The sequence below is a fragment of the Halorhodospira abdelmalekii genome, from assembly GCF_016583625.1.
GTDB lineage: Bacteria > Pseudomonadota > Gammaproteobacteria > Nitrococcales > Halorhodospiraceae > Halorhodospira > Halorhodospira abdelmalekii.
Map to the genome: position 1 here is coordinate 1 of NZ_NRRN01000013.1, position 57,671 is coordinate 57,671.

Genomic DNA, 57,671 nt, shown 5'->3' on the forward strand with positions numbered 1-57,671 from the left:
ACCCCTCCGGGCACGGCGCGGGCGGCGATCCATTCGCCGGCGGTTGGCGCGATTCCAACCCGCTAATCGTAAGCAGCACTGTTCGGCTTACGTCCGTAGGAATGGTTTTCTATGGTTTTAGGAACGGCTGCCAATATGGACAGGGATTCCTATTCAGTTCGCCGCTGCCGGCCGAGGAATTAGACTACTGTCTGCGCACAAGTCAGGTCTAGCTTGGTCTAGTTCTAATCGGTACGCAACCACGATACGCCTAGATGCGTCAGCAGCGCCGTGACTACGGCCCAGATCATCAAGCTAGAGACCATCCAGAGTGCGGCTCGTTGCTGCTCTGAGCCCAGGGCCAGGCTCATGACCGCAGCCAAGTGAATCCCCGTCACGAGCGGTGCTGTCATAGCCAGACCGGGCAGACCGTAGCGCTCCCAGATCCGCATCGCGTGCGCCCCCCATTTCCGCTGAATGGGTCCGTAGCGCCGCTCCCAAGTGCGGAAAAGCGCAATGATCAGAAAGATCGGCAGAGCATTCCCGATCAATGCAGTGAGCGTAACCAGGGGCAGTGAGAGCCCCATGGCCGCGCCTGCGGGGATGACGATCAACAGCTCAATCCACGGTGTAGCGGCGAGTACGAAGATAAGCAAGTACTGGAGAAGCAGGTCCATGCAGAAGCCTCGTTCGGGCTACTTCTCGCTCGCCGGCCGGGCGGTCAGGGTCGCGGCTCTACCCGTGAGGATGAGTCGGCCGTCATCATCACCTATGTCGAAGGCGGTGACCGCGGTTAGGGCGTCGAGGAAGCTGCGCTCCAGCGCCATGAGCGGTTCCGGGCATGCCATCCGGGTGGTAGCGATCGCCCCGAAGGTTAGATTCTCGCCGGTCAGATGGAACTCGCCGTGGTAGCGGTTGCAGGGTACGGCACCGGCGATTTGGCCCTCTTCGCCGTCAAACTGCAGGGTGACCCGTGCGTGATCGGCCAGCGACTCTTCGGCGATCCGCTCCATCACCCACTCCTGGCCGGTGAGCAGTTCCAGCGGTTCGCCACCGCAGCCGTGCAGACCCTCTTGCCAGTCGCCATTCTGACCGGTCTGGCCGTTTTGGCTAAGTTGTTGGCTATGTTGTTGGTCATAGACGTGGAGGGTGACCGTATAGGGGTGCGGCATGCCGCTCATGCTATCGCGGCAGAGCTGCGCCTGGGCGGTCACCACGATGCGTTCTTCGCCATCGGCAGCTTGCCACTGGTGCACGGTCTCCACGAGCGCTCCCGTAAGGTCTGCCTGGGCGGCGCGCTCTGTTTCGATCTGCGGAATTTGTCGCGTGACCGGCTCCAGTGGAAGCACCCGCCGCGCAGTGCCGTAGTCGGTCAGCCAGACGACATGCCCCGACTGGATCTCCACATGCCAGCTCGGCTCTTGGCCGTAGGCGCGAAAGGGCAGTGCGGGGGAGGGGGCCGGTGAGCGACTCGCCGGAGCGGCCGTCTTATCGTCGGTATCGTCACCACTCCCTGCATTGGCCCCATCGGTTACATTGGCCTCAATGGCCTCGCCCCAGCCGCCGCCGAGCGCTTTGAAGAGAGTGGCGATAGCAGTTAAGCGATCCCGCACGGCGGCGACCTCGTTGAGCTGCGCCTCGAGCAGTGACCGCTCCGCATCGAGCAGCTGCAACCGCCCGATCAAGCCCTCGTCGTAGCGGATCTGCGCGATCTCCTGGGTCTCTTCCACCGCCTCGATCAACTCGCGCAGGGCGTCGATGCGCGCCGTACTGCTCTCATAGAGCACCATGGCATCGCGGATCTCGCGAAACGCTGCGGTGATGGTCGCCGTGTAGCGGGTCTCGGCCTGATCGCGCAGCGCCTCGGCGGTCTCAATACGGGCGCGACTGCGACCGAAGTCGAACAGCGGACCGCCGACTGAGGCACCGATCGTTCGCGTTTCGGACGCACCGGTGAACAGGTCGTCGATGTTCGGGGCGACGGTGCCGATCACGGCGCTGAGGCTAACGCGTGGCAGCCGGTTCGCCTCGGCCACGCCAATCTCAGCGGTGGCCGCGATCAGTCCTGCTTCGGCAGCACGGATGTCGGGGCGCCGGCGCACGATCTCGGCGGGGGCATCGGCCGGTGCTCCCGTCGGCACTCTTAAGTCGCGGAGCGAGTGATCGCCGAAGTCGAACTCGGCAAGAAAGGCGCCCGGTTCAGCGCCAATGAGCATAGCCAGCGCACTCTCCAGGGTCAGCACCTGCTCGCGCAGCGGCGGGATCTGTGCTCGGGCCGAGGCCAACTCGGAGCGGGCCTGGCGCAAAGCCAGCACGTCGGCCTCGCCCTCTTGGTAGCGAATCGCCTCCAGCTTCAGGGTGCGTTCACGCAGGGCAACACGCTCCTCGGCGATGACGAGCTGCTCCTCGGCCGCCCGCAGGCTGACGTAGGTCGTCACAACGTCGGCGGCGATATTCAGGCGCACGGCATCGCGACTGAAGGCCGATTGTTCCAGCATCGCCTCGGCCGCCTCACGCTGGCGCGCCAGCCGCCCCCAAAGGTCGACCTCGTAGCCGAGAATGCCGGAGAGCGAGAAGAGATTCCCGGTACCGGCCGCCTCGGGCAGCGGGCTGATCGTCTCGGGGCGACGCTCGCGTGCCGCCTCGGCCTGGGCGTTGAGCGTCGGCCGACGCTCGGCCTCAGCGAAGCCGAGGCGGGCGTGCGCCTCGCGAACCCGCTGGGCCTGGAGGCGGATATCGAGGTTCTCATCGAGGGCACGCGCCACCAGCTCATCGAGCAGTGGGTCGTCGAAGTGCGCCCACCAGCTGCGCCACACCTCGCCCTCGCGACCGGTGAACAGGTCGTGCTCCGGCCACTCCTGCGGCAGCTCGGTGACCGGCTGCTCATAGTCGGGGCCGAGTGCACAGCCGGCGCTCAGGAGGGCGGCAGCGGCCAAACCCAGCAGCTTATGCGGCCCCCAACGAAGCACATCTCGGCCGATGGTATGGTGCCTATCACGCTGCGTGGTAGTGGTATGGGAGGGGCGTGCACCGTGACGCCCAGCGTGCCGCTCCCCATTACACCGCACCCTGCAACAGGCCCGCAGCAGTGACTGAAGCAGTGCGTTTGATAGCTCCCTCGACATCAGCTTAGACATGAACTCAGACAGCGACTTAGATGGGGTCATGGGACTGCTCCTCTTCCCGGCGCTGGTTGTCGTGCCGCTCACTGCGTCGCTCACGGCGCCAGGTCGCTAGATCCTCCAGTAGCTTGTAGAACAGCGGGACAAAGAGCAGTGCCAGCGTGCTCGCCGCCACCATGCCACCGACAACCACGGTGCCGATGGCATGGCGGCTCACAGCGCCGGCCCCGGTAGCAAAGACCAGCGGCAGTGAGCCGATGATGAAGGTCATCGCCGTCATCATGATGGCCCGAAAGCGTTGCTGTGCCGCCGCCATTGCCGCCTGTGTCGACGACATCCCGGTACGGCGGTTCTGCGCGGCGAACTCGACGATGAGGATGGCGTTCTTCGCCGCCAGCCCGATCAGCACCAGCAGCCCGATCTGGAAGTAGATGTCGTTCGGGAAGCCGCGCAGCACCGAGGCCAAGGCCCCACCCAAGACCGCAAAGGGCACCGCGGTCACCACCGCCAGCGGCAGTGTTACGCGCTCATACTGCGCAACGAGGATCAGCACCACCATGATCAGCCCGAGGGCGAAGGCCAGCGCCCCGGTCGCCTCCGCAGCCTCAAGCTGATACGCCTCGCCGACCCAGCCTAAGGTGCCGTCATCACCGCCGAAGTGCTCACGCTCCAACGCCCGCAGCGCGTTCAGCGCATCACCCGTGGTGTAGCCGGGGGCGGGGTCGGCCATGATCTTGGTGGCGGTGAAGAGGTTAAAGCGATCGATCAGATCGGTCCCCTGCTGGCGCTCAATCGTCAGCAGGTTGCTGACCGGCAGCATTTCACCTTCATGATTGCGGACAAAGACGCGGTTGAGATCCTCCGGCTGGCTGCGGTAGTCGGCCTCGGCCTGCATATTGACCTGCCAGTTGCGCCCCAGGTAGGTGAAGTCGTTGACGTAGAGCGTCCCGAAGGTGCTCTGTAAGACGGTAAAGACCTCGTTGATCGGCACTCCGGCCGCCTTCGCCTTCTCGCGATCGATGGTCACCTCGTAGCGGGGCCGCTGGGCGTCGAATAGAACGTTGACGTTGGCCAGTTCAGGCTGTTCGTTGGCGAGCGCGGCAAAGCGCTGCGCGATGCGCTGGATCTCCTGCGGGGAGCGGTTTCCGGGCAGTTGCAGGTAGCCTTCGACCCCGCCGGTCAACGACAGCCCCATGATCGGCGGCGGGATAAAGGCGATGACGTTGCCCTCGGGCAGCTGCATCCCGACGCCCATGACGCGTTGAGCGATCGCCGCTGCTTGCTGCTCAGGCCGCCTGCGCTCGCTCCAGTCGGTCAGGTTGATGAAGAAGACCCCGGCGTTTGGCCGCAGCGATTGCGAGAGGATATCGAAGCCGCTGACACCAGCGACGTTGGCCACCTCGTCCATCGCCAGCAGGTGCCCGGCAAGCTCGCTGCTGAAGGCCTCGGTGCGGGCCAACGACGAGGCCGCCGGCAGCATCGGTGCGGCGAGCACCACGCCTTGATCCTCCTGCGGCACCAGGCCATCGGCCATGCGCGTGAGCAGCACGCCGGCCAGCGCAATAACGGCGAGAAAGAGCACCACGCCGGTGACGGTATGGCGCAGCAGGAAGCCGACCATCGAGACAAAGGCTCGCGTCACGGCCTCGAAGCCGCGATTGAACCAGCGCAGTGGCGCCCACGGCCGCCGCGGCGGCTTATCGAGCAGCAGGGCACAGAGCGCCGGGGTCAGGGTGAGTGCCACCACCGCGGAGACGACGATCGAGACGGCGATGGTGACGGCAAACTGCTGATAGAGCTCACCGCTGAGCCCACCGAGGAAGGCGACCGGGGCAAAGACGGCGACCAAGACCAGGGTCGAGGCGACCACCGCGCCGGAGACCTGCCCCATCGTCTCGACCGCCGCCGCGTAGGCCGATAGCCCCCGCTCCTTGATTAGCCGCTCGACGTTCTCCATAACGATGATGGCGTTATCGACCACCACGCCGATCGCCAAGATCAGCCCGAAGAGGGTCAGCAGGTTGATCGAGAAGCCAAACGCCTGCATACCGGCGAAGGTGCCAATCAGCGAGACGGGCACCGCGGTTAGCGGAATCAGTGCGCTGCGCAGTCGCTGCAGAAAGAGAAAGGTGACGGCGGCGACTAGGATGAGCGCGATCACCAGGGTGATGATGACCTCGCGGATCGAGGCCTCGATAAAGTCGGTCGTATCGTAGGGCAGGGCGTAGCTGAGCCCCTCCGGAAACTCCTCGGCCAACCCGGCCATGGTTTGTCGGACCCGCTCGGCGGTCTCGACGGCGTTGGCCCCCGGTTGCAGGTAGATCCCAACCGGCGACATCGGGCGGCCATCGAAGGTCGCCGAGAAGTCGTAGCTCTGCGCGCCGAGTTCAACACGTGCGACATCGCGCAGGCGCAGGGTGCGTCCATCCCCATCGCTGCGCAAGATCACCTGCTCGAACTCTTCGGGGCTGGAAAGACGCCCCGGGGCGCTGACGTTGAAGGTAAAGGCCTGCCCGGCAGGGGCCGGCTCACCGCCGATGCGCCCGGCAACGAACTGGGCGTTTTGCTCCCGCAGCGCCGCGGCGACATCGTTCGGGGTCAGTCGATAGGTCGCAAGCCGCTCCGGATGCAGCCAGATCCGCATCGAGTAGTCTTCGGCGCCGAAGAGCGAGGCCTCGCCGACGCCGGGAATCCGCTCCAGTTCATCGATGACGTTCAGCAGCGCGTAGTTGCTCATCTGCAACGAGCTCATGCTGCCATCGGGGGAGTAGAGGGCGAGTACCTGCAAGATGTTGGTCGAACGCGCCTCGACCTGAACACCGCGCTGCTGCACCTCCTGCGGCAGGCGGGGGAGGGCGCGCTGAACACGGTTATTGACGTTGATCTCGGCCCGATCGACGTCGGTCCCCATGGCGAAGGTGACCACGATCGAGACCATCCCGGCGTCGTTGCTGCGCGACTCGAGATAGATCATGTCATCGACGCCGTTGATCTCCTGCTCCAGCGGGGCGGCGACTGTATCGGCAAGGGCCTCGGCGCTGGCCCCCGGGTAGAAGGCGTTGACAACGATCTCCGGCGGGGTCACCTCCGGATACTGCTCCACCGGCAGGGTCGATAGGGCCGCCCCACCAAAGATCAAGATGACGAGCGAGATGACGGCGGAGAAGAGCGGCCGGTCGATGAAGAAGCGGAACATCAGCGCGCCTCCTCATGATGAGCGTTCTCACTGTTGTTGCCGTTCGCGCCACCCGCCGCATCACTCGCTTGAGTCGGGGCAACGGGACGACCGTCGAAGAGCCCGGCGTGGCCGCTGACAACAACCAGATCGCCGGCCTCAAGCCCGGAGCGGATCACCCGACCCTCCCGCGTGACGGGCCCGAGTTCCACCGGTCGGGCGCGTGCTGCCTCTGACTCGACGACGAAGAGCTGCGGCCCCTCAGGGCCCTCACCGACGATGCGCTCAGGAACCAGAAAGACCTCGTCTAAGGTATCGAGGACCACGTCCAGGCGGACGAACTGCCCTGGGATGATGGCGCCGTCGGGATTGGGAAAGATCGCCCGGGCGGAGACCGATCCGGTGCCGTGATCGATGGTGCTGGCGGTGAAGTCGATCTCACCGGGGTGCTCGTACTCGCTGCCGTCGGGCAGGCGCAGGGTGGCTGTGCGCCGAAAGGCAGCATCATCGCCCTCGGAGGCAGCGCGCGCGCGCCGTGCCGTGCGCTGGATGGCGGCATCGTCCTCCGGCAGGGCAAAGCGAACGTGCACCGGATCGTGCTGTACGATGCGCGTCAGCAGCGTACCGAGATCGACAAGACTGCCCTCGGGATACGCCTCCATGCTGGTTACACCGTCGACCGGGGCCTTGACGACGGTGTAGTCGAGTTGCAGGCGGGCTTGCGTGACTTGGGCCTGCGCTGCAGTCACCGCGGCACCGGCAAGGGCGTGCGCGGATTCGGCACTATCGCGCTCACGCTCGCTGACTGCATCGCGCTCGTAGAGGCGCGCAATGCGTCGCCACTCGCGCTCGGCCTTCTCCAGTTCGGCCCGCGCCAACTGCCGCTGCGCCAGCGCCTCTTCGAGGCGGGCCTCGAAGGGGGCTCGATCGATACGAAAGAGTGCATCACCGGCTTGCACCGGCTCGCCCTCGCGGTAGAGGCGCTCTTCCAAAATGCCGTTGATGCGGGCGCGCACCTCGACCTCCCGGGCACCGTGGACGCGGCCGGCATAGTCCCGCTGCAGCGGCACCGTACGCGGCTCGACGCGCTCTACGGCCACCTGGGCGGGTGGACGCTGCGCCCCCCCGTCCTCTCTCTCCTCGCTGCCGCAACCGGTCAACAGCAAGAGGCTTACGGTCAGGAGCCAAGCGCCCGGGGCGTAGCGCGGGATCTGTGGAATGCGGAACGCGGCCATGTCTGGCATCTCCGGTTGGGGTTCGAGTCGAGATTGGATCGAGACTCTGTGGTCGTTTGGGTGGCCGTTCAGGTGGTGGTTCGGGTCGTGGCGCCATTGGGCACTCACCGGCGGTCTCGGTGCGGCTCACTGCGCTCCCTGCTCCGGGCATCGGGCCTTAGGATGCCGTGCAGGATCACCTCAAGGGTGGCCTCGGCGCGCTCAACCAGCGCGCCGTCGTCGCCGGCTAGGCGGTGCTTAAAGGCGGCACCGAAGAGGGTGTTGCCGATGATGTCGGCGACGTCATCGAAGGAGAGCGCCCTTGCATCGCCGCGAGCGATTAAGGCGTCGTGGAGTGGTCGCCACTTCGCTCGCTCGCGCGCACTGTGAGCGAAGTAGATCGGTGGGGCCTGGGTGCGAAATTCGGCGCGTTCCTGGATGAAGAGCTCCACGACACCGGGGTAAGCATCAAAGAATTCGAGGTAGGCGTAGACCGCCGCTTTGAGCTTATCGAGTGGATCGCTGGTTGCCTCGACGCGCGCATCGATCGACTCGCTGAGCCGTTCGACGGCCCGCTGCACGGTGGCGAGGAAGAGTTCCTCTTTGCTGGAGAAGTGGCGGTAGATCGTGCCCTTGCCGACCCCGATCCGATCGGCGATCGCCTGAACGTCGGTGCTGGCGTAGCCGTGTTCGGCAAAGTACGGGCCGGCAGCGCGCAGGATCTGCTCTTTGCGCTCATCGGGCGGCAGGCGTGTGCGCTTCTTAGCGTGCGCTTGATCGCACTCACTCATGGGCAGGTCTGCTCTTTGCTGGGTTTCGGACGGACAAGTCCGTCCATTAGCGTTAGCGACCGATTTTGCCGCAGTGCGCTCGCGGAGTCAACGGCCTTTGTCTCGCCGCGGCAGCCCCCGCAAAGCGCGCAGCGGCTCAGTGGGGCCGGCATTCTTTGAGAGCGTTGGTTCCTGGGAGCGCCGGCGTCCTCGTCGGCATTAAATCGGCACAATTATTGCTTATAGCGATGACGAGACACTTCACGACTGAATCGAACCATCGCAAGGAGATCGCCGTATGCCAAAGATTACCTTTCGCCACGCCGAGTCTGGTGACACCACCGTGGATGCCGTCGCCGGTAGCCACCTGGAGCCGGTCCTGAAACTGGCGCAGCGCCATAACATCCCGATCGCGTTCGATTGCCAGGACGGTCAGTGCGGGAGCTGTCTGGTCTACGTCCACTATGGGCAGAGCAAAGGGAAGATGGCAGGTCCTTTGACCGATCGCGAGGAGCGGGTTTTGCTTGAGCTCGGCAAGATCACCCAAGCCGATATTGAGCGCATGCGCACCGATGACTTTCCAACCAATTGGCGCTTGATGTGCCAGATGGTGGTCCGCGAGGAGGACTTAGTCGTCGAGTACGGCGTTGCGTAAGAGGGCGTAGCCGCGGGCCAGTCCCGCGGCGCCCGTCAGTGCGAAACACCGAGTGAACCACAAGCAAAACGCGTGAGCACGTCGACAACCCGACGGTTTTCTAGCGGTTTTGACGGTTTGCGGCAATGGCTTGTAACAAAGGTGACAGTCGCGCAACAAAGTGGACAGCGCCTCGTGCTCCGCATGAGGCCTCTGAATAGATTGGCGAACAGATTCGCGACCAGCGGTTGCGGCGTGAAGGCGCGCAGCCACGTGGCGGGTGTTCTCGTGGTACGCTAAGCGCACAACGAGGAGCGCTCGCTAATGCGGTTGCTTGACCGTTTCGTTATTCATCTGCTCGCCTATTGGCAGCATCCCCGTGGCCGCCGGTACTGGGTGGCTGTTGGTCTGGTGGCGGTGCTGGTCTTTGCTAGTGCGCTCTTCGTCTACGCCACCGGGGGCATAAAGTACGTCTTCGCTCACTCGATGTACCTACCGATCCTGCTCGCCGGGGCCGTCTTCGGCTGGCTTGGCGGAGTCGTGGCGGGAATCGCCGGTGGTTTAGCACTCGGCCCGTGGATGCCGATCGATACCACTACGGGCGAGATGCAGGAGCCGCTTAACTGGATCTTTCGGGTAGGGCTCTTTGTCTTGGTGGGGCTGATTGTCGGGTTGTTGGTGGATGCGGTCGTTAAATTGCTCGGCCAAGATCCGGTCAGTGGTGCCCCCAGTCAGCTGCCGCTGCGCAACGATATACGCGAGCGCATCGACTCCCACGCCTCGGGTAAAGGCACGGACTTTTCTCTTATTTTGGTGGTCTTTGACAATCACTCCAGCCTGGTTAGCACCTTTGGCCCTGAGGTCGGCCTGCAGCTTGTGCGTGGTTTGGTCGAACGCCTGCAGAAAGCCGCCAACGGCCTCTCTAAGGTCTACCACATACACGGCGAGCACTTTGCACTGCTTTGTCGCAGTGATGCCGCTGGGCCGCTCCTGCGGCGCATCCATGAGAGTAGCCGCGAGCCGCTCAACGCCTCCGAAATCCCGCTCTATGTCAACTTGACCATCGGCCGAGCCGATTACCCGAGTCACGGCTGCGATCCCGATCAACTCATTCAGCGTGCCACAATCGCTGCCGACACCGCTAAGCGTCGCGGTGAGAGCGAGGTGGCTTACGATATTCGCTACGACTACACGAATCAGCAGAATCTGATCCTACTGAGCAGCTTCCGCAGTGCCTTGGCCTCCGAACAGGTCCGCCTTTACTATCAGCCGCAAATCGATCTGCGCAACGGACACGCCGTTATTGCAGTCGAGGCGCTGGTGCGGTGGCTCCATCCGGTCAGCGGGCTGTTGGCTCCAGGGGCCTTCGTGCCTCAAGTTGAGAAGACACATCTAATTCACGACCTAACCCGTTGGGTTATCGAGGCCGCGCTGCGTGATTTGCAGCGGTTTGAGGCGTACGGCTTGGGACTGAGAGTGGCGGTTAACGTCTCGACGCGTAACCTTCACGATCCGATGCTGCTGACGACGATCGACCACTGCCTGAAGGCGAGCGGTGTTGCCCCCGATCGGTTTGAACTCGAGGTGACCGAGTCGGCGGTACTGGCCGATCCCGATAAGGCGCAGCGCGTGCTGAACCAGGTCAGAGAGTGGGGCGTCGGTGTGGCCATTGACGATTTTGGCGCCGGCCAGACGAGTCTCGGCTATCTGAAGCGGCTGCCGGCCTCCTGTCTGAAGATCGATCGCTCCTTTATCGGCCAAATCGCCGACAATACGGCCGATCAGCGGATCGTTGAGAGTGTCGTCACATTGGCGCATCGACTCGACATGAAGGTTGTTGCCGAAGGCATTGAAGATGAAAGAACTCTGCTGCTGGTCGATGCATTGGGCTGTGACATCGCGCAAGGCTTTTTCATCGGCCGGCCGGGGCCGATTGAGCAGATCTTAGCTACGCTGGAGGGGGCCTGCGAAGAGCGGAGACGTGCTGCAGGGGCAGCAGATCTATGGTATACCGACGGGCGACCTGCTGCTGGTACGGAGTAATACGGCAGATGGGGCGTCGAAAGGAACTTCCGGAGAACCCGATAGGGCTGGCCCCGACGCCTGATCTTTCAACGAGCCGCCTCGTTCGAGGCGCACAAGTTTACGGAGGCAGACCGATGGCACAACAAGAGAAAGAAGAGAAGACACGGATGGCCGACGAGCGTATCGCACTGATCGTAGCTGGCTTTGCTGCGCTACTGACGGCCCTTGGGGCGACGGTGTTGAACTCCCTGCCGGTCGTCGCCGTCTTCGGCGGGCTGACTGTCTTGTCGCTCTTTTTCTTTATCGTAGCCTACTCAGTCCGCTAGGCAGGATGAGGCGTCCGTCGTGCTGTTGTTCTGGTGTCGCGTGAGGTGTGCCACCCCCGCTGCACCACCGAAATAGGGGCTGCGGCGGCGTCTAGGGCGATGACCTGGGACGATGACTGGGGCATTTGAGTCACAATGGATCTGCCCGAGCTGAGAATCCGGCTGCCGCAGTGGCTTCTCGATCAGCTCGGTGGCGCGTGGGAGCCACTGCCGAGCGCAGAGGCGCAGATGCGGTTTGTCATCGCCTTGGCCAGGGAGAATATTAGACAGGGCAGTGGGGGGCCCTTTGCGGCTGCGGTCTTCGACCCGCAGGGCAACCTGGTCGCCCCCGGCCTCAACATCGTCACCAGCAGCCGCTGCTCGATCATGCACGCCGAGATGTTGGCTCTGGCTTTAGCACAGCAGCGGCTTGGTAGCCACGACCTAAGCGATGGCGGGCGTCGGCACCTCACATTGGTGGCCTCGGCCGAACCCTGCGCGATGTGCTTGGGTGCTATCCCTTGGTCCGGCGTCGCTCGCCTTGTCGTCGGCGCCCGCGACGAGGATGTGCGTGCTATCGGCTTTGATGAGGGCGCAAAACCGGAGCACTGGAGTGCTGCGCTCGCAAGCCGGGGGATCGAAGTCGAACGGGATCTGTTGCGCGCCGAAGCCATCGCAGTGCTCCGCGCCTACTCGGAGGCGGGGGGAGCGATCTATTAAGCGATACAAAGCGACTTCGCCGCCGAGTTCCTGGTGAGCATAAGGGAGCCTCGACGGAGGTAAGAGCACGCGCACCCACTCTTGCCTCGCACCTCCGGGGGTGCGCAAGGATTGACATAGGGTCATCACCTAATCAGCTTCACTGCTGCCCCCGCCCCCGAATAGCTGTTCAACCGGGAAGCCCAGGATCAGATTCCCCCAGTGGTTGCCGGCGACAAAGACCGGAAGGGCGAGGTCACCTAAGACCTCTCCAGTGTCGCGCAGATTGATTTGGATCAAAAATGGCTGCCGATTGCGTGCACGATTGATCTCGACTCCGAGGGCATTAAAGAGGCGCATATGACGGCTTCGCGCGATGTCAGTATCGCGGTTGTGGCTCGGTTCGTGCGAGAGCCAGCGGTGGTGAACCGGTAGATAACCGTTTGCATCCACCAGGGTGCTGTAGCTCGCTCCATCGAAGTCTTTAATCGTCTCGTCAATGGCATCCTGCATAGCTTGGCGCATCGCATCAAGGTAGCTGACCCGATACTTGGGCGGGTCGGTATCGGGTACCTTCTGGTAGTTGCGGTCGAAAATATCGGCACCCTGCGCATAGAGGCTCTCTAGCATCTCCTGCAGCCGATCACGGCTCCTTTCGCGGCGCTCTAATAATGCCTCCAGCGGTCCGTGCCCCGTGCGGACTCGACACAACTGGGCAAGATTACTCTCAAGAGTCTCTTGCAGGCGCCTTGATGAGTCGTCCGAAGAGGCCGCCTCAGCCTGCAAGGAATCACCCAGCTCCTTGATGTGATTGGCGTTGTCGTGGATTGAGCGGTTCGTGTAGGTGAGCTCCTCCATGGCCGTGCCGATCTGCTCGATTTCGGCATAGTTGTGTTCCGAATCGTGCAAGAGGTGACGGAACGTCTCGGTTGCCTGACTGAGCACCTCTTGCGCATCGCTGGTATGCTGCGCAATATCGGCCGCACCGGCCGAGGCACTCTCAACCAGCGCATTCATTTGATCGAGCGTCTTGCGGATCTCATTATTCGATTCAGAGACCTTGTTGGCGAGCGAACGAACCTCTTCGGCGACCACCGTAAAGCTCGCCCCCGACTCCCCGGCGCGCGCCGCCTCAATAGCCGCATTGAGCGCGAGCAGGTTAGTCTTTTTCGAGAAGTCGTGGACCATTTCGGAGATTCGCGCAATGTTTTGGGACGACTCCGATAACTGCCCAACATGCTCACGAAAGCTAGCGACCCGCTGATAGGCGCGATCCAATCCATCGCTGGCTGAATCCAGGCGCTGGCCGGTATCGCGGGCGATCTCTACGGCTTTACGATTCGACTCCGATAAGCCTTCGGTGCGCCTAGCGATATCGGTCAGTGCCTGGCTGCTCTCCTCGGAGGCGCTGAAGATGCAGCTGGCGATCTCGACCTGCCGATCGGCATTGTAGCGGGCCATCTTTACGATCTGGCGCAAGCGCGCACCGACAAAGGCCGCCCGCAGCGAGCCGCCGCGAACCTTCTCTAGCAGTAGGCGGCTCGCGCGCCGCTCTCGCTCCTTAACCAGGTGGGCAGGATCTTGGCGAGAGGGTGGGGTCAGATCGAGCAATTCGCCATTGCCATCTCCGTTCTCAGAGCGCGGAACGGACGGCTCTTGACTTAAGCTTGGGGGGTGTAATTTAGATTTTTTTGAAAAAAACATAGCAAACCTTGAAATTCCTATTCGCGGGACTTCACTTCAATACCCCATCGTCTAACAGGGTAAACAAGGAGCCGACTTTGCGATTGATCATAGCATGCAATCTCCTCCTTTGTGGTCTTGCCCTTGCCGCATTCCGCTTCCAGCCCGGTCCATTGTGCTCCAGAAGAACCGGCAGGTCGTCCTTGCCGTCCTTCTCCATAATTGGCTTGGATGGTGCGTTCTCCACGAAAACCCCCGGTTGCTGGGACAGGTTGTAGTGGGGTATGCTGATTTCGTGGATAACAGTATGTGCCGAGGATGCGCAATTCCACATGTCCGATCAATCGTACCCACTCCGACTGCGTTGCTGCCCTCACTTCGGTACCAGCGAAGAGACAGCCGACTCCGCGGACTCCACGATGCCTCCATGTCCCTTATGTCCCCGCGGCTTCCCAGTCGCCTGATCATCCTCCTCCTGGTGGCTGCCCTCTGGCTGACTGCCTGCGGCGAGACGAATCAGGGCGATCACGTCGAAGAGGCCGAACGTGGTGTCCCGGTAGCCGCCACCGAGGTCCGGCCCCGGGATCTGTCGCGTAGCCTCACCCTTTCTGCCACTGTTGAACCCCGGGTCGTCGTCCGCCTGGCCAGCCGCACTCAGGGCACCATCGACCAGGTGCATGTGGAGGCGGGCGACCGGGTCGACCGAGGTGATCTGCTGCTGGAGCTGGATCTCTCCGAACATCGAGCCGAGCTGGCCCGGACCCGGGCCCAGGAAGAGGAGGCTCAGCTGGAATACGACCGCAGCCAGCAACTGCGTGGCAAGGGTGTGGTCAGTGATGCCGATTTCCAGCGGGCTCGGGTGGCCCTGCAGATCCATCGCAGCCAGCGTCAGCTCTGGGAAACCCGCATCGCCTACGGCCGGGTGATGGCCCCGCGGGATGCCGTGATCACCGACCGCTTCGTGGAACCCGGCGAGGCGGTGGAGGCTCAGGATATCCTGTTTGAGCTGGCGGCCATGGATGAACTGGTGATGCGCCCCGGCGTCTCCGAGATGGACGTGGTGCACCTGGAGGTGGGCCAGAGCCTTCCCATCACCCTGGATGCCTTGCCCGATGAGCCCCTGGAGGGGCGTATCCGCCGCATCTTCCCCATGGCCCAGACGGGCAGCCGTCTGGTGACCGTCGAAGTGGCACTGCCCGCCGATGCCACCGAGCGGGGTGTGCGCCCCGGTTTTCTCGGGCGCATTGCCACCCGCGTGGATGCTCGGCCCGAGGCCCTGGCTATTCCGGCAGCGGCCATCGGCGAGGAGGGCGATGAGCGCTACGTGTATCTGATTCGCGATGAGCGCCTGGAACGTCGCACCATCGACATCGGTGTGAGCCGGGGCCAGTGGACCGAGGTGCTGGAGGGCCTGGAGGCTGGTGATGTGATCCTGGCCACCAATCCCATCGACATGAGTGACGGTACCCGCGTGCGCATCGTCGGGTGGCGGGGATGAATCTGTCCCATCTGTCCATCCGCCGGCCGGTCGGGACCCTGGCGCTGGCTTCGGTGGTGTTCGTGCTGGGACTGTTCTTCGTGGACCGGCTGCCCATCGACCTGTTGCCCAATATCGAATATCCCCATATCCGCGTGACGGTGAACCACCCGGGCGTGGCCCCGGAGGTGATGGAGGAGCAGGTCACCCGGGTGCTGGAGCGCAACCTGGCGGCCACCGAAAACCTCACCCGCATCTACAGTCGGGCCTCGGAGGGGCGCACCAACGTCAACCTGCTGTTCGAGTACGGCACCAACCTGGACCTGGCCCTGCAGGACGCCTCGCGGTATCTGGAGCTGGCCCGCACCCAGTTGCCACCGGATATCGAGCCCCCCCGACTGTACAAGTTCGACCCCTCCCAGGATCCGGTCTGGCAGGCGGGTTTCAGTTCCACGGTGCGCTCCGAGGTGGAGGTGCGCGACTGGGTCGAGAATCGCCTGGCGCCCCAGTTGCTGGCCATTCATGGCGTCTCCGGCGTCGAGGCGGCCGGGGGCATGGTGCGCGAGATGGAGGTGATCGTCGACCAGCTGCGGCTGCGATCCTATGGCCTGACCATGAAGGATCTCATCGACACCCTTGAGGCGGAGAACGTGGATATCGCCGCCGGCTGGGTGACCGGTGAGCGCTTTGATGTGATGGCCAAGACGGATGGGCTGTTCACCTCGGTAGCGGACATCGAGAACGTCCTCATCGATCTGCCGGGGGATCGCGGTGAGCGTATCCGCCTGTCGGATGTGGCCAGCGTGCGGGACGGACAGCGGGAGCAACGGCTGTTCGTGCGCCTCAATGGCACCCCGGCGGCGCAGATCTCCGTGTTCAAGCTGCCCGAGGCCAACACGGTGGAGGTGGTGGATCAGGTGCAGGCCACCCTGGCGCGCCTGGAACGATCCGGTTACATCCCCGAGGACATCGCCTACCAGGCGACCACCGATCCGGCCTTCTTCATTCGCGGTGCCATCGGCAGTGTGGCCACGGCGGCCATCCTGGGCGGGGTGCTGGCCATGCTCATGGTGTTGCTGTTCCTGGGGAGCCTGCGCAAGGGGTTCGTGATCGGGTTGTCCATCCCCATCGCCATCATGGCGGCGTTTGCCCTGATGGGGGCCAGCGGCCTTACGCTCAACATCATCAGCCTGGGTGGGCTCGCCCTGGGGGTCGGCCTGCTGGTGGACAATGCCATCGTCATGCTGGAGAACATCTACCGGCACCGGGAGCAGTTGGGTAAGTCCTCCCGGGGGTCGGCCCTGGATGGCTCCCGCGAGGTGGTCTCGGCCATTACCGCCTCCACCCTCACCAACCTGGCGGCGGTGCTCCCCTTTTTGCTCATCACGGGTATCGCGGCGCTGATCTTCAGGGACCTGATCCTCACCATCGCCTTTGCCATCATCGCCACCCTGGCCGCCGCCCTGACCCTGGTGCCGATGCTGGCAGCCCTGCTGGGTGAGGTGCGATTCACGAGCGGTCTGGAGCACAGCCGTCCACTGCGTGCCTTCAATCGAGGAATCGGCCATCTGCGGCGTGGCTATCGACGCCTCCTGCCCCGGGTATTGCGTTGGCGTTGGGCGGTGGTGGGGCTGGCCGGCACGGCCCTGGTGGGGGGCTGGCTGGTTTCCACGCAGCTGGGTAATGAGTTTCTGCCTCAGGTGGATGACGGCAATGTGGGCGTGCGCATGGTGCTACCGCCGGGGACGCCGCCTCAGGAGACCGATGCGGCGGTGCGCCAGATCGAGCAGCGTCTGCAGGATCTGCCCCATGTGGAAACGGTGTTCAGCATGGTGGGTGGGCATCTGAGCGGGGGCATCATCAACGAGCGACCCGGTACCGCCAACCTGCGTGTGCAACTCACGCCCGCCCGGGATCGCCCCGGCACCTCGGCGGGTGAGTGGGTGGCCGATGCCCAGCAGGCACTGGATGAGCTGGATCTGCCGGGGGCCCGCATTACTGTGCGCCCCCCCTCCATTCCCGGGCTGCGATTCGGCACCGGTGACGCGGATCTGGAGGTGGGCATCGTCGGCGAGGATCTGGATCAGCTGCAGCGACTGGCGGGGGAGGTGAGCGCCCGACTGGAGGGCATCGCAGGTCTGGAAGGCGTGGAGGTGGGGCGCGAGGACCGCAGCCCGCTGCTGCGGATCATCGTCGATCGGGAACGGGCGGCGGACCTGGGGCTGCGTGTCTCGGAAGTGGGCGGGGCCATTCGCGACGCCGTGGACGGCGCCGTTCCGACGCGTTTTCTCACCCAGAATCAGGAGTACGATGTGCGCGTGCGTCTGCCCCAGGAGATGGTGGCCGACACCGAGGCCCTGGGGGGCATGCTGCTGTTCCGCCAGGCGGGTGAGCCGGTCCTCCTGCGCGACGTGGCGCGGTTTGAACTGGGCGAGGGACCGGCCCATATCGAGCGGGAAAACCAGAGCCGCATCGCCCGGGTGAACGGGGACATCAACACGGCCGTGGCGGACACCGGCACCATCATGGCGCAGGTGGAAGAACGCCTGGCGGATCTGGAACTGCCGGATGATTACAGCCTGATCTTCTCGGGCCAGTGGGAGACCATCCAGGAGACCCAGCGGGAGTTGCTGACCGTGGTATTGCTGGCGGTCTTTCTGGTGTTCGTGGTGCTGGCGGTGCAGTACGAGCGCCTCAGCAATCCCCTGGTGATCCTGTCGGCGGCGCCCCTGTCGCTGGTGGGGGTGGTGAGCATATTGTGGCTCACGCAGACGCCCCTATCGGCACCGGTGATGATTGGTGTGGTGTTGCTGATCGGCATCGTGGTGAACAACGCCATCCTTTTGGTGGAGTACATCGAGATCGGTCGACGGGTGCAGGGGCTGGGGTTGGCCCGCGCCGTGGTGCGCGCCGGCGGCGTCCGCCTGCGGCCCATCCTGATGACCACATCGACCACCGTGCTGGGCATGACACCGCTGGCTACCGGCATGGGTTCGGGCACGGAGATCATGCAGCCCCTGGCCCTGACAGTGATCGGGGGGTTGCTGGTGTCCATGCTGCTGACGTTGCTTGTGGTGCCGTGCCTGTATCTGATCCTGGGAGGGGCTGCGCAGGGGATGAAACGGATGCTGATGGGGCACGCCGACCCCTCATCCCCTGGTCCCTCCACTACCGCAGGATGATCAACGGAATCGGCGAGCGCATGATCATGTTGGTGGTGGTGCTCCCCACAAACCAGCGCCGTAGCCGGGAGTGGCCGTAGGCCCCCATGGCCAGCAGATGGATGTCGTGTTCCTGGCGGTAGGCGCAGACCGCTTCAGCCACATCACCGGTGCGGATCTGTGCGTGTACATCGAAGCCATTTTGAGCCAGGGTGCCGCGGGCGTTGTCCAGGCGTGAGCGGTTTTCCTGATTGTCGTCGCCCACCATCAGAATATGGGCCTCCAGTCCCTTGAGCAGTGGGCTCTCAGAGACTTTTTCCACCACGGTATGCGCCGTGGCGCTGCCATCGTAGGCGATCAGGAAACGCTCCGGCTCCCGGTATTCCAGAGGGGCCACCAGCACGCCGCGCTTCAGGGTGCGGATGATGCTCTCCAGGTGGCTCCCCACGTGCTGTTTGAGCATGTCGCCATCCTTGCCCTGCTTGCCCACCACGACCAGACGAGCCTCCTCCTGGATATCGTCCAGGGCGGCGGTGACGCCATCATTGCGCAGCAGGCTGCCGGGGTCGGCGACGCCATTGGCGCGAACCCGTTCCAGCGCATCGTGCAGGATGGCGCGCCCCTGTTCCCGCAGCAGCTTGCCGCGCTGCTCCTCGGCCTCCACCATCTGCTTCAGCAGGGCCTCGCGACTCCCCAGACTGAGGTTGCCGCTCAGGTCGCGCTGGGCGTCCGCATGAGGGTTGTGGATCACATGCAGCAGTGTAAGTGGCGAGTTCATGCGCCGGCTTGCCCAGGCGGCGTGATCACACACGGACAACGATGAGCGAGAGCCATCAATACAGGCAATGACCTTGTTCATAGGGGCATCCTCCAGCAGGTTAGTGGCCCATGAGCCGGTCAGCGGCATCGGCCTTGTCGTGTGCGGCGTGACGGTCGACGATGGTAGCGGTGGCTTCATTCATGCCGATGATCTCCACCTCGACACCTTCACGACGGAAGTTGATGACCACGCGGTCAAGGGCGGCCACGGAACTGATGTCCCAAAAATGTGCACGGGACAGATCGATGGTCACCTTATCCAGATCCTCCCGGAAATTGAACGCTTGCATGAACTTCTCCGTGGAGGCGAAGAAGACCTGCCCATACACACGATAGGTGCGGTGCAGGGTGTGTTCATCCGGGCGGGTGTCGGTGTCGGCGCCCACGAACATGAACTGGCTGACCTTGTTGGCGAAGAACAGGGCTGCCAGCAACACGCCCGACAGCACGCCCAGGGCCAGGTTGTGGGTGAACACGGTGACCGCCACGGTGGTGATCATGACGATGTTGGTGCTCAGCGGGTGATCCTTCATGTTCTTGATGGAGGTCCAGCTGAAGGTGCCGATAGCCACCATGATCATCACCGCCACCAGTGCGGCCATGGGGATGATGCCCAGGATCGGACTGAGAAAGACCACCATGATGAGCAGATAGATGCCCGCCATGAAGGTGGATAACCGCCCCCGGCCACCGGATTTGATGTTGATGACCGATTGCCCGATCATCGCGCACCCCGCCATGCCGCCGAAGCTGCCGGCCACGATATTCGAGATGCCCTGACCCTTGCACTCGCGGTTCTTGTCGGTGCGGTTGTCGGTGAGGTCATCGACGATGTTCTGGGTCATCATGGATTCCAGCAGGCCCACCACGGTCAGTGCCAGGGCGTAGGGCAGGATGATCCACAGGGTTTCCAGGTTCAGCGGGATGTCCGGCCAGAGGAAGACGGGTAGGGTGTCGGGCAGTTCGCCCATGTCGCTGACCGTGCGGATGTCCAGATTCAGCAGCCAGGCCAGAAGGGTGAGTACCACGATGGTCACCAGGGGCGAGGGGATAGAGCGGGTCAGGTAGGGGAACAGATAGATGATGGCCAGCCCCAGGGCAGTCATGGCGTAAACATGCCAGGTGACGCCGGTGAGTTCGGGGAGTTGCGCCAGGAAGATCATAATGGCCAGTGCGTTGACGAACCCTGTCATCACCGAGTTGGAGATGAAGCGCATGTAGCGCCCCACCTGCAGATAGCCTGCGATGACCTGCAGCATGCCAGTCAATATGGTAGCGGCCAGCAGGTATTCCAGCCCATGTTCCTTCACCAGGGTGATCATGAGCAGGGCCATGGCCGCGGTGGCCGCCGAGATCATGCCGGGTCGGCCGCCGGTGAAAGCGATGACGACCGCGATGCAGAACGAGGCGTACAGACCCACCTTGGGGTCCACACCCGCGATGATGGAAAAGGCAATGGCTTCCGGGATCAGGGCCAGGGCAACCACCAGGCCGGAGAGCATGTCACCGCGTATATTGGAAAACCATTCCTGCTTGATGCGGGTGAGGTTCATGGATGATGTCCTATGACTGCGAATTCGTTGTCGGCCGGGCCCGGATCATTGCCAAAAGACGCCACGGTGGCCCCGTCTGTAATGATCGGGGCCGCGACGTACGCGGCTGAAACGGTCTTGTCAGGGCGTTTCTGCGAGGGGGCGTTGCGCGAGCGTGGCCGGGATCCAGTGTTCCAGCGACACGGTCCTCAGGGGGGCCGTGGGCGGCAAATGAAAAAGAGGCCGAAGTCTACACCGCAGGTAGGGCTTTGGCCAGCTTTTTATCTGCTCCTCCTGCACCACCCCATACCTTCACGGAGGGCGGACTCTGGTCGAGATCCAAACGGGCAGCTAGACTCAAGGTATGGGACGAACGCACGCCATCGTTGTCTTGCTCCTGATCGTCGCCCTGGGCACGGCGCCCTGGGTGCACGCCTGTCATGCCCTGGAGCGCGCAGCCGGGTCGGCGGGCGACGACGCCGCCACACATCTGGGCGATGTCCGGGGCGAAGCGCAGGGCACTGCGGAGGAGGGCCGGCACGACGGGCATGGGCCGCCTGAGCCGGAGAGCTCGCTACACGGTACCGCGTGTGCCTATCATCAAGGTGCTTCGCCTTCGGCCCATGGGGATCCGCCCTATACAGCTTCGCACAGCGATCAACACGCCCCCACTGACTGTCACCACGCCGCGGCGACCGATGCGAGCACCGCGAGTGGTTGCTCCGATGACGGTGAGCTCTCCTCCGGCGGCTGCAGCCACTGCAACGCCTGCTGTGCCGCGGCTATAAGCGATCTATCGGCCACGGCTTCCTCCATGGCGCTCCCCACCGATCACGGGGCGTACCCCGATTTGCCGCCGCATCTTCGGCAAGAACCGGACCCTCCTAGACCGTACCTCGGCTGATTCGCAGTCGGTGCAGCGGCCGCACTTGATGATCCCATCTCTGGGATTGATCTCTGAGCATGATTGCTAGGCCTGATAGCTGGGCCTGATTACTGGAGTTGATCCCTGGGTCGATCCCTGGGTCGATTCCTGGGCTCAGAGCCAGGCCGCTGCGAGGTCACGGGGCTTACTGCCCCGAGCCGAGGATTTAAGGTCATGTCACAAAAGACGATATCGCCCTGGAACCGCAGGAGGTTCCAGACGACGGCGCTCGCCCTGTTGGCGTTCGCCGGTACGACGGGGTCGGCTGCGGCCTCGCTCCACTCCCCACAACCACTCTCCCTGGCTCAGGCCGAACAGTTGGCTGTGGAACGCAATCCGGCCATTGCGGGCTATCGAGCCGAGGCCGCTGCGCTGCGCGAGAGGGTGCCAGCCGCCCGATCGCTGCCCGATCCAGAACTAACACTCGGTGCGATGAACGTACCGATCGACTCGCTCGGAATCGGCGACGATCCGATGACGCAGTTGCGCATCGGGCTGCGTCAGCGCATCCCGACGGGACGGGACGCCGCCGAGCAACGTCTCTCCGCCGAGCTGCAGGTGGCGCAGGCACGGGTTGAGCGGGTCGAGCGCACGACGCGGCGCAAGGTCCGTCACGCCTACTACGAGCTGCTGCATCGCCACTTGGCGATGGCCCTGTTGAAAGAGAACCGCCACCACTTCGAGGCTATGCAGTCGGCCGCCGAGCGTGAGTTCGCCGCCGGACGGGTCTCACGCCAGGATAGCCTGCAGGCGAACTTGGAGCTCGAAAGACTCGAGGATCGCATTGTAGGGGAGGGCATGGCCCTGGAAGAGGCCCGCGCCGAGCTGGCGCGTTGGATCGGGGCTGAGGCCGCGCGGCAGCCGTTGCCGGAAAGCGTGCCGGAGATGCGCCAGCCACCGAAGACGGCAGAGCAGGCACGACGCCACCTCGATCATCACCCCCGTTTGGCCGAGGCAATCGCTGCGATCGGTGTCGGTCACGCTGGAGTGGCCAAGGCGCGATCGGCCTACCGGCCCAATTGGGCCGTCGAGGTTACTTACGGGCATCGGCGGGCCACCGGTATGGACCCATCCAGTGCGCCTGATCTCCTCTCCGCCATGGTGATGGTGCAACTGCCGCTCTTCACCGCCAATCGCCAAGATCGCCATCTCGCCGCTGGTCAACAGCGTCTATACGCAGCCCAAGCGCAGCAGCAGGAGATCTGGCTGGAGCTAGAGCGTGATCTCACGGCGCGCTATGCGCGCTGGCACAGCCTCGATGAACGATCCCGCCACTACCACGAGCGCATCGTCAAACTCGCTGCGGAAAACGCCGAGGCGGCGCACGCCGCCTACCGTGCCGAGACCATCGGCTTTACGGCCCTGCAGCGGGCTCGCATCGATGCGCTCGAGACGCGTTTAGCCGCGCTGCGCATCGACATTCAGCGGGCGCAGGCCCAGGCGGAACTGCTCTATCTGACCGGGGAGGTCGAGTCATGAAGGCCCATACCACGAAGACCCAATCCACGAAGACCCACGCCACGAATGCCCATGCCGCCAAAGGCAAGCTCATACTCACCGCAGCTGTGGCGCTACTCGTCGGTGCCGGCGGTTACGCGATCGTTAGCAGTTTTATCCCGCAGACGTTGGTGGGGTCTGAGAGCTCCCGTGAAGGCGGAGCAGAACCACTCTACTACCGCCATCCCCACAACCCCTCGATTACCTCCGATGAGCCGAGGCAAGACGAGATGGGCATGGACTACATCCCCGTCTACCCGGACGAGGTCGACGAAGCCGATGGGGCGGATCGAGCTACCGAGGCACCGGGTACGGTCCACATCCGCCCCGGTATAGTACAGGCGATGGGGGTGCGCACAGCGGTTGCTGAATCCGGCCGTCTCGAGCCGACGATTGAGGCGTTCGGCCACGTCCAGGCCGATGAGAGCCGCATAAGCCGCATCGATATCCGCGCCGAGGGCTGGGTCGAAGAGCTCCAGGTTGCCCGCACCGGCGATCCGGTCCGCCAGGGAGAAGTCCTCTTTCGCTACTTCTCACCGCGCATCCTCAATGCTCAGGAGGAGTTTTTGCAGGCGATGCGCCGCGGCGAGGGGCGTGAGATGGAGGCAGCCGAGCGGCGGTTGCGTGCACTAGGGCTGGATGAGGAGCAGATCGAAGAGATTCGCCACAGCGGTGTGCCGCAAGAGCAGGTTGAGGTGCGCGCCCCCAGGGATGGGTTCGTCAAGAGTCTTGCGATCCGCGAGGGCGATCATCTAACCCCCGGGGTACGAGCGATGGAGATCGTCGATCTCTCCACACTCTGGATCCTCGCGGAGGTCTTCGCCCAAGAGAGCACGTGGTTGCAGTCGGGGCTCTCCGCCGAGGTCACCACCCGGCTGCGTTCGGGCGAGCGTCGTCTCAACGGCGAGATCGACCACCTCTACCCCTTTCTCAGCACGCCGTCGCGCACCGCCCGTGCCCGCTTGCACGTCGACAATGACGATCTCCTGCTACGACCCGGCATGTGGACGCGCGTCCTGATTCACGCCGAGCCCACCGACGAGGTGATTCACGTGCCGCGTGAGGCGGTCATTCGTACCGGAGATCAAGCCCGGGTGATCCTGGCTCTCGGCGCGGGGCGTTTTCAGGCCCGCACCGTCGAGGTGGGGGCGATTGTCGGTGAGCGGATCGCTGTCGAGGGTATCGATGCAGGCGTCGAGGTGGTGACCTCCGGTCAATTCTTGATCGATTCCGAGGCCAACCTCTCGGCTGAGCTGGCGCGATTGGAGGGTGCTGAGAAGGGGGTTGACGACGCGCACGACGATTGCGAGCACCATGACCATCACGATCACCACGATCACCACGATCACCACGATCATCATGACCATGATCATGACCATCATCACGATGAGCACCACGACCACGACCACCACGACCACGAATCTGAGGAGGGGCGGTCATGATCGATCGAATCATTCAGTGGTCTATCGAGAACCGGCTCCTGGTGCTGTTGCTCACGGCCGTGATCGTGGCCTGGGGGGTCTTTTCCGTGCGCCACACCCCCCTGGATGCCATCCCCGATCTCTCCGACACCCAGGTAATTGTCCACACTGCCTTCCCCGGACAGGCTCCAGAAGTTGTTGAAGATCAAGTGACTTATCCGCTAGCCACCGCACTGCTAGCCGTGCCAGGGGCACAGGACGTGCGTGGCTTCTCGATGTTTGGAGACTCCTACGTCTACGTCCTCTTCGACGACGATGTCAATCTCTACTGGGCACGCGCCCGGGTGCTGGAGTACCTCAGCCAAGTCGCCCCCGATCTGCCAGCCGGCGCGAACCCGGCTCTCGGCCCCGACGCCACGGGCGTCGGCTGGATCTATAAGTACGCCCTTAAAGATACGAGTGGGAAACACGATCTTGGCCAATTGCGGGCGTTGCAGGACTGGTTTCTGCGCTTTGAGCTGCAATCGATCGACGGCATCGCTGAGGTGGCACCGCTTGGCGGCATGGTTAAGCAGTATCAGGTGGAACTCGATCCAGAGGCGGTGCGAGCCTACGGTCTCTCGCTGGGCGATGTAGCCGATCGTATCCGGGCGGCCAACCGCGAAGTCGGGGGCTCGGTGGTGGAGATGGCCGAGGCCGAGTATATGGTCCGTGCCAAAGGCTATCTGAGCGGGCTCTCCGATCTGGCCGACATCCCGCTCGGCATTCAGCACGACGGCGCTCCGGTGCTCTTGGAACACGTCGCCGAGATTCGCGAAAGGCCGCGCATGCGCCGCGGCATCGCCGAGCTGGATGGCCAGGGCGAGGTGGTTGGTGCCATCCTGGTGATGCGCGATGGTGAAAACGCCTTAACGACCATTCGCCAGGTTAAGGAGCGGCTAGAGGAGCTCCAACGCAGCCTGCCCGACGGGGTCGAGATCGTCGAGGTCTACGACCGCTCCGAGTTGATCGAGGGCTCGGTCGCCAACCTCATCAATAAGCTGTGGCAGGAGTTTCTGATCATCACAGCGGTGGTGATCGTCTTTCTCTTCCACATCCGTTCGGCCCTGGTCGCCCTGATCAGCCTGCCCATCGGCATCTTAGTGGCGCTGATGATCATGAATGCGCAAGGGATCAGCGCCAACATCATGTCGCTCGGTGGCATCGCGGTGACCATCGGGGCGATGGTCGATGCGGCTATCGTGATGGTCGAAAACGCCCATAAGCGCCTTGAGCGCGCACCGCCGCATGCCGATCGCTGGAAGATCATCGGTAGGGCGGCGAAGGAGGCGGGACGCCCCCTCTTCTTTGCGTTGCTGGTCATCACGATCAGCTTCTTGCCGCTCTTCGCCTTAGGCGGAGAGTCGGGTCGGCTCTTTGCCCCACTGGCGTTCACCGGCACCTACGCCATGGCCGCAGCGGCGGGATTGGCGGTGACCCTGGTCCCGGTCTTGATGGGCTATCTGATCCGCGGGCGCATTCGCTCAGAGCATGAGCATCCCATTGCGCGGCTGCTGACCGCCCTCTATAGGCCGGTGATCGGCGTCATCCTGCGTCACCCGTGGGCCACCCTCGTGCTGGCAGTGTCAGTGGGGGCCACGGCTTACTATCCGGCCAGTCAGCTGGGTAGTGAGTTCATGCCGCGCATGGATGAGGGCGACCTGATGTACATGCCGACCCTCGATCCCGGTCTGTCGGTCGGTAAGGCCCGCGAGGTCTTGCAACAGACCAACCGGCTAATCATGGAAGTACCCGAGGTCGAGCAGGTCTTCGGTAAGGCCGGTCGTGCTGAGAGTGCGACCGATCCGGCGCCACTTGGAATGTTCGAGAGCGTGATCCGCTTCAAACCGGAGTCGCAGTGGCGGGAAGGGATGACTAAGGAACAGCTGATCCGCGAACTCGATCGGGCGGTCGACCTGCCTGGAGTGGCCAATGTCTGGGTTCCGCCGATTCGTACACGCATCGATATGCTGGCGACAGGGGTCCGTGCCCCAGTCGGCATTCAGATCTCCGGCGCTGATCTCGAGGTGATCGAGGCGATCGGGCGCGATATCGAGGCGGCGGTCGCGCAGATCGAGGGGACAACGAGTGTACGCGCCGATCGGACCGCTACCGGTCGGTACCTGGAGATCGAGATCGATCGCCGCGAGGCGGCTCGCTATGGACTCTCCGTCGACGAGATCCAGTCGGTTATTCGCTTCGGCGTAGGCGGCATGGAGGTCAGTCAGATGGTGGAGGGGGTGGAGCGTTTCCCGATTTCGCTGCGCTACCCGCAAGAGCGACGCAGCAGCCCCGAGGCCCTGGAGGCCTTGCCGCTGGTAGCGCCGAACGGTGAGCACCTAGCCTTGGGCGATGTCGCTGCAATCGCCATCGTCGATGGCCCGGCGATGATACGCACCGAAAACGCTCGGCGCACCGGCACCGTGAACGTCGATATCGCCGATCGGGCGCTGGGCGGCTACATCGCGGAAGCGCGTCAGGTGGTGCGCGACGAGGTCGACTTGCCGCCGGGCTACTCGATCCGCTTCGTCGGCCAGTACGAGCAGTTAGAGAGCACCCAGGAGCAACTGCAACTCTTCGTACCCCTGACCTTGGCGCTGATCTTCGTGCTGCTCTATCTCTGCTTCCGCAACTGGGTGGAGCCGTTGATGCTGCTTGCGACTCTGCCGTTTGCCTTAGTCGGCGGCTTGTGGCTGAGCTATGGGCTCGGTTTTGACCTGTCGGTGGCCACCGCGGTCGGCTTTATCCTGCTCGGCGGATTAGCGATCGAGTTTGCGGTGGTGCTGCTCGCCTATCTCCATCAAGCCGTAGCAGAGCATGCGCCTAAGGACCGGGCCGAGCTGATTGCCGCCATTAGCGAGGGGGCCGTACGCCGGGTGCGCCCGCTGACGATGACTGCCATGACCATCATCCTCGCCTTGTTGCCGTTGTTGATCGATACCGGGCTCGGCTCCGAGGCGATGCAGCGCATCGCAGCGCCGATGATCGGCGGGATGGTCACGGCACCAATCATCGCCTTTGCGATCGTGCCGGTGCTCTACTACCTATGGCAGCGTCGCCACTATCCGGAGCCGGCTGGACCGGTGCAGTAGAGACGCAGCAGGTGCAGCAGTGACCGACCTGGGTATTCAACCGGGTATTCAGGCGATTCGCCCATGGGCGATCCAGTGCCGATCGCTGGTGCGCTCGACCTGCAGGGAGGGCAATAGTGCCGCTGCCGCGAGCTGATCGGTGACCTCTTGCGGCGTAAAGGCAGCGAGCAGGGAGTTAAAGAAGTCGCGGCGCAGTACCGGCGGCTCGGTGGCCGCGTAGGTATCGACAATCGACTCCGCCTCGGTGCGGCTTGCTGGACGGGCCAGATCCATGACCAGCACAGCCGCCCCGGGGCGGGCGTGTTGTCGAATGCACTGCCAAAAGGGTGCCGGATCGTGCAGGTGGTGCAGCAGGCTGTTGCTGATTACGGCATCGTACGCAGCAGGCGGCAACTCGAGCGTTTGCAGGGTGGCGCAGACGAGATGGATGCGCTCACGGCACGTCCCGCGCTCTCGATCAAGGGCGTGTTGCGCAAGCTCGATCATGGCCGGTGCGCCATCTACGGCGGTGATATGCAGCTGCGGACAGCTGCGGGCAAAACGCAGCGGAATATCGGCCGGACCGCAACCGAGATCGAGCATGGTGCCGCGCGGTAGACCGAAGCGCTCTAGAAAGGTCTCGACAAAGCGTTGATTCGGCTCCTCGAAGTCAGCTCCTGCATAGGCCGCGGCCTGTTGCGTCTCATCCATCAACTCCGGCTCGGGGATGCGTTCCATAGGGCAGTTCTCCAGCGTGGTGTTTGCGGGCGGGGCGCACTCGCTAACCGCCGCCGAGCGTCCCAGACTAGCGCACGCAGCGGGGAACGCAAACGAGAAGAGCAGGGCAGATCACCGCCGCACCTCGGCGTGAGGAGGGAGCGTAAGGTCTTCGGTCGCAACGTAGGTATGCAGTAAAATCGGGCTGCGCAGTCGGGCCAGGCGCAGCAGCTCATCGGGGGGGATCGAGGTGATCTGATGGCTGATCCCGCTGTGTCGCAGCCAGTGGGTCGAGGCCGAGTCGAGGCGGCGGGCCCAGACTGGATCGGTCTCACGCATCGCCGCGGCCGCCTCACGACAGACTTGCTTGACGATATAGTGAGCCGCCTTCCGGTGGAGCGGCCGCCAGCCGTCGCGCTGCGGGTAGAGGCTGACGACCATCGGTGTATTCTCATCAGGCGCCGGATAACGGGCCAAGCCTAGGTGCTCGCGATAGTCGCCCAACGCCTCAATGAGGGTCTCGGGAATAGGGACGTACTCAGGCGGTGACTTAGGGTGGCGGTATTTGCCGACGACCTTCCACCACCACTGCCGGGAGCCATCCGCCTCGGTGCGATAGAAGAGCGCGCCTTGCCTGCAGTCGATCAACTCGCTAGCGCGGGCGAGCAGGGTATAGAGGGCGGAGAAGACCCAGCGAGCGCGCTGATAGCGCGCCTCCTCGATCGGCGTTTGACGCGGCATGCGCGTCTCGATGTGCTCTAACACATAGGCCCAGAGTTGCTGCGGGAGATAGCGCTCTTGGCGCGGATACTGCCCCGTGATGGTGTAGCGGGCCTGCGAGGCCACGACCGGGTTGCGCAGCAAATAGCCCTGTTCAACGAGCCACTGATAGAGCCGCTGCACGATGCTTACGGCACTGCGCGCAGCGCGATCGGAGAGCAGACCGATAAAGGGGCGCCAGTGGGGGGAGGTGCGCGGGTAGCGCTGATTGGCGTACCAGTGCGCCCAGCGGGTTGGGTCGTGCAGCACCTCATCGTAGAGTGTTAGATCGTCGGGTTCGGCCTCACTCAGGGCGCGATCCCGCTCCAAGCCGAGCCAGAGCAAGAAACGCTCGATCTCTTTACGATACGCCTGCACAGTGTTGGTGTTGTGTGCGTGCTGGGAGAGAAAGCGGGCCACCGCCTCCAGGTCGTTGCTGCAACCGGCGAGTTGGCCCTTGCCCGCAGCGACCCACTCGCCATCTCCGCCCAGCGGGATCGGGCCAAACCCACCTGGATGCGGGGTAGGGCAGCGCTGTGCATCCCAGCTGGCCTGTGCCCAAGGGAAAAAGCCGTAGCCGGCCGGCGGCTGCGAGCGGCCGGAGAACGCTTGGCAAGCCGTGTTGCCCGTATCGTTCGTGCTGTGATCACTCTGCGGATCCGTCATGGCCCCCTGCCCGTGGCTCTCTGCTGCCTTTATCTATGCGCATTCTAGCACTCATCCGCTCAGCAAGGAGAAGATGTATCTTCTGTGCGGCCTTGAGGAATGGGGTTTTGTCAATTCTGGAAAAGGTCTATACTTCAAGCATAAAAATTCGATCATGAGCGTTGAGGTTTTTTGAAGGCTGACAGCCCCCCGGGCTCCCGGGGGCGTGAGTGTGTAGCCCCGACCGGGGGTATGAGCATGAAAAGAAAGACTAAAACGGACTCCGATGTGTTGTATCAATCCCTACTGACTTGTCACCCCGAGGGTGTCTGCACACTCGATCTGGAAGGGCGGTTCACCTACCTCAACCCCGCCGCTTGCGATTTGCTCGGCCATGAGAGCGCAGAATCACTGCTCGGGCATGCGGTTAGTGAGGTGATCTGCACCCGGAAGCAGTGTCGAGCTTGCCCTATGGAGTTCCAAGACCACTCGCTGGTGGCGGCCCTGATCGCTGGAAAGATCCCCCGTGGTTACGAGGAGGTTTGCGTCCACCGTTCTGATGGATCGACCTTCCCGGCCGCAATCAATATCGCTGCACTACGAACCGGCGAGGGTGAGCCGGCGATCGGTTTGGTCCTCTCGTTGCGCGATATCACCGAGCAGCGCAAGCAGGAGACGGCGCTGCGCCATCGTGAACAGCGATTTGCCCTAGCAATCGAAGCGGCCAACGCCGCGGTGTGGGAGTTCGACTTGGTCACTGGTGAAGTCCATTTTGGCCCCCGCGGGATCGAGATCTACGGCTGCCCGCCGGGCTCTGCGGTGCCGTTTCACGACTATGAGAGTTGGCGCACGCGGATCCACCCGGACGATCTGCTGCGTATTGAGGCCGAGGCACATGCAGCAAGAGAGCAGGGTGTGCCGTGGATTGTCGACTATCGCGTCATACGCCCCAATGGCGAGATCCGCCACGTGCGCTCAGCGTGTCAGCAACTCTGCGACGATGACGGGGGGGTGCCGCTGCGTATTGTCGGCTTCGAGGAGGATCGCACTGCCGAGGTCACCACGCTTGAACGACTCCAACAGCTGGTAGCGATTCTTGACAACACCTCCGATTTTGTCGTCATGCACGGTCCCGATGGGCGACTGGTCTTTATGAACGCCGCGGGTCGGCGTGTTGTTGGTCTACCCGACGAGCCTTTCCTGGGGGCGCCCGCTACAACGACCCCCTACGGTGTTGCCCCTGGTGCAGTCGGTGAGGGTGGGCCGCCGGCCTTCACTGTCGAAGAGTCGATTCGGCACTACCATCCGGAGTGGGCGGCTGATCTACTGCTTAACGAAGCACTGCCAACGGCCATGCGCGACGGTATCTGGCAAGGCGAGACGGCGATTATCGATGCGCAGGGCCGCGAGATTCCCACCTCTCAAGTCATCATCCCACATCGCAGTACTCCCTCGGGCGAGTTGACCGAGATTTCAACGATACTGCGCGATATCTCGCAGACAAAGCAGGCTCAGGAAGAACTCGCACTCAGCGAGCGCCGTTTTCGACAAATCGCCGAGAGTATCCATGAGGTCTTTGGGCTCAGTGACAAAGAGAAGCTCTTATACGTCAACCCGGCCTACGAGACGATTTGGGGGCGGTCGACCGAGAGCCTCTACGCCGATCCCTGCAGCTTTTCGGAAGCGATCCACCCCGAAGACCGTGACCAGATCATCGCGGATTTACGGGAGGCACGTGAGACCCGGAGCGACTTCGATGCGCTTTTCCGGATTATTCGCAGCGACGGTGAAGTGCGCTGGGTGCACATGCAGAGCGTGCCGGTGCGCAATAACGACGCCGGGGAGGATGAAGCGGCGGCTAAGGCGCTATTGCGCGCCTCGACGGCGCGCGATATGACCGAGCACGAGGAGCGGCTGCGGGGGCGGCAGAAGTAACAGCGTCCTGTGGGAGGAGGTGCGGAAGTGCGGCCACAAACTAGAGCAGTGGTCGGCAAGAGTTCAGCGCGAACGGAGACAAGCCGCTCAGTACAGGAGAAGAAGGCCGCCTCGGCGGCGCGTAGAGAATTTAACATAATATACATTATGCGAAGTAGGAGGGCGGCCGGAGGGCACGGAGTTGTGACTCTCAGTACGCCTTCGGCGCCCTTTGACGCCGCTGGTTCATCTTCACCATGTCGGGCACGGCTTCATGTTCGGGGGCTACCAGACCGGAACACGGCCGGCTGAATTATGACTTACTGTGTGGCCCGCCGAGTCTCCTGCCATCGGGTTTGCTGCTCCTCATCGGCGATGTTCCACTCATGCTCGATAAACTGCTTATCGCCAGTCTCCAGCAGTGCCCAAAGAACGAAGTCAGCCGCTTTCTCTGGAGCATGTAACTGCCCACGCTCTTTGAGCTTGATAAAGCGCTCGACCTCCGGGAACTGCTCCGAGGTCTGCTGCCGGATCAGCTCTTGCATGGGCGTATCGACGACGCCGGGGCGAACCGAGCCTACAAGCACTCCGTGGGGTCGCAGTTCATCCCGCAAGGTCTCGTAGATCATGAACAGCGCTGCCTTGCTTGCACAGTAGGCGCCCCAGCCGGCGACCGGTCGATGGGCTGCCCCGGATGAGATCTGCAGGATACGGCTCCCCGGCTGCATCGCTGGCAGCAGACTCTGAGTCAGAAAGAGCGCAGCCTCTACGTTCGTTGCAAAGGCGTGCCGCCAGGCTGTTAAATCGACCGCATGCAGCGGCCCGACCGGTTCCAACACGCCGGCGTTGTGGATCACCGCGCGCACCTTACAGCCTTCCGGCACCGCGGCGGCCACCTGTGCGCGTCCTTCTTCGGTGCTCAGGTCAGCGCGCTGTGCAATGACCCGGTCGGGAGCCAGTGCTGCGGTCTCTTCAAGCGGCGTCTGACGGCGGCCAGCGATGAGCACCCGAGCGCCCTGCTCAAGCAGCCCTTCAGTGAGGGCGCGACCGAGCCCGCTGCCACCACCGGTGACGACCGCAATCTCATGCTCCTGCCACTTCATAGCTCCTCCGCCAAAAAAATCTCCCAATCGTGAATACAATATCACCCCTGCAGCGCCCCGGGGAGGCTCTTCCTTTAGCGTGGGTCGAGGAGGATAGCGCCAACTGCGTGGCAGTCGTACAATGAGCGGGCGTAAAACTGGCGAATATCAAAAAAACTGCGCCGTACGGCTATCACTATAAAATCATCTTAATAGTCATCGCACACGGAGGGAGGAGCCATGGCATATCAAGAGGTCTACCAGGAGTCGATCCGCGATCCCGAGGGCTTCTGGAGACGCCAGGCCGAGCGCCTTGTCTGGCACGAGCCGCCGCAACAGATCCTGAGCCAGGATGAAAACGGATTCTACCACTGGTTCAAGGGCGGAAAGCTCAACGTCGCTTACTTGGCGCTCGATGCCCACGTCGATGCCGGTCGCGGCGAGCAGACCGCCATCTTCTACGACTCCCCGGTCAGTCAAACTAAAACCAGCTTCTCCTACCGTCAATTGCGTGATGAAGTCGCCAAAGCGGCCGGTATGTTGCGCGATCTGGGGGTCGCTAAGGGCGACCGCGTGGTCATTTACATGCCGATGATTCCCGAGGCAGTGATCTCAATGCTCGCCTGCGCCCGCCTCGGCGCTGTTCACTCGGTGGTCTTCGGCGGCTTCGCAGCTAACGAGTTGGCGGTACGCATCGACGACGCCGCTCCGAAGGTCGTGCTGAGCGCCAGTTGCGGGATCGAATTTGAGCGCGTTATCCCCTATCAGCCACTGGTCAACGAGGCGCTCAAGCGTGCCCACCACCAGCCCGAGCACGTCGTCTACGTCGCCCGCCCGCAGGCCGAAGTCGAGCTGCAGGCGGGGCGCGATCTCGATTGGCACGAGCAGGTGCAAGCCGCCACGCCGGCCGATGCAGTACCGGTTGATGCCACCGATCCGCTCTACATCCTCTACACCTCGGGGACGACCGGCAAACCGAAAGGCGTCGTGCGCGAAGGCGGTGGCTACGCCGTAGCCCTCAACTGGAGCATGGAGGCGATCTACGATCTACATCCCGGCGAGGTCTTTTGGACCGCCTCCGATGTCGGCTGGGTGGTCGGTCACTCTTACATCGTCTACGCGCCACTCATTCGCGGCTGTACCAGCGTCGTCTACGAGGGTAAGCCGGTACGCACACCCGATGCCGGAGCCTTCTGGCGGGTGATCTCCGAGTACGGCGCCAAGGCCTTCTTCACCGCACCGACCGCCTTCCGCGCCGTCAAGAAGGAGGACCCCGAGGCGAAGCACCTCGCCCACTACGACATCTCCTGCCTGAAGAACGTCTTCGTCGCTGGTGAACGGCTCGATCCACCGACCTACGAGTGGCTGGCCGATACCCTGCAGCGGCCGATCATCGATCACTGGTGGCAGACCGAGACCGGCTGGCCGATCGTCGCTAACCCGATGGGAATTGAACCGCAGCCCGTTAAAAGCGGCTCGGCCACCCTGCCGGTTGCCGGCTACGATATCCGCGTCCTCGACGATGCCGGCCAGGATCTCCCGGCGCGCGAACAAGGCAACCTGGCCATCAAACTTCCCCTGCCGCCGGGCTGCTTGCCGACGCTTTGGAATGATGATGCGCGCTTTCGTAAGTCGTACCTGGAGCGCTTCCCGGGGTTCTACGACACCTCTGATGGCGGCTTTATCGATGAGGAGGGCTACGTCTTCATCATGGGCCGGGTCGATGATGTTATCAACGTCGCTGGACACCGCTTGTCGACGGGTGAAATGGAAGAGGTCATCGGCGATCACGCGGCGGTCGCTGAGTGTGCGGTCGTCGGCATCCACGATGAGCTCAAAGGCGAGCTGCCGGTCGCCTTCGTCGTTCTCAAAGACGGCGCAGAGATCGAACAGGAGCAGCTTGAGAAGGAGCTCGTTAAACGGATCCGCGATGAGATCGGCGCGATCGCCGCACTGCGCCAGGTCGCTGTAGTACAGAAACTACCTAAGACCCGCTCTGGGAAGATCTTGCGTAAGAGCATTCGCACCCTGGCTAAAGAGGCGCGCGACGAGGTGCCGACGCCGTCGACGATCGACGATCCGGGCAGTCTTGATGAGATCGTCGATGCCATGCGCAACCACCGCATCGGGCGCTACGCCGATCCCAGCTGAGGGGGGCACCCCCCCTCGGAGGGATCCCCGGAGGGACTGATGGGGAGGGCGGAGAATCTGACGTCCTCCCTTCCCTGAAAGAAGGGGATTTCTATGGCGAGATCCGGCGGGGATGCTGGCTCCTAGGAGCATTGGCGTCCCCGCCGGCATTCTTCAACGGGATCGATGACTCATGCCGCCTCGCCCGCTCGGCAGTTCCCAACCGTAAAACTGCCGCAGTTGCTCGTGGACCTCGGGAAAGGCGCGACGCAACCGGCGCGGATCGGCAAAATACGTCTCCGATGCCACCGCGAAGAACTCGCCCGGATCTTCGGCAGCGTAGGGATCGAAGGCCGCGATGCTACTGTTGTCGCGATCACACCGTCGGCCGCAACCATTGCCGCCACTGCCATAGCTGCCGTCTAGCGTGCCCAGGCCCTGGCCCAGCGTTGCCCCCTGCCCCTCCAGCAGCCATAAAGACTCATCACGCTCAGCGCCACCCTCGCCCCCATCTTCGCCTGCCTCTGCCGTCTCGACATAGCGTCCCAAGCGTTCATAGGCCTGTTGAAAGACCCGCGCCCATACCTCGACGGCGAGTGTTGCTGGCAGCGGCGGCAGCCCATTGACCTCACCCTGCGCCATATCAAGCTTATGGGCACACTCATGCACCACCACGCAGCTGCCCGCCCCCGCCGGCCGCAGTGCATCCTCAAGCGAGAGCACCAACGGCCCGCCCTCCCACGCCTCGCCGATGAGCGGACCTTCGAGCAGGTGCACCACCCCATCGTCGTCTACATACTCGTGGGTTGCAACGAAGCCCGCTGGATAGAGCACCACGCTTCGCCACGGCGCATACCAGTCGAGTCCCAGTTCACGCACCGGGACGACCGCCTGCAGGGCGATTGATGCAAGCTGCGCCTCATCGGGCGAGGCGCCGGCCACCCCACTAAAGCTCTTCTCATCGAGAAAGGCGACAGCCAGTGCTTCGAGTTGTCGTCGCTCCTGCCAGCCAAGGCGTCGCAAGCCAGGCAATGAGGCCTCCGCATAGGACCAAGCCAGAGCAGGTAAATTGCGTCCGCGCGCCAACCGTCGGCGCCGCCAGTTGCGTAGCCATCCCATTCAGTTGCACGCCCTAACCAGTCCCTGAAACTCGCCGCAGAGAGCATCTTACTCACCACAGATATCGTGGTACCATAGCGCGCCTTAGTTGGGCGCTTCAATCGTATTCTGCGTAGGAAGATCGCGGAACGCGTTGTCATGCAAGAGGATTGAAAGATCAAGTATGCCGGATACTGCTCAGGAGGCTGCAAGCCGTCGCACGTTCGCCATCATCTCTCACCCCGACGCCGGCAAGACGACGCTGACCGAAAAGCTGCTCTACTACGGCGGAGCCATCCAGATGGCTGGCACGGTCAAGGGTCGCAAGTCGAAGATCCACGCCACCTCCGATTGGATGGCGATGGAGCGCGAACGCGGCATCTCGGTGACCTCCTCGGTGATGCAGTTCCCCTATCGCGAGCGCTTGCTGAATCTGCTCGATACGCCGGGACACGGCGACTTTTCCGAGGATACGTACCGGACGCTGACGGCGGTCGATTCAGCCCTGATGGTGATCGATGCTGCTAAGGGCGTCGAGCAGCGCACCGTGCAGTTGATGGAGGTCTGCCGGATGCGCGCCACCCCAATCACCACCTTCATCAACAAGCTCGATCGCGAAGGTCGCGATCCGGTCGAGTTGCTCGATGAGATCGAGTCGGTCTTGGGTGTTCAGTGCGCCCCGGTCACCTGGCCGCTCGGGATGGGGCGGACCTTCCGAGGCGTCTACCACCTGCTGACAGATCGCGTCTACCTCTTCACCGAAGATGAAGCCATCGATGGGCTCTCCGACGACCGCCTCAGTGAGCGCTTTCCAGGGGAGTTTGAGCAGTGGCAAGAGCAGATCGAGTTGATCCGCGAGGCCAGCGAGCCCTTCGATCGAGCCCGTTACCTGGCCGGTGAGCTGACGCCGGTCTACTTTGGCTCAGCGATTAACGACTTTGGTGTTCGGCAGTTACTGGATGACTTTGTCGAGCACGCACCGGGACCGCTGAGCCACGAGGCCGGACGCACCGTCGCTGCCGATGAGCCCAACTTTAGCGGTTTCGTCTTTAAGATCCAGGCCAACATGGACCCCCAGCACCGCGATCGGATCGCCTTTTTACGCGTCTGCTCGGGGCGCTTCGACCCGGGGATGCGCCTCTATCAAGTGCGCACCGGAAAGCAGATGAAGATCCCGCGCGCGACGACTTTTCTGGCCAGTGATCGGGTTCACGCCGAGAGTGCTTTTCCTGGCGATATCATCGGCATTCACAACCATGGGACGATCGCTATCGGGGATACCTTCACCGAGGGCGAGAAGCTGCACTTTAAGGGAATCCCGAACTTTGCCCCTGAACTCTTTCAGCGCGTCGTGCTGCGCGATCCGATGCGCATGAAGGCGCTGCAAAAGGGGCTCGAACAGCTCTGTGAGGAGGGGGCGACACAGCTCTTTAGGCCGTTGATTGGCAGTGACTGGATCGTCGGAGCGGTCGGTGCGCTGCAGTTCGAGGTCGCAGCTTACCGGTTGCGCAATGAATACGGCGTCGAGTGCACATTCGAAGCCGTACCGGTGCATACGGCCCGCTGGATTGAGTGCGGCGACGCCAAGCAGCTTGAACGTTTTTGCAATCGCAACGAGACCGCTCTCAGCCGTGATGCGACCGGGGCTCTTACCTACTTAGCCCCCTCGCGGGCCAACCTCCAACTGACCCAGGAGCGCTGGCCGGAGATCGGTTTCCACGCCACGCGCGATCGCTAACGCCAAACTGGTGCTCGCTACAACCCACTGGGACCGCGGCGCACCTGGCCACCCGGCCCCAGCGCGAGCTACCAGCGAACTCGCCCTCGCCGACACCGGTCAAGCGCTGATCAGTCGCTCGACAATACGCGCTCCGGCCAGATAAGTGCCGGCGGCTGAACCGAGCGAGGCGAAGAGAAAGACGAGCAGAGTTCGCGCGACCCGATTGACCCACCACCCCTGCCAGCGCGTCAACTGCTTACGGAGGCTGCGAAAATCGCCGACACGGGGGCGGCGCATGGTGAGTTCGATGGCAGCGGCGACGAAACCGGCACCGATGGTTGGGTTGAGTGAGGTCAGCGGGGCAGCGAAGAAGGCGCCGGCAACGGTGACCGGGTGGCCGTAAGCCAGCGCCGCCCCGAGCGCCGAGAGCCCCCCATTGAGCAGCACCCAGGTCGCCACCAAGGTCCAGCCCAATTCCGGGCTCTGGGCAAAGCCGAGAGCGAAGCCGGAGAGGACGACGGCCACCACGGCCCAGGCGAGAAACTTCGGCCAGCGCGATGGTGGCGGGCAGGTATCGAGGTCGCGACGTTCTGCCTGCGGATCGGCTGTCGGTCGCTCCAGGGCCTCGGCCACCCCCTCCAGGTGTCCCGCACCGAGCACCACCAAGACCTTGCGAAAGCGCCCAGCGCAGCTTTCGAGCAGGCGGGCAGCCATGTAGCGATCGCGCTCGGCGATCAGCGGGGTGTAGAGGGAACGACTCTCTTGCGCCATATCACGGAAGGTCGACTCTAAGATATCGCCGCGTTTGAGCCGTTCTACATCCTCGCTCTCGATCTTCTGTGAAGAGGCCACGCTAGCGACCAGACCACCGATCAAACCCAATCGCTGATACCAGCGCACGCTGCGGTAGAGGCGGCGCATCGTCGTGCCGACCTCACGGTCGATCAAGACCAACTCAGCGCCGTACTGCTGGGCTTGCTCAGCGGCGATCTTGAGCTCTGCTCCGGGCTCGACGCCCAACTGCTCCGCTAAACGCTGCTGATAGGCCCCGAGTGCCAGATTGGCCGTGATCAGGCCACCACGCCCATCCCGCAGAGCTTGAAAAAGATCTAGATTTTCTAGGTGGTTGGGGTCGGTCAAGCTGCGCAGACGACTCTCGCAAAGCTCAACAGCAACGGCATCGTAAGCGCGACTGGCTACCTCAGCAGCAACCTCATCGGCGCTGGCCTGGGAGATATGCGCCGTACCGAGCAGGACAAACTCAGTGCCCTGGACAGTAAGATACTTGCGCGGTCCCTGCTGCGGTGCAGATTCTGACATCTTCAAAAGGCTCCTAGCAGAGTCAGGAGGAGATCGAGCGACGTTCGTTAACGCGGACCCTGGAGTTGTGGGGCAATAGCTTAAGGGTGCGTATCATACTGCGCCTGGCGGGGATGCGGAAGGCATGTTGTAAGTGCCCTCTTTAAGTGCCCTCTCAGTTCCTGCTCTCTTCTATGGAAGCGCTCCACTCGGGAACCTTGCGCCGTATAGGTTGTCTCGTGGTGACAGGACAGTGACCTTTTAAGACGTAGAGGAGCCGAATATGTCGAATCAGCGGAGAACCCTGCCGATGGCCGCCGTGGGCGCACTGTTTTGCTCTGCGCTAGGCGCTGGCGTGGTACACGCGCAGATCGGCGCCGAACCGCCACCGGAACAGGATCCCGGCATGCAGGGGCAACCCCCCGGTGGCATGCAGCAGCAGGACCCGGGAATGCAACAACAAGATCCCGGCATGCAGCAGCAAGATCCTGGATTGGCACCGCCGCAACCCGATCAGGCGACTTTCAGCGATGCTCAGGTTGAGCGCTTTGTTCAGGCCTACCTCGACATCATCGATATTCAAGAGGCCTATACAAGCGAGATTCAAGAGGCCGACGGCGGTGAGCAAGCCCGCGAGCTGCAGGAGCAGGCTAATGACGATATGGTCTCGGCGATCGAGGACAACGGGCTCAGTGTGCCGGAGTACTCGGAGATTGCCAATGCCATGGACATGGACCCCGAGCTCCGCGATGAGGTCTCTTCGCGCATTCGCGAGAATCAGAACCACTAATCACTTCCGACGGGGCCGCTCGCGCGGAACAGCCAACCTGACCCTGACGGAATCGCCGTCGGGGTTGGGCTGTTGACGTCCCCCCGCTCCGCCTCTCTTCCCTCTGCCGATTCAGCTGATCCAGCGAATTGCGAGTCTTTCCACACATGGTAGCCAGCGCCGCCGCTCTGCGCGTGGTCAGAGTGTACGCGAGCGTGTACGATAATGGCACGCTGGCGATGATGGCCAACCCCTTTTCTGCAAATAACCGACAGAAGGTCGCATGGACAAGCAGCATAGCTATAACTACGAGGAGCTTCTGCTCAGCGGACACGGTCGCCTCTTCGGCCCGGGCAACCCGCAACTGCCGGCGCCGAAGATGCTTATGTTCGACCGCATCACACGCATCAGTGAAAGTGGGGGGCAGTACGGTAAGGGCGAGATGACCGCCGAACTCGATGTGCATCCCGGACTCTGGTTCTTCCGTTGCCACTTCCCTGGTGACCCGGTCATGCCGGGTTGCCTCGGGCTCGATGCCCTATGGCAGATGGTTGGTTTCTATCTGGGCTGGATCGGCGGCAACGGAGCCGGTCGTGCGCTCGGCTGTGGTGAAGTGAAGTTTACCGGTCAGATCCTCCCCGAGAATCGACTGGTTACGTACAATGTAGAGCTCAAACGAGTGATCAACCGGCGCCTGGTCATGGGGATCGCCGATGGTGTGGTCGCGGTCGATGGTCAGACGATCTACGAGGCCTCTGACTTAAAAGTCGGCCTCTTCCAGAACGCCGGTGAGCTGCAGCGCGCCACAGCGTAGTCGCGCAGGTTCAGATCTGAAAGGAGGTCGACAGTGCGTCGAGTTGTTATTACGGGCTTTGGCATCGTCTCGTGCATCGGTAACAATCGTGAGGAGGTGCTCGCCTCCTTGCGTGCTGGCCGTTCCGGTATTCGTTACCGCCCCGAATATGAAGAGATGGGTCTTCGCAGCCTCGTTGCCGGCAGTTGCGATATTGACGTTCAAGCGCACATCCCCCGTAAGACGCTTCGTTTCATGGGGGATGCTGCAGCCTACAGCTATATCGCTATGGATCAAGCAATTGCCGCTGCCGGATTAGACTATGCGGCGATCTCCAACCCCAAGGTTGGGCTGATTGCCGGTTCTGGTGGGGCTTCGACGGCTAACGTCGTTGCTGCTACCGACACATTGCGCTCACGCGGAGTGCGCAAGATTGGCCCCTACGGGGTGACGCGAACCATGGGCAGCACGGTCTCTGCCTGCCTCGCTACACCCTTTGCCATCAAAGGGGTCAACTTGACCATCACCTCTGCCTGCGCGACCAGTGCACACTGCATCGGAGCAGCGATGGAGCAAATTCAGCTCGGCAAACAGGATGTCGTCTTTGCCGGCGGCGGTGAAGAGGAGCACTGGAGCCTGACGCAACTGTTCGATGGTATGGGGGCACTCTCGACCAAGTATAACGAGACCCCGGAGAAAGCCTCGCGGCCCTACGATGCCAATCGCGACGGGTTTGTGATCGCTGGTGGCGGCGGTATGGTTGTAGTCGAGGCCCTCGATCACGCCGTGGCCCGTGGGGCACCGATTCTCGCCGAACTCGTCGGCTTTGGTTCGACTTCGGATGGCTACGACATGGTGGCTCCATCGGGGGAAGGCGCGGTGCGCTGCATGAGGCAAGCGCTCGCCGATGTTGAGACGCCGGTCGATTATGTCAACACGCACGGCACCAGTACCCCAGCGGGAGATGTCACCGAAATTGAGGCCATGCGCGAGGTCTTTGGGACAGGGATGCCGCCGTTCTCTTCGACTAAGTCACTGACGGGCCACTCCTTAGGGGCTACCGGTGTACAGGAGGTTATCTACTCACTGCTGATGATGGAGCACGGTTTCATCTCGCCTTCGATCAATGTTGATGAACTCGATCCCGACGCCAGTGAGGTGCCGATCGTAACCACGACCCGCGAAGGCGTTGAGCTCACTACTGTACTCAGCAACAGCTTTGGTTTTGGCGGCACCAATGCTAGCTTGGCACTGCGCCGTTACGAAGGCTAACAGGTTGCTGGAGTCAATTGCCGTGGCACTGAGCCCGTGGTCGCAGTGATCGATCGATTGGCTCCGGTGCCGCCACTCTCTGACGAACAAGGCGTGAAGGTCTCTTGCTATGGAACAACGTCTTCACTTTGATCCCGATTTGCTGCGCCGCTACGATGTCAGCGGGCCGCGCTATACCTCCTACCCGACGGCGCCGCAATTCCATGAGGGGTTCGACGACCAGGCCTACGCGCGGGCGGCCCGAGACAGCAACGAGGCTGCCGAGCCGAAACCGCTCTCCGTCTACATGCACGTACCGTTCTGTAAAAATGTCTGCTACTACTGCGGCTGCAACAAGATCGTCACGGCAAAGTATCAGCGGGCCGAGGAGTACCTCGATCACGTCTTCCGTGAGATCGCCCTGCAGGGCGAACTCTTCGCGGATACGCGCCGTGTCGAGCAGCTTCATCTCGGCGGTGGCACGCCAAACTATCTGCGTGACGAGGATATTGCTCGCCTAGTGCAGACGTTGCGCGATCATTTCCAGCTTGAGGAGGGCGATCGGCGCGAGTTTTCGATCGAACTCGATCCCCGCGACTTCCAGCTCGAGACGGTCGCTCACTTGGCCGAACTCGGCTTTAATCGCATGAGCGTCGGTGTCCAAGACCTCGACCCTGTCGTACAGGCGGCGGTCAACCGCGAACAGAGCCCAGAGCTGTGTCGGGCGATCATCGAAGAGGGACGTCGGTACGGTTTCCGCTCGACCAACATCGATTTGATCTACGGTCTACCCAAACAGACCGCTGAGAGCTTCGATCGGACGCTTGATGAGATTGTCGATATCCGCCCCGAGCGTCTAGCGATCTACAACTACGCCCACCTGCCCCATCTGTTCAAGATCCAGCGCCAAATCCGTGAGTCCGACCTGCCCGGCCCGGATGAAAAGCTAGCACTCTTCGGTCGTACCATCGAAAAGCTCACTGAGGCTGGCTACGTCTTTATCGGCATGGATCACTTTGCCCTGCCCGAGGATGGGCTGGCGAAGGCGCAAAAGCAGGGTACGCTCCATCGTAACTTCCAAGGCTACTCGACCCGGGCTGACTGTGATCTCATCGCCCTCGGTTCGACTTCGATTGGTAAAATCGGTCCGACCTACAGCCAGAACCTGCGTGAACCCGAGGCCTATCAAGAGCGTATTGCCAATGGCCGCCTGGCTGTCTTCCGCGGTATGGAGCTGAGCCAAGAAGACCAATTGCGCCGCGAAGTCATCATCGAACTAATGTGTCACTCGCAGTTGCGCTTCGCCGAGATCGAGTCGCGCTACGGCATCGACTTCCAGAGCCACTTCGCAACTGAGATCGAACGCCTAGAGCCTTTAGTCGATGACGGACTGGTCGATATTAACGATGAGCGGATTCAGGTCTTGCCGCGTGGTCGACTGCTGCTGCGCCATGTCGGCATGGCCTTCGACGCTTATCTAGAGCGCGATGCCGCAGAGACGCGGCGCTACAGCAAGGTGCTCTAGAGCCTAGTTCCTGCCTGGTTGTTTAAAAGGCTTGGAAAAGTCCGTAGGAGTTGAAAAGGACAGAGAAGTCATCTTCGACCGATAAAGGTGCTCTAGTGTCGTGAAGCGCGGAACTCTTTTAGGCGGAACGGCCCTGGTTTTGACCACCGGGGCCGCCCTCGCTAGCCCCCTCCCCCCGCATACCCAGGTCTTCGAGCCGGGGGTTTTCGAGGCGCAGCTTTTCACCGGTGTCCGCAACTACAGCAGTGATCACGGCACCACCGCTGATTTCATGCCACGCCTAAGAGCCGGGGCACCTGGACCCTTCGATCTGGCGCTGGGTATCCCCTACCGCTACGACTCAAAGAGTAAAGACTCGGCACTGCGCAGTGATCTGCACCTTGATCTCTCCTATCAGTGGCTTGATCGCGGAGCGACGCAGTCAGTTATTCGTTTCCATACCATGGTTGGTGCGAATAGCGAACTCGAAGGAGTTGGCAGCGGCCGTACCAATCTAGGCGTTGCCGTCGATTGGCGTCGCGATGGGATCTACGCCGGTAACGACCTCTACCTGCGCGGAGCGTGGGAGCATATCGACCAGCGCCGCCCCGACGAGGATGCCGGTCCGGGCTCTTACCGAGCTGTCGGTCTGCTGACGCTAGAGGCGGCCATGGACATTAACGTCGAGGGCGACTTTACTCCCTACTTTGGGCTCCGTGCAACCGTAGGCGCCTCCGGCAATCGGCGTAGCGAACAGCAGAGCCTCTCCCTCCGCCCGGGATTCCACTGGAAAATCGCTGAAGGGCGCTCACTTTTCTTGGTTTCGCAGTTCGACATGGCCGAACGTGGAGGGGAGCCTGAGCGTGCGGTCTTCGTAACCTATAGCTACAACTTTGAGACAGGTTGGGGAGACGCTGCGGCATCGCGCGGTGTCGAACAGGTGACAGCTCGTATGGCACGACTGGAGCGACAAGTCGACGCCCTAGGACGCAGCGTCCACAACCTTGAACGGCGTTGGCTGCTTGGGACCCCGAGCGGCGACCCCGTAGCGAGTCCCGAAACAGAAGTTCTGTTACTCAATCAATCGGGTATTGCTGAACTTAAAAGTTCGGTCGGTCGCCTACTCGATCCCCTTGAGGTGCGTCTTGTCGATATGCGTCAAGACCCCGATGCTCCGACTCGTGACCGTACCGTTATTCGTCATGCTCACGGTTTGACCGATAAGGCAGTAGAGATCGCCCGTGCACTACCGGGGCATCAGCTTATTGAGGAGAGCAACGAGATCCCGGATGGTGCCGACATTGTCGTCTTGATCGGCTTCGATTTGGAGACTGCTCTCGATTAAAGAATAGCAAAACTCCGACGCCACAGTGTGGTCCCTGTTTGGTTCATTCCCAGCTTGTTATTGCCAGCTTGCAAGTCGTGCAGCTGCGTACTGCCCCTGTTCGGTCTGCGTACCGATCTGTCGCAGATAGCGCTCATAGTGTTCGGCAGCGTCCCGCTGTCGGCCCATTCCCTCGAAGGCAACCCCCTTTAGAAAGGCCGTATTGGGATTGCCGGGCAGTATCCTCTCGTAGCGCTCAAAGTGATCGACGGCCCGTTCGGGCTGATTGAGCGCTAATGCGTTAATCCCGCTCAAGTGGACAGCCTGACCCTCTTGCGGATAGACCTCGCGGGCTTGATCGAGATAGCGTCGTGCCTCCTGGTGTTTCTCTTGCGCCGATTTGGCCTTCGCCATCAGCAGCAGGCCTGGGTAGTCGTCGGGGACTTGCTCAAGGGCGCTGGCAAAGTGTGCCTCAGCCTGAGCGTGGTTACCCCTCGCCATCTGCGCTTCGCCAGCCTGCATCTCCTTAATGGCCGGCTTTATACGGCGCAGACTCGCCGTGTTATCCATATACCGCTCGCGACCGCGGTCGCGCTCTAGAGCGCCGCTCCGCGCCTGAGCTTCTCTCTGAGCTGTTTTAAAGCGTTCCTCGCTCATCGGATGGGTCGAGAACATCGTCTCCAAGGCGGTGGGCTGTCGTCCCGACATGTTCACCAGCATCTGCATCAAGTCGACCATGCCCTGCGGGTTCTGTCCCGACTGCGCCATGTAGTCGAGCCCAAGATCGTCGGCCTCGCGCTCATTCTCGCGGCTATAGTGGGCAAGCAGCACGGTGGCACCGACCGCACTGACGGCGTAGACCAGGTTGCTGTAACCAGCAAGCCGCTCCGATTGCGCAGCAGCAATACCGACCCCGCCGAGAAGGGCTGCAGTCATAATGGCGCTGGTCTGACGACGAGCGGTGTGGCGCGCCGTTACATGGCCGGTCTCATGCCCAAGTAAGGCAGCGAGTTCGGCCTCGTTCTCCATCTCGACCATGATGCCGCGTGTACAGGCCATTGTTCCGCCGGGGAAGGTGTAGGCGTTGACGTAGTTGGCGTTGACCACGTTGTGGCTGTACGGCATATGCGGACGGTGAGAGACCTCGGCAACCGCCTGACCAACTTCACCGACATAGCCAACGACCTGCTCATCGCGCAACAACCCGTAATCGTTAGAAAACTGATGCGGGGCGTGTTGCTTATCGATGGCGATCTCTTCCTCCTCAGACATCAGCATCAACCGCGGCCGCCCGGTGACAGGGTCGGTTGCACATCCGTAGAGCTGAGGCGCCAACACGGCACTCGCCGAGGCTGCCGACATCAGCCAGACAAAATCACGACGACTCATGCGCCGCTGCAAGATGCGATCGCCGTGGCGGTGGGAATCTCTACCTCGATCAGATTTAGTCGCGCTCATCGACCCCTTAACCCGCATTGAAGGGCTGATACTGACAGCGGTCTAGACCGCCGGGCTGCGATCACACGCCTACTAACGCGCGTTGCACCCCCCAGCATAGCCAGTATAGGCGCTTCGCTGCGTCCCATCGAGCCCGGCTCTTCAGCCGCTTCCCTCCCGCACCTGCTCGACAGAGAATACTCAACTCTAGGAGGTGCAACCGGGGCGGGACGGGAGCAAGCCGCCCCCCCCCCGACTCTCTTCGTCACGCACGCCTAAAAGCGGTACATACCGCCAGCACCCCAGGAATCGAGGTCGACGTCACCACCGATCGAGTAGTTGAAGTACTCCACGAAAATCCAGGCCTGAGGGGCCACACGGTGCGTCAAACCGAGGCCGCCGGAGAGGCTGTAATCGGCGAATAGCTCCTTACGCTCTTCGGTCCCATCGTACTCACCCTCATAGGCGTAGGAAGAGATCCCACCCATGATGTAGAACTCGTTGTTGAACGGCGTCCCCAGGTCGATATTGAAGCGGCCAACCGTCGACAGCGCGTGCTGAAGATCGACCTCCCAATCCCCGTCGTCCTGGCTGCCGAACCCGGTAAAGATTCGCGTCTCGATCGTCACGTTGGCAAAGACGCGAACCCCCAGGAAAAGACCGCCACCAAAACCATCAAACTCGTAGCGGTCATCAAACTCATCCTCATCGGGCTCAAGAGACCAGCTGTGCACGTATGCACCCATATAGAAATCTTGATCGCCAATGCCGGGGCCTTCGAAGGTAAAGCCACTCGCGTGAGCGCTCCCGATACCTGCGGTCAGGAGCGCGACCGCTGCCGCGCTAGCAAGTACAGAGCGCTTCGCACTGTTGCGGGAACTCACCTCAGTCGGGGTCAAATCGCCCTCCCCCCGTGGCGCAACCGATTGGGTCGAAATACGGCTGCAGTGGGTGCTGGGCTTTGTGCTGGTGTGCGACATGATTCCTCCTGTGGACTGATGCTGATGATTCTTTATAAACCGGACGGAGCAACCCTGCAGAGGCTATCGGCGTGAAGGAAGTCAGCTTGAGTGTTGCGTGGGGAAGGGGCAGCTTGCTTTCCGCGCGACTGCACGTCGACCAGTCTCCGCCGCAGAAGACGCAAGCGGGCAGAGGTTACAGCGCGGCCGTGGCCGACAAGTCGCCTTACCTAACTCGACCAGCTGAGCGTGCAACTCGTGAAACAGCGCCCGTTCCGCACCACACGCCTCCTCCACGGCTGCGCGCAACACCTCATAAGGCTCATCGCCGCGACACCAGCCAAGGCGCGAGAAGATCCTACGAGTGTAGGCATCGATCACGAAGACCGGGCGCTTAAAGGCATAGAGCAGGATATCGTCCGCCGTCTCTCGCCCCACCCCCTTGACAGCTAGCAGACGATCGCGCAGCTCGTTCGTCGCTAGACGGTCCAGACCATCGTAGCCACCCGCCTCCAAATAAGCCACAGAGAGTGTCCGTAACCGCTGAGCCTTGACATTGTAGTATCCGCTTGGACGAATCGCCGCCGCCAACTGCTCGCTCGGTGCATCGACTATCGCATGTGGCGTTAAAGGCATCGTGGCTCGCAGCTGCGCAATCGCATGCTCGACATTCCGCCACGCGGTATTCTGCGTTAAGACAGCACCCATCAGGATTTCGAAGGTGCTCTGCGCCGGCCACCAGTGTAACTGTCCGTGGTAGGCCACCAGCTGCTCCAGCAGAGCCTCTAGGCGTTCGCGGTCGAGTTCCAGAAGTTCACCTCCATCTAGACTTACCGTTGCAATCGATGGCTTGCTATATCGTATCGCTGCCAGTACCATATTGCATCCTGGCTAGGTGGCAGAGTGGTGATGCAGCGGCCTGCAAAGCCGTGTACGTGGGTTCGATTCCCGCCCTAGCCTCCAACTTCCGCTGAAGTTGGCGCCTGAGAGACTGCTGCCTCTTGCTGTGCAGCAGGCGCATCGGACGTGAGCTGATTTGACCTCGGCGACGTTGTCTATTCTCCTCTTTGATGTTGTTTGCCCGGGTGGCGGAATTGGTAGACGCAGACGACTTAAAATCGTCAGGCTAACATGCCGTGCCGGTTCGAGTCCGGCCCTGGGCACCACCCCTCTTTTTTTCTTCGTTTTAGTCCGTGGGTGACTAGTTGGTCTTAAGTTAGATGGTGGCGGGGGGGTTATCAAAATATGTCCCGATCCATGGCTGACAAACCGACACCTTTCGCTCCGCAAACTTCGTCGCGGAGCGTCCTTGCCCAAACTGCGCTCTCTGGATCCTCTCGCATGGGGAGGGTCTAGTGTGTGTGCTATCCCGGGACGTACTGGAAAATCAGGAAATCCGCAAGCTCGGAAGTGTCACCACTACCGACAGTCTTCTTCCGTCGGAGCCCCCGTATGGTCGACGCGGACCAGCTCATCAACAGCAAAGTCCAATCCAGCCGCCTTTGCTACCAGCGTTTCGAGCACACTCTCTTCGATCTCCGGTGTGCGGGCCAAGATCCATAGGTAGTTCCGGTTCGGTCCAGAGACCATCGCCCACTCGTAGTTGTCATCAAGAGCGATGACGTGGTAGCCGCCGGCCAGTGGCCAAAAGAAGACCACACGCAGACTGGCCACATCAGGCCCTTCGCGGAAGCGCGCCGTCCCTTCAATGCTCCGCCACTTGCATGCACCGGTGTCAAAGCCTCGATTGAGAACCCCGATCGTACCGTCATCGCGCGCTTCGTATTCGGCGGTTACGTGCGACAGGCCGCGCTCGAATCGGTGGTCCAGGCGTTTGATCTCGTACCACTTACCGGTGTAACGCTCCGGCTCAAACCCGCTGACCGGCTCCACACCAGAGGGGGCTCCAGTGCAGGCTGCCAAGACCAACATGGCCCCGAATAAGAAAGAGAGCCTCAACCCCGCTAAGGAAGGGCGAGGCAGAAAAGAAAAAGACGAGACGCTGCGGATTACAGATCGACACATAGCAAAAAGCTCTCCATAAACGACCCTCGCCAAACTACAGCATGCGTGAGTTGCGCGCTTCGACAGGCGTGCCGACTCATCCAGAGAATGCACGTATTCAGCCCACTACCCCTCACGCTCTTCGCGACATTCTGCACGCCGGGCAATGGCGCGCGCCAATCGCGGAAAGATGAAGAGGTGTCCAGGCGCCATAGCATACCAGTAGAGCAGCCCCCAGACCCCTGCCGGATGCCAGTAGGCTGTGACCGTTACTCGGCAACGCTCCACCCCTGCCTCGGGCTCGGGCTCGATTGCAAACTCCAACACTCCGGCCCCCGGGGCGCGCATCCCGAACCAGAGGGTAAGACGCTGCTCGGGCTCAAGGGCAAGCACGCGCCAGGAGTCGATGGCATCGCCCGGGCGCAGTGCCGTTGGGTGGCGCCGCCCGTAGTTCATCCCTGGGCCGCCGATCAACCGATCAGCCAACTCACGGAGGCGCCACAGGGTGTTGGCGTAGTAGTAGCGCTGCTCGCCGCCGATCGCTGTAATCACAGCCCAAAGCGTCGCCGGCGAGGCGTGCGCAATGGCGCTGCCACTGGCCCGTTTGGCGTAGTAGCTGTAATCGAGTCGATCACCGCGAAAGACCAACGCCCCCTCGGTCCAGCGCGCGGCTACGGCGTGATCACGTTCTGCGGCAAAGGCTTGGCGAACGGCGCTGCGAAAGTCCATCAGCGGTTGCGGGATCAACTCGCGAAGAGGCTGATCGTCGGCGGTGTAGTCCTCGCGGAGCCCTTCGATCAGGGCTCGGGCGATCGGTGTCGGCACCGCCGTCACCAATTTCAGCCAATACGACGATAACCGCGGGGTCAGCAGCGGGACTGCAATAATCCGCGGCGGGCGGCGTCCGGCGACTTCGGCGAGCTGACGCATCATCTCGGCGTAGGTGAGATGTTCAGGGCCGGCGACATCGAAGGTTTTTCCCGCCGCCTGCGGGATCTCGGCGACCTTGCGCAGATAGGCCAGCAAGTCGTCGAGGGCGATCGGCGGCGACTGGGCAAAGACCCAGCGCGGCGTCGTCATGATCGGGAGATGCAAGACCAGATCGCGCATCACCTCGAAGGCGGCCGAACCGGGGCCGACGATGATCCCAGCGCGCAACTCGGTCACCGGCACTGACCCCTGCCGCAGTACCTCGCCGGTCTCACGGCGCGAGACGATGTGCGCCGAAGAGGCTGAATCGGGCACCAAGCCCCCCAGGTAGACGATCCGCTCGACACCGGCAGCTGCTGCCGCCTGTGCAAAGTTTTGCGCCGCGACCCGATCGAGTTCACCGAAGGAGGAGCCGGCCGCCATCGAGTGGACCAAATAGTAGGCGACACTCACATCGGCGAGCGCCGGGGCCAACGTCTCTGGGCGCAGTGCATCGGCGGCCACCACCTCGACCCCTTCCCAGCCGCGTCCTTCGAGCAATTGCGGGTTGCGTGCTGCGGCGCGCACCCTCTGCCCTGCTGCCAGCAACTGCGGGACGAGATGAGAGCCGATGTAGCCGGTAGCCCCAAAGACCAAGCGCCTGCCGCTGCCCGTCGCTGCGCCTGCAGGCTGCGACTCCGACCCTTCCTTATCCTGCCGATCCGCTGCTGCCATCTCCGCCCTCCCCTCCCGCTCCGCGCTCTATATCATGCCGATCCGCTCGATCTTCTCGATCTTCTCGATCTTCTCGATCTTCTCGATCCAATCGGCCCTATCGATCCTCTCCACGATACCGGGCCGGCCGCTTCGAACCGAACCGCGTAAGTCGCCCTCATCCGCCGCCGCCTGTTTTACGTCCTTGTTAAAGGGCGTATGATGATGGCAGTGAAGCAGCTACACAACCATCACGACGCCTATGCTCTCGCCAAGGGACCGCTCACTCCCACCTTCGCCACTGAGCACCGATCACGCAAAGAGACAACCACACCAACGCGAGTGAAACCGTCCATGCTCCGCGCCCCTGCCTCAACGGCCCTGTTGACCGAACGTATCGATCGTATGCGCCGTCGACTCGTTCAAGTCGGCCTCACCGCTCCGCTGCTCTCCACACTGCCGATCGCTGCAGCCGGTGGCTCTCTCGCGACCTCGGGGCGTGCCCAGGCCGACGCCACCGACTCCGACCGCGCGCCGCGGTCCGCGGATCACAAAGAGCAACCCCGGATCGGCTTAGCCCTTGGCAGCGGTGGAGCTCGCGGTCTCTCCCATATCGTGATCTTTGAAGTGCTCGAATCGCTCGGTCTGCAACCGCACCGGATCAGCGGCTGCAGCATCGGCGCGATCATGGGCGCGCTCTACGCCGCCGGTCTGCCGGCTGAGAAGATCCGCAAAGAGATCAAGGAGTTGGTCGTCGATCCGGAGGAGGGGTGGTTTACGAGTGTCGTCCGCGCCGACTGGCGTAAGTGGCTCAGCTTCCTGGAGCTCTCCGGACGCGACGGCGGCCTAGTCGAGTCCGATGCCTTCGTCGATCACCTGCGCAAGATCAGCGGTGTTAAAGACTTCGCCGATCTAAAGATCCCCCTGCAGATCGTCGCTACCGACTACTGGGAGCGCGAGATGGTCCTCTTCGAGCAGGAGGGGCCATTGTGGCCGGCGGTGCAGGCGAGTATGGCGATGCCGAGTCTATTCAGTCCGGTCGAGCACAACGGCAAGGTGCTCGTCGATGGCGGTCTGACCAACCCGCTCCCTTACGATCTGCTCTTTGACGATTGCGACCTGATCATCGCCGTTAACGTCCTCGGCACCCGCAAGCAGAAGGGCGATAAGGCGCTCCAGAACCCCTCCTACTTTGAGAACATCTTCAACACCTTCCAGGTGATGCAGTACTCGATCCTGCGCGAGAAGGAGCGGCGCAAGGCGCCTGATTTCCTCGTCAGCCCGCAGGTCAGTGATATCCGGGTGCTCGATTTTCACCGCTTTGAGGATATCCTTAAACAGGCGCAGCCGTGCGCCGACGCCCTGCGGGCCGATCTTGAGAAGGCACTCGGTTAGCGAGTTAGCGCACCAGTGCGCCCGCCATCGCCTCCTCTAGCCGCGCATCCTGGCCCGCTTGCCCTTGGCCCCTCCTGTTTTGGCAACAATCGTTGCCAGCTGGGGCGCTCAGCGTAGGCGGCGCACTGACCTACAGGCTCGCCGAAGTGCCTGACGCCGCCAGTAGCTTGCGCAGCCGCGACCAGCGCCGCCGCTGCCCGCGCCCCTTGACGGCGATCGCCAGCGCCTTGCGCTGTCCGACCAAGATCAGCAGCGCGCGGGCACGCGTCACTCCGGTATAGATCAGATTGCGCTGAAGCATCGGGTAGTGTTGGGTGGTGATCGGCATCACCACCACCGGATACTCCGAGCCCTGCGCCTTGTGGATGGTCACAGCGTAGGCCGGTACCAGGGCATCGAGCTCACTGAAGCTGTAGATGTGCGTACGCCCCTCGAAGTCGACACTCACCTCGGCGGCCTCGGGATCGACGATGCGGATCAGCCCCAAGTCGCCGTTATAGACCTCACGATCGTAGTCGTTCTCAGTCTGCATCACCTTATCGCCGGGGGCAAAGACCGAGCCGTAGCGCTCGACCTTGGGATAGCCCTGCGGATTGAGCGCCGCTTGCAGCTCGACATTAAGGGCGCGGGCACCGAGCCCACCCCGATTCATCGGACAGAGCACTTGGATATCCCGCACCGGATCGAAGCCGAAACGGCGCGGGATGCGCCGCCCGACGATCTCCAGCAGGCGCTCGACCACCGTTTCCGGGTCATCGCCCGGTACAAAGTAGAAGTCACTGACCTCGGCGGGCGGCTCAAGCTCGGGCAGTTGCCCGGCGTTGATGCGGTGGGCGGCGGTCACAATCGCACTGCGCGCGGCCTGGCGAAAGACCTCGGTCAGACGCACCACCGGGAGCGTTGCCGCGTCGATCAGATCAGCGAGCACTTGCCCCGGCCCGACCGACGGCAGCTGATCGACATCGCCGACCAGGATCAGTGCTGCGTGCTCCGGCAGCGCCTTGACGAGGGCGTACATCAGACGGACATCGACCATCGAGGTCTCATCGACGACGACCAAATCGGCCTCGATTGGATGGTCGGCATTGCGCTTAAAGCCGCCCGATTGCGAATCGGTCTCGAGCAGGCGGTGGATCGTCTGTGCCGGGAGCCCGGTCGTCTCGCTCATGCGCTTAGCCGCCCGTCCGGTCGGCGCACAGAGCTGCAACTCAACGCGTTTGGCACTGAGGATCCGCAACAGGCTATTGAGTACGGTGGTCTTACCGACCCCCGGCCCCCCGGTGATCACGCAGACCTTGCTGCGCAGCGCCGTCGCAACTGCCTGCCGCTGCCCCTTGGCGAGCTCCATCCCGGTCTGCTTCTCGACCCAGGCCAGCGCACGCGCGCTGTCGATGGCCGGCCACGGCAACGGCGCTGTCAGCAGCGCCCGCAGTCTTTCGGCAATGCCCTGCTCCGCCTGATAGAGCCCAGCAAGAAAGAGGCAGTCGCGCCCATCGAGCGCATCGGCGACGATCGCGCCGCTATCGAGCTCCGCCTCCACGGCCTGCTCGATCAGCGGCGGCGGCACCTCCAGGAGTTCCTGCGCGGTGCGCAACAGCTCGTCACGCGGCAACCCGCAGTGGCCGCCGTCCATCGCCTCGGCGAGGGCGTGTGCCACTCCGGCGCGTACCCGAATCGGTGCCTGCGGGTCGATCCCGAGCTTAGCGGCGATGCGATCGGCGGTCAAAAACCCGATCCCACGGATATCGCGGGCTAAGCGGTAGGGGTTCTCCACCATCACCGCCACCGCTCCGCTGCCGTAGGTCTTGTAGATGCGCACCGCGCGCGCCGTCCCGACGCCGTGGCTGTGCAGAAAGACCATGATCTCGCGGACGACCTTCTGCTCGGCCCACGCCTCTTTGATCCGCTGCGCGCGCACCGGACCGATCCCCTCGATCTGCCTAAGGCGCTCGGGCTCCTGCTCGATGACATCGAAGACCTGATCGCCGAAGGCGGCGACCAACTTACCGCCGTAGATCGGACCGATACCGCGGATCATCCCCGAGGCCAGGTAGCGTCGGATCCCCTCGGTCGAACTCGGCGCCGAGCTCTTTAAGAAGTTGGCACGAAACTGCAGCCCGTAGTTGCGATCGTTCGTCCACATGCCGCTGGCCGTGACCCACTCGCCGGCGCCGATCAGCCCCGCGTGTCCAACGATCGTCACCAGATCCCGCTGCCCGCGCGCCTTGACTTGCAGGACACAAAAGCCACTGTCGGCGTTATGGAAGGTCACGCGCTCAATCAGCCCGGCGAGCACTTCCTGCTGAGGCTCGCAGATCGAAAGCCCCATTGAGTGCTGCCTCGACTGCTGCTGAGGCGGGCTACTCTCCATCGCCGCTCAAGCTCCTACCGGTCGCGCCGTCCATGCTGCCCATCCTATAACGGGACCAGGAAAGAGACTAGCCATCACCGGCCACCGCCGCCGTCACCGTGAAAGATCCGAGCGCGTCGCTCCCACTCGCTGCTCAGGCGCCAACCTGCTGCGCCCCCTGCGCCCTCACCTGTGCCTGTGCTGCCTGCCAAAGAGAGCGTCAACGCCCCCTGTTCAGCGCTGTCGATGCAATCGTGACACGTACCCGCCCGATAGCGACAAAGCACAGCGCGCGGCGAGGCAGCCGCTTGAGGCGCCGCGGGCGAATCGGGAAGATCGGTGTCTCCGCCAGAGGTATCAGCGGAACAGCGCTTGCCTCCACCACACGCCCCCTCACACTGCGACCTCCGCTGCAAAGCAATGATGAACGCCGTATCGATCAGGTCGCGCGGGCCGCTACCGAGTTCAGGAACGAGGTAGACCGGAGCCGGCTGCCCTGCCCCTTCAGCAGCCGCAGCGCTGATCTTCAGCTCACACCCCGCAGCCCCGCGCCGCGTCTCTAGCTGTAACCCGCCCTGTAGTCCGCCTGACATCGCCCCGAGCGCTTGCTGCCACCCGCTACACCCTAGCCCGCTTACCCACTCGATCTCGGGCCAGCGCTGCCGTGCGGCTGCGACCGCCCCCGACCACGGCCCCTCGGCACGCGGTACCACCCACGCCCGCAGTTCCAGATCGCGTGCCGCCAGATAGGGCGCCAGCGCGACCTCGACGGCGTTCAGCGTCCCTCCTGGTCCGCCCCCATAAACGACGGCGTGGCCGTCGGCCTCGATCAGTGCCGTCAAACCGGCACCGGTCTCAAAGAGCACGACGCGCGGCGACTCACGCGGCGATATCGCCGGCATCAACAACAGACCCGCGAGCAGCGGCAGCGCCAGCCAGCGCCCCGGCAGACCGCGCGGAGCGAGGAAGTAGAGCACACCGATCAGGGCCAACAGCGTCACCGCCACGCTCGGCGGTGTGACCGCCAGCGTACCCAGCTGCCCCTCCAGCCACCCCAGCGCCGCCATCAGCCCGGCCAGCGACGTATCCGCCCACCGCCACAGCCACCCGGCCAGCGCCGGACTGACCGGGAGCAGCACCACCCCGGCGAGGACCAGCGGCACCACGGCAAAGCTGACCCAGGGCACGGCCAGCCAGTTTGCCGGCGGCGAGAGCCACGGCAGGTGGCCAAACCAGATCGCCGTCGCCGGCAGCAGCGCCAAACCGACCACCGCCTGGATGCGTAGCCAAGCCCAGAGCCCAAAGCCGCGCGCCCGCCCCAGAGTCGCCAAAAAGATCACCGCCACAGCGGCAAAGGAGAGCCAGAAACCGGCCCCCAGCGGCGCCCACGGATCGACGAGCAGCACCAGGGTTGCGGCGATCAGCAGACTCGACCATGGCGCCATCGGACGGCGCAGCAGCAGCGCAACCGCGAAGACGCCGACCATGATCAACGCCCGCTGTGTTGGCAGCGTCAACCCGGCGAGCAGCGCATAGCCGATGGCTGCCCCCATTCCTGCCAGCGTCCCAGCGATCAGCGTCGGTACGCGGCGCACCAGCCCCGGCACCCAGCCCCACAGCCAGGCGATCAAAGCGCCAACCGCCCCGGCCACCATGCCGATGTGCAGCCCGGAGATGGCGAGCAGGTGCGCCGTACCGGTGTGCGAGAGCAGCCGCCACTGCGCATCGTCGATCTGATCGCGCACCGCCACCCCAAGCCCCTGCACCAACCCAAGCTGCGGCGAGTCACCAAGCTGCTCGGCCATCGCTGCGGCGATCGTCTGACGATAAGTATGCAGTGTGGTGGGGGCAGCGAGGCGCTGATTCTCGGGCGCGGCGCGGACGTAGCCGGTCGCACCGATGCGCCGCTGAAAGAGCCAGCGCTGATAGTCGAAGCCGGCCGGGTTGAGAAAGCCGCTCGGCGGGCGCAGCCGCACTTCGAGCTGCCAGATCTCGCCGGCCTGCAGCGGCGGCGGAGCGCCGTACCAGCGCAGCCGGATCTGCACCGGCAGTGGCTCGGCCGGCTCGGCGCCAGCGGCAACGGAGGCATCGTTCAGGAGCGCCTGCGGGGCGATATGAAAGAGGGTGTGACCGGGGCGAACCTCGGGGACGCCGACGATCTGCCCGACCAGGCGCACGTCCCGATGAGGCGGATCAGCGGGCAGTTGCCGCTCAAGCAGAGCACCGGCAAAGAGCGCCGTCCACAACAGTCCGGCGAGGGCCGCAGCGGTCGGCCAGCGCCAAGCACGCGGCAAGACCACCAGGGCCACAACGAGAAGGGCTAGCAGAGCGAAGAGGCTACTTGCAGGCAGCGGCTCACGCAGCAGCGCTACGGTGAGCAGTGTCGCAACGATAAAGGCAAGCAATCCGGCTCGCATGGTACCCCTGGTCATCCGTGACCGATCAGATGGAGCTAATGATACGGCCTCTTGGCCCTAAAAACGACGACTCAGTCGCCTGGCATCAATCGGCGCACATCAATCGGCGCGCAACTGCCCATCCTCGATGCGCAACACCCGCTCGGTGCGCCGGGCAAGCTCCATATCGTGGGTGACGAAGATCAGCGCCGTACCCAACTCGTCGTTGAGCTGCTGGAGTAGTTCAAAGACCCGCAGCGCCGTCTGCCGATCGAGATTGCCCGTCGGCTCATCGGCCAGGATGCAGCGCGGCCGCGTCACCGCCGCCCGCGCGATCGCGACCCGCTGCCGTTCCCCGCCGGAGAGCTCCGCCGGGCGGTGCTCTAAACGCTCGCCGAGGCCGATGCGACTCAGCAACTCGGCGGCCGCTGCCCGACTCTGCGCCGGCGGCGTGCGGCGGATCAGCAGCGGCATCGCGACGTTCTCCAGCGCAGTGAACTCCGGCAGCAAGTGGTGAAACTGATAGATAAAGCCGAGGGCGCGGTTGCGCAGCCGCCCCCGCGCAGCCTGCTTCAGGGAATAGATCGACTCGCCGTCGACCTGCACCGTGCCGGCACTCGGTCGATCGAGCCCACCGAGAATATGCAGCAGGGTGCTCTTACCGGAGCCGGAGGGACCGACGATGGCGACCTGTTCCCCAGCGGCGACTTGCAGCTCAATGGCACGCAGTACCTCGAGCTCCTGCGGCCCCTCACTAAAGCGCTTCACCACGCCGTGACAGGCAATCACCGGGGTCTTGGTCGTCGCCGCCGTACCCGCCGCAGCCGTGGCAAGGCCAACCGTGGCAGTAGCGGCCTCGGCAGGTGTGGCCGTTGCGGCAGCGGCCAGCGCAGCGGTCAACGGCTTACTCATAGCGCAGTGCCTCCGCCGGCTCGGTGCGGGCGGCTCGCCACG

General features: G+C 62.9%; 42 protein-coding genes and 2 tRNA genes (1 of these 44 running past the window's edge). 21 read left to right on the top strand and 23 right to left on the bottom strand.

Annotation, left to right across the window (positions count from 1 at the left end; genetic code table 11):
* Positions 1–224: 224 nt before the first annotated feature.
* The 5 genes from CKO15_RS04485 to CKO15_RS04505 form a co-directional block, all read right to left on the bottom strand.
* Positions 225–656 (bottom strand): small multi-drug export protein, encoded by a 432-nt coding sequence (locus CKO15_RS04485; RefSeq protein ID WP_200192941.1) that lies wholly within the window; start codon positions 654–656, stop codon positions 225–227.
* A gap of 18 nt (positions 657–674) precedes the next feature.
* Positions 675–2,948 carry an efflux transporter outer membrane subunit gene (locus CKO15_RS04490; RefSeq protein WP_338035993.1) on the bottom strand — a complete coding sequence of 758 codons (2,274 nt, stop codon included), beginning with the start codon at positions 2,946–2,948 and terminating at the stop codon, positions 675–677.
* 184 nt (positions 2,949–3,132) lie between these two features.
* Positions 3,133–6,297, bottom strand: coding sequence for an efflux RND transporter permease subunit (locus CKO15_RS04495; RefSeq protein ID WP_200192945.1), 3,165 nt, complete (start codon positions 6,295–6,297; stop codon positions 3,133–3,135).
* Positions 6,297–7,511, bottom strand: coding sequence for an efflux RND transporter periplasmic adaptor subunit (locus CKO15_RS04500; RefSeq protein ID WP_200192947.1), 1,215 nt, complete (start codon positions 7,509–7,511; stop codon positions 6,297–6,299). Before CKO15_RS04500 ends, CKO15_RS04495 begins: the two co-directional genes overlap by 1 nt.
* 104 nt (positions 7,512–7,615) lie before the next feature.
* Positions 7,616–8,281 carry a TetR/AcrR family transcriptional regulator gene (locus CKO15_RS04505; RefSeq protein WP_200192949.1) on the bottom strand — a complete coding sequence of 222 codons (666 nt, stop codon included), beginning with the start codon at positions 8,279–8,281 and terminating at the stop codon, positions 7,616–7,618.
* 277 nt (positions 8,282–8,558) lie between these two features.
* On the opposite strand from CKO15_RS04505, the gene CKO15_RS04510 reads away from it, so the two are divergent.
* From CKO15_RS04510 to CKO15_RS04525, 4 genes are all read left to right on the top strand, one after another.
* Entirely contained in the window at positions 8,559–8,915 is a 357-nt protein-coding gene (locus CKO15_RS04510) for a 2Fe-2S iron-sulfur cluster-binding protein (RefSeq protein WP_200192951.1), read from the top strand.
* 303 nt (positions 8,916–9,218) lie between these two features.
* Positions 9,219–10,937 (top strand): bifunctional diguanylate cyclase/phosphodiesterase, encoded by a 1,719-nt coding sequence (locus tag CKO15_RS04515; protein ID WP_200192953.1) that lies wholly within the window; start codon positions 9,219–9,221, stop codon positions 10,935–10,937.
* 116 nt (positions 10,938–11,053) lie between these two features.
* Positions 11,054–11,245 (top strand): hypothetical protein, encoded by a 192-nt coding sequence (locus tag CKO15_RS04520; RefSeq protein ID WP_200192955.1) that lies wholly within the window; start codon positions 11,054–11,056, stop codon positions 11,243–11,245.
* 135 nt (positions 11,246–11,380) lie between these two features.
* The gene (locus CKO15_RS04525) at positions 11,381–11,944 is read left to right on the top strand and encodes a nucleoside deaminase (protein WP_200192957.1); all 564 of its coding nucleotides are present in this window, start codon (positions 11,381–11,383) and stop codon (positions 11,942–11,944) included.
* Positions 11,945–12,073: 129 nt separating this feature from the next.
* Here the strand turns inward: CKO15_RS04525 and CKO15_RS04530 are convergent, their stop codons facing one another.
* Complete coding sequence (locus CKO15_RS04530) at positions 12,074–13,534, bottom strand: methyl-accepting chemotaxis protein (RefSeq protein WP_200192959.1); 1,461 nt, start codon at positions 13,532–13,534, stop codon at positions 12,074–12,076.
* Positions 13,535–13,658: 124 nt separating this feature from the next.
* On the bottom strand, positions 13,659–13,940 hold the full coding sequence (locus CKO15_RS14660) for an arsenic metallochaperone ArsD family protein (protein WP_200192961.1): 282 nt from the start codon (positions 13,938–13,940) through the stop codon (positions 13,659–13,661).
* A gap of 102 nt (positions 13,941–14,042) precedes the next feature.
* Between CKO15_RS14660 and CKO15_RS04540 the strand changes: the two genes are divergently transcribed.
* Together CKO15_RS04540 and CKO15_RS04545 are read left to right on the top strand one after the other, a co-directional pair.
* Positions 14,043–15,104 (top strand): efflux RND transporter periplasmic adaptor subunit, encoded by a 1,062-nt coding sequence (locus CKO15_RS04540; RefSeq protein WP_200193035.1) that lies wholly within the window; start codon positions 14,043–14,045, stop codon positions 15,102–15,104.
* Entirely contained in the window at positions 15,101–18,265 is a 3,165-nt protein-coding gene (locus CKO15_RS04545) for an efflux RND transporter permease subunit (RefSeq protein WP_200192963.1), read from the top strand. The genes CKO15_RS04540 and CKO15_RS04545 overlap by 4 nt, the downstream gene beginning before the upstream one ends.
* Here the strand turns inward: CKO15_RS04545 and CKO15_RS04550 are convergent.
* The gene (locus tag CKO15_RS04550; RefSeq protein ID WP_200192965.1) at positions 18,252–19,103 is read right to left on the bottom strand and encodes a universal stress protein; all 852 of its coding nucleotides are present in this window, start codon (positions 19,101–19,103) and stop codon (positions 18,252–18,254) included. The genes CKO15_RS04545 and CKO15_RS04550 overlap by 14 nt on opposite strands.
* Positions 19,104–19,122: 19 nt before the next feature.
* Positions 19,123–20,616, bottom strand: a complete 1,494-nt coding sequence (locus CKO15_RS04555; RefSeq protein WP_200192967.1) for a SulP family inorganic anion transporter — start codon at positions 20,614–20,616, stop codon at positions 19,123–19,125.
* Between the two features lie 343 nt (positions 20,617–20,959).
* Here CKO15_RS04555 and CKO15_RS04560 point away from each other — a divergent pair, with 343 nt between their 5' ends.
* The 4 genes from CKO15_RS04560 (at position 20,960) to CKO15_RS04575 (ending at position 27,569) form a co-directional block, all read left to right on the top strand.
* Positions 20,960–21,499 carry a hypothetical protein gene (locus tag CKO15_RS04560; RefSeq protein ID WP_200192969.1) on the top strand — a complete coding sequence of 180 codons (540 nt, stop codon included), beginning with the start codon at positions 20,960–20,962 and terminating at the stop codon, positions 21,497–21,499.
* Positions 21,500–21,694: 195 nt separating this feature from the next.
* The gene (locus CKO15_RS04565) at positions 21,695–22,999 is read left to right on the top strand and encodes a TolC family protein (RefSeq protein ID WP_200192971.1); all 1,305 of its coding nucleotides are present in this window, start codon (positions 21,695–21,697) and stop codon (positions 22,997–22,999) included.
* Positions 22,996–24,459, top strand: a complete 1,464-nt coding sequence (locus CKO15_RS04570; RefSeq protein WP_200192973.1) for an efflux RND transporter periplasmic adaptor subunit — start codon at positions 22,996–22,998, stop codon at positions 24,457–24,459. Before CKO15_RS04565 ends, CKO15_RS04570 begins: the two co-directional genes overlap by 4 nt.
* Complete coding sequence (locus CKO15_RS04575; protein WP_200192975.1) at positions 24,456–27,569, top strand: efflux RND transporter permease subunit; 3,114 nt, start codon at positions 24,456–24,458, stop codon at positions 27,567–27,569. Before CKO15_RS04570 ends, CKO15_RS04575 begins: the two co-directional genes overlap by 4 nt.
* Positions 27,570–27,617: 48 nt before the next feature.
* Here CKO15_RS04575 and CKO15_RS04580 read toward each other — a convergent pair whose 3' ends face one another.
* Both CKO15_RS04580 and CKO15_RS04585 read right to left on the bottom strand, forming a co-directional pair.
* Positions 27,618–28,286, bottom strand: coding sequence for a class I SAM-dependent methyltransferase (locus CKO15_RS04580; protein ID WP_200192977.1), 669 nt, complete (start codon positions 28,284–28,286; stop codon positions 27,618–27,620).
* 111 nt (positions 28,287–28,397) lie between these two features.
* Entirely contained in the window at positions 28,398–29,690 is a 1,293-nt protein-coding gene (locus tag CKO15_RS04585; protein WP_200192979.1) for a tyrosine-type recombinase/integrase, read from the bottom strand.
* A 237-nt stretch (positions 29,691–29,927) separates the two neighbouring features.
* On the opposite strand from CKO15_RS04585, the gene CKO15_RS04590 reads away from it, so the two are divergent.
* Complete coding sequence (locus tag CKO15_RS04590; RefSeq protein WP_200192981.1) at positions 29,928–31,604, top strand: PAS domain-containing protein; 1,677 nt, start codon at positions 29,928–29,930, stop codon at positions 31,602–31,604.
* Between the two features lie 299 nt (positions 31,605–31,903).
* On the opposite strand, the gene CKO15_RS04595 is transcribed toward CKO15_RS04590, so the two are convergent.
* Complete coding sequence (locus CKO15_RS04595) at positions 31,904–32,686, bottom strand: SDR family oxidoreductase (protein ID WP_200192983.1); 783 nt, start codon at positions 32,684–32,686, stop codon at positions 31,904–31,906.
* A gap of 219 nt (positions 32,687–32,905) precedes the next feature.
* On the opposite strand from CKO15_RS04595, the gene CKO15_RS04600 reads away from it, so the two are divergent.
* Positions 32,906–34,816 carry a propionyl-CoA synthetase gene (locus tag CKO15_RS04600; protein ID WP_200192985.1) on the top strand — a complete coding sequence of 637 codons (1,911 nt, stop codon included), beginning with the start codon at positions 32,906–32,908 and terminating at the stop codon, positions 34,814–34,816.
* A 153-nt stretch (positions 34,817–34,969) separates the two neighbouring features.
* Here CKO15_RS04600 and CKO15_RS04605 read toward each other — a convergent pair whose 3' ends face one another.
* Positions 34,970–35,914, bottom strand: a complete 945-nt coding sequence (locus tag CKO15_RS04605) for a M90 family metallopeptidase (protein ID WP_200192988.1) — start codon at positions 35,912–35,914, stop codon at positions 34,970–34,972.
* A gap of 163 nt (positions 35,915–36,077) precedes the next feature.
* Here CKO15_RS04605 and CKO15_RS04610 point away from each other — a divergent pair, with 163 nt between their 5' ends.
* Entirely contained in the window at positions 36,078–37,631 is a 1,554-nt protein-coding gene (locus CKO15_RS04610) for a peptide chain release factor 3 (RefSeq protein WP_200192990.1), read from the top strand.
* 99 nt (positions 37,632–37,730) lie between these two features.
* On the opposite strand, the gene CKO15_RS04615 is transcribed toward CKO15_RS04610, so the two are convergent.
* Positions 37,731–38,933 (bottom strand): TraB/GumN family protein, encoded by a 1,203-nt coding sequence (locus tag CKO15_RS04615; RefSeq protein WP_200192992.1) that lies wholly within the window; start codon positions 38,931–38,933, stop codon positions 37,731–37,733.
* Between the two features lie 262 nt (positions 38,934–39,195).
* Between CKO15_RS04615 and CKO15_RS04620 the strand changes: the two genes are divergently transcribed.
* From CKO15_RS04620 to CKO15_RS04640, 5 genes are all read left to right on the top strand, one after another.
* Complete coding sequence (locus CKO15_RS04620) at positions 39,196–39,702, top strand: DUF4168 domain-containing protein (protein WP_200192994.1); 507 nt, start codon at positions 39,196–39,198, stop codon at positions 39,700–39,702.
* Positions 39,703–39,964: 262 nt separating this feature from the next.
* Positions 39,965–40,495, top strand: coding sequence for a bifunctional 3-hydroxydecanoyl-ACP dehydratase/trans-2-decenoyl-ACP isomerase (gene fabA / locus CKO15_RS04625; RefSeq protein WP_200192996.1), 531 nt, complete (start codon positions 39,965–39,967; stop codon positions 40,493–40,495).
* A gap of 33 nt (positions 40,496–40,528) precedes the next feature.
* The gene (gene fabB / locus CKO15_RS04630) at positions 40,529–41,746 is read left to right on the top strand and encodes a beta-ketoacyl-ACP synthase I (protein WP_200192998.1); all 1,218 of its coding nucleotides are present in this window, start codon (positions 40,529–40,531) and stop codon (positions 41,744–41,746) included.
* A gap of 109 nt (positions 41,747–41,855) precedes the next feature.
* The gene (hemN, locus tag CKO15_RS04635) at positions 41,856–43,250 is read left to right on the top strand and encodes an oxygen-independent coproporphyrinogen III oxidase (protein ID WP_200193000.1); all 1,395 of its coding nucleotides are present in this window, start codon (positions 41,856–41,858) and stop codon (positions 43,248–43,250) included.
* A gap of 100 nt (positions 43,251–43,350) precedes the next feature.
* Positions 43,351–44,574: a LytR C-terminal domain-containing protein gene (locus tag CKO15_RS04640; protein WP_200193003.1), complete on the top strand. Its 1,224-nt coding sequence runs from the start codon at positions 43,351–43,353 to the stop codon at positions 44,572–44,574.
* 57 nt (positions 44,575–44,631) lie between these two features.
* On the opposite strand, the gene CKO15_RS04645 is transcribed toward CKO15_RS04640, so the two are convergent.
* The 3 genes from CKO15_RS04645 to CKO15_RS04655 all read right to left on the bottom strand — a co-directional run bounded on the left by CKO15_RS04645 (position 44,632) and on the right by CKO15_RS04655 (position 47,828).
* A complete protein-coding gene (locus CKO15_RS04645) occupies positions 44,632–45,942 on the bottom strand; it encodes a M48 family metalloprotease (RefSeq protein WP_242464568.1) in 1,311 nt (436 codons plus the stop codon).
* A 323-nt stretch (positions 45,943–46,265) separates the two neighbouring features.
* A complete protein-coding gene (locus CKO15_RS04650; RefSeq protein WP_200193007.1) occupies positions 46,266–46,889 on the bottom strand; it encodes an outer membrane beta-barrel protein in 624 nt (207 codons plus the stop codon).
* A gap of 162 nt (positions 46,890–47,051) precedes the next feature.
* On the bottom strand, positions 47,052–47,828 hold the full coding sequence (locus CKO15_RS04655; protein WP_200193009.1) for an endonuclease III domain-containing protein: 777 nt from the start codon (positions 47,826–47,828) through the stop codon (positions 47,052–47,054).
* 10 nt (positions 47,829–47,838) lie between these two features.
* Here CKO15_RS04655 and CKO15_RS04660 point away from each other — a divergent pair.
* Both CKO15_RS04660 and CKO15_RS04665 read left to right on the top strand, forming a co-directional pair.
* Positions 47,839–47,912: transfer RNA gene (locus CKO15_RS04660), tRNA-Cys, on the top strand.
* 116 nt (positions 47,913–48,028) lie between these two features.
* Positions 48,029–48,115 (top strand) — tRNA-Leu (locus CKO15_RS04665).
* Positions 48,116–48,368: 253 nt separating this feature from the next.
* Here CKO15_RS04665 and CKO15_RS04670 read toward each other — a convergent pair.
* Complete coding sequence (locus CKO15_RS04670; RefSeq protein ID WP_338035994.1) at positions 48,369–48,842, bottom strand: lipocalin family protein; 474 nt, start codon at positions 48,840–48,842, stop codon at positions 48,369–48,371.
* Positions 48,843–49,079: 237 nt separating this feature from the next.
* The gene (locus CKO15_RS04675) at positions 49,080–50,597 is read right to left on the bottom strand and encodes an SDR family oxidoreductase (protein WP_200193013.1); all 1,518 of its coding nucleotides are present in this window, start codon (positions 50,595–50,597) and stop codon (positions 49,080–49,082) included.
* 333 nt (positions 50,598–50,930) lie between these two features.
* Between CKO15_RS04675 and CKO15_RS04680 the strand changes: the two genes are divergently transcribed.
* Positions 50,931–51,971, top strand: a complete 1,041-nt coding sequence (locus tag CKO15_RS04680; RefSeq protein WP_200193015.1) for a patatin-like phospholipase family protein — start codon at positions 50,931–50,933, stop codon at positions 51,969–51,971.
* 130 nt (positions 51,972–52,101) lie between these two features.
* On the opposite strand, the gene recD2 is transcribed toward CKO15_RS04680, so the two are convergent.
* The 4 genes from recD2 to CKO15_RS04700 form a co-directional block, all read right to left on the bottom strand.
* On the bottom strand, positions 52,102–54,300 hold the full coding sequence (recD2, locus tag CKO15_RS04685) for an SF1B family DNA helicase RecD2 (RefSeq protein WP_200193017.1): 2,199 nt from the start codon (positions 54,298–54,300) through the stop codon (positions 52,102–52,104).
* A 116-nt stretch (positions 54,301–54,416) separates the two neighbouring features.
* The gene (locus tag CKO15_RS04690) at positions 54,417–56,753 is read right to left on the bottom strand and encodes a DNA internalization-related competence protein ComEC/Rec2 (RefSeq protein WP_200193019.1); all 2,337 of its coding nucleotides are present in this window, start codon (positions 56,751–56,753) and stop codon (positions 54,417–54,419) included.
* An 84-nt stretch (positions 56,754–56,837) separates the two neighbouring features.
* A complete protein-coding gene (gene lolD, locus CKO15_RS04695) occupies positions 56,838–57,629 on the bottom strand; it encodes a lipoprotein-releasing ABC transporter ATP-binding protein LolD (protein ID WP_200193021.1) in 792 nt (263 codons plus the stop codon).
* A protein-coding gene (locus CKO15_RS04700) for a lipoprotein-releasing ABC transporter permease subunit (protein WP_200193023.1) crosses the window boundary here: on the bottom strand, positions 57,622–57,671 show its 3' end. Its footprint extends 1,207 nt past the window's final position; 50 of the gene's 1,257 nt are visible here — the last part of the coding sequence; the start codon falls outside the window, past its right edge; it ends in the stop codon at positions 57,622–57,624. The genes lolD and CKO15_RS04700 overlap by 8 nt, the downstream gene beginning before the upstream one ends.

Bases quoted from the DNA above. Each gene is read 5' to 3' on its own strand.
- CKO15_RS04485 (WP_200192941.1), bottom strand. From the start codon at position 656: ATGGACCTGCTTCTCCAGTACTTGCTTATCTTCGTACTCGCCGCTACA.
- CKO15_RS04495 (WP_200192945.1), bottom strand. From the start codon at position 6,297: ATGTTCCGCTTCTTCATCGACCGGCCGCTCTTCTCCGCCGTCATCTCG.
- CKO15_RS04500 (WP_200192947.1), bottom strand. From the start codon at position 7,511: ATGGCCGCGTTCCGCATTCCACAGATCCCGCGCTACGCCCCGGGCGCT.
- CKO15_RS04505 (WP_200192949.1), bottom strand. From the start codon at position 8,281: ATGAGTGAGTGCGATCAAGCGCACGCTAAGAAGCGCACACGCCTGCCG.
- CKO15_RS04510 (WP_200192951.1), top strand. From the start codon at position 8,559: ATGCCAAAGATTACCTTTCGCCACGCCGAGTCTGGTGACACCACCGTG.
- CKO15_RS04515 (WP_200192953.1), top strand. From the start codon at position 9,219: ATGCGGTTGCTTGACCGTTTCGTTATTCATCTGCTCGCCTATTGGCAG.
- CKO15_RS04520 (WP_200192955.1), top strand. From the start codon at position 11,054: ATGGCACAACAAGAGAAAGAAGAGAAGACACGGATGGCCGACGAGCGT.
- CKO15_RS04525 (WP_200192957.1), top strand. From the start codon at position 11,381: ATGGATCTGCCCGAGCTGAGAATCCGGCTGCCGCAGTGGCTTCTCGAT.
- CKO15_RS14660 (WP_200192961.1), bottom strand. From the start codon at position 13,940: ATGTGGAATTGCGCATCCTCGGCACATACTGTTATCCACGAAATCAGC.
- CKO15_RS04540 (WP_200193035.1), top strand. From the start codon at position 14,043: ATGTCCCCGCGGCTTCCCAGTCGCCTGATCATCCTCCTCCTGGTGGCT.
- CKO15_RS04545 (WP_200192963.1), top strand. From the start codon at position 15,101: ATGAATCTGTCCCATCTGTCCATCCGCCGGCCGGTCGGGACCCTGGCG.
- CKO15_RS04550 (WP_200192965.1), bottom strand. From the start codon at position 19,103: ATGAACAAGGTCATTGCCTGTATTGATGGCTCTCGCTCATCGTTGTCC.
- CKO15_RS04555 (WP_200192967.1), bottom strand. From the start codon at position 20,616: ATGAACCTCACCCGCATCAAGCAGGAATGGTTTTCCAATATACGCGGT.
- CKO15_RS04560 (WP_200192969.1), top strand. From the start codon at position 20,960: ATGGGACGAACGCACGCCATCGTTGTCTTGCTCCTGATCGTCGCCCTG.
- CKO15_RS04565 (WP_200192971.1), top strand. From the start codon at position 21,695: ATGTCACAAAAGACGATATCGCCCTGGAACCGCAGGAGGTTCCAGACG.
- CKO15_RS04570 (WP_200192973.1), top strand. From the start codon at position 22,996: ATGAAGGCCCATACCACGAAGACCCAATCCACGAAGACCCACGCCACG.
- CKO15_RS04575 (WP_200192975.1), top strand. From the start codon at position 24,456: ATGATCGATCGAATCATTCAGTGGTCTATCGAGAACCGGCTCCTGGTG.
- CKO15_RS04580 (WP_200192977.1), bottom strand. From the start codon at position 28,286: ATGGAACGCATCCCCGAGCCGGAGTTGATGGATGAGACGCAACAGGCC.
- CKO15_RS04585 (WP_200192979.1), bottom strand. From the start codon at position 29,690: ATGACGGATCCGCAGAGTGATCACAGCACGAACGATACGGGCAACACG.
- CKO15_RS04590 (WP_200192981.1), top strand. From the start codon at position 29,928: ATGAAAAGAAAGACTAAAACGGACTCCGATGTGTTGTATCAATCCCTA.
- CKO15_RS04595 (WP_200192983.1), bottom strand. From the start codon at position 32,686: ATGAAGTGGCAGGAGCATGAGATTGCGGTCGTCACCGGTGGTGGCAGC.
- CKO15_RS04600 (WP_200192985.1), top strand. From the start codon at position 32,906: ATGGCATATCAAGAGGTCTACCAGGAGTCGATCCGCGATCCCGAGGGC.
- CKO15_RS04605 (WP_200192988.1), bottom strand. From the start codon at position 35,914: ATGGGATGGCTACGCAACTGGCGGCGCCGACGGTTGGCGCGCGGACGC.
- CKO15_RS04610 (WP_200192990.1), top strand. From the start codon at position 36,078: ATGCCGGATACTGCTCAGGAGGCTGCAAGCCGTCGCACGTTCGCCATC.
- CKO15_RS04615 (WP_200192992.1), bottom strand. From the start codon at position 38,933: ATGTCAGAATCTGCACCGCAGCAGGGACCGCGCAAGTATCTTACTGTC.
- CKO15_RS04620 (WP_200192994.1), top strand. From the start codon at position 39,196: ATGTCGAATCAGCGGAGAACCCTGCCGATGGCCGCCGTGGGCGCACTG.
- fabA (WP_200192996.1), top strand. From the start codon at position 39,965: ATGGACAAGCAGCATAGCTATAACTACGAGGAGCTTCTGCTCAGCGGA.
- hemN (WP_200193000.1), top strand. From the start codon at position 41,856: ATGGAACAACGTCTTCACTTTGATCCCGATTTGCTGCGCCGCTACGAT.
- CKO15_RS04645 (WP_242464568.1), bottom strand. From the start codon at position 45,942: ATGAGTCGTCGTGATTTTGTCTGGCTGATGTCGGCAGCCTCGGCGAGT.
- CKO15_RS04655 (WP_200193009.1), bottom strand. From the start codon at position 47,828: ATGGTACTGGCAGCGATACGATATAGCAAGCCATCGATTGCAACGGTA.
- CKO15_RS04675 (WP_200193013.1), bottom strand. From the start codon at position 50,597: ATGGCAGCAGCGGATCGGCAGGATAAGGAAGGGTCGGAGTCGCAGCCT.
- CKO15_RS04680 (WP_200193015.1), top strand. From the start codon at position 50,931: ATGCTCCGCGCCCCTGCCTCAACGGCCCTGTTGACCGAACGTATCGAT.
- recD2 (WP_200193017.1), bottom strand. From the start codon at position 54,300: ATGGGGCTTTCGATCTGCGAGCCTCAGCAGGAAGTGCTCGCCGGGCTG.
- CKO15_RS04690 (WP_200193019.1), bottom strand. From the start codon at position 56,753: ATGACCAGGGGTACCATGCGAGCCGGATTGCTTGCCTTTATCGTTGCG.
- lolD (WP_200193021.1), bottom strand. From the start codon at position 57,629: ATGAGTAAGCCGTTGACCGCTGCGCTGGCCGCTGCCGCAACGGCCACA.